The following is a 57,671-nucleotide window of genomic DNA, read 5'->3' as shown; positions in this document are numbered from 1 at the left end:
GTCCGGCTGCACGCCGATATCGCGGGCCAGCTTGTCGATATTCACCGCGACCCCGCCCTGCGCGACCCCGACGATCGGCAGCTCCGGCGCATACTCCGGTGCCATCGCCGCTGCGAACCCGGTCGCCATGGCGCCGCCCGAGTAGCCGGCCATACCAACCGGACTATCCGCGAGATCGGCTGGTACGAAACGCTTTACCGCGCGTATCCCGTCCAGGGTGAGCTGGCCGCCGAGACGTGCCGTGCCATAGGCACTGGTCGGCCCGAGGTGGTCGGGAACCGCGACCGCCCAGCCGCGAGCCAGCAGCAGATTCAGCGCGGGCGCTTCCTGCATGCGGCCGTCGAAGAGGCTGTGCGACGGCGCGCACTGCATCCCAAGCGAATTGACGAACGGCTGATACGAGACCAGCGGCCGGTTGCGTCCGCCGCCCACGGGCAGCAGCAGGGTGGTCATGGCCGCGATGGGATCGCCCGCCGAATCGATCGACCGGTACAGCAACTGCCATACCGTCGCGCCGGGAAAGCCCGGCGCGCCCACCGCCCGACTGCGGATCACATCGCCGGGCTGGAAGTTGGCCACATCCGGTGGCGCCCAATAGAAACCGTCCGGCTCCGGAATCGGATAGATCGGCTCTGCCATGGTGGGCGGTGCATGGCCGAGTCCGGCCAGCGCGACCGCCAAAGCCGCGATGCCGAGTCGCCGGACCGAGGGTCCCCAGTTGCGGCGAATCGATCTGCCGAACAGTTGCTGGCGCCCGTTTTTCGCCGCCTTCCGAGGCGCTTCGGGCACCGCCATTGGTGTCACCATCATCGCTCCCGACCTATGTCTGTTGGGGGTAGGTGGGAACTTCGGCCAAACCTTCAGGCGTTCGTAGCTTCCGTGCGCCGCCATGTCGACGAACGGCGCTGGTCATGGTACGTGCCACCGTCCCGGATGTTCGGCCCGGCCGACCCGACCATTAGCATTGCGCCGGTGACATTCGGCTCGGCAGGAGGTCAGCGCATGGGGCAGCGGGCCCACATCCCTGCTGTCGAGCCGTCGGTGCTTGCGGTGATCTCCCTCGGCGGTGGTCTCGGCGCGCTGGCGCGCTACGGCATCGGCGTATGGTGGCCCGCGCAACCGCATCAGGTCCCCTGGGCAACCTTCACGATCAATGTCGTGGGATGCTTTGCGATCGGAATTCTGATGGTTCTGATCACCGAGGTATGGGTAGCCCACAGACTGCTCCGCCCATTTCTCGGTATCGGTGTGCTCGGCGGCTTCACCACTTTTTCCACCTACAGCCTCGAGGTTCGTAGACTGCTCGAATCGGGTGCCGCGGTCGAGGCGCTCGGCTATCTCGGGGGGACAGTGGTGGCGGGACTGGGGGCCGTCGTGCTCGGCATGATTTCGGCGCGGTGGGCTACTGGTACGGCACGGCGGACGAGTTGATAGTGGAGAGCGCGACGGAAGGGGGTCAGGCGATGGAAGATTCACCGATGGGCACTGGTCCGGCGGCGGGGCAGTGGCACCCGGCGGCGCGACTGACGCTGCTGCTCGACGAGGACGACAAGTGGCGGCATGGGCCCCTGTTCCATGAGATCGTGCGGCGCGCCCGCGACGCCGGACTGGCCGGTGCCAGCGTGTGGCGCGGGGTGGAGGGTTACGGCGCGTCCTCGCGCATCCACACCAGTCGGATCCTCGATCTGGCCGAACACCTACCCGTGCTGGTGATGATCATCGACGAGGCCGAGCGGTTGCGTACCTTCGTCGCACAGAATTCCGAGGTGCTCGCCGCGGTGAATGTCGCATTGTCCGAAGTCGAGATCTGGCAGCCGACGCTGGGGGTCGCCCGATGATGGTGGTGCTCGTCCTGGCCGGTGGCATGCTCGGCGCCCCGGCGCGGTATCTCATCGACCGTGCGGTGGCCGCGCGATTCGAATCTCTGCTACCGCTGGGCACATTGACCGTTAACATTATCGGTTCGGCGTTGCTCGGTGGACTGATCGGCGCCGGCACGAACAACTGGCTGTTGGCCGCCGCGGGAACAGGTTTCTGCGGTGCGCTGACCACATTCAGCACGTTCGGCTACGAGACGATCAGGCTCGCGGCCGAGGGCGCCTACGCCTATGCGCTGGGCAATGTGGTGCTCAGCGTCGTGACCAGCCTGACCGCGGTGTTCGTCGCCGCGGCCACGACGCAGTGGTTGTGGACATGATTTTGATGACGAGCCGGGCGCAGCCGACATGGAAGGGAGACCCGAGCATGGCCCATGATCGAGCCGGGCGACCCGCGCGTCCCACCGACCTCGAGGACATCGCGCGTCTGGTGACGGCCTACTACAGCCGCATCCCGGATCCGGCCGAGCCCGCACAGCAGGTCACATTCGGCACCTCGGGTCATCGAGGCTCCAGCCTGGACACCGCTTTCAACGAGGCGCATATCCTGGCCATTACCCAGTCGATCGTGGAATACCGTGCCACGCGGGGGATTACCGGTCCGGTCTATCTGGCCCGCGATACTCACGCGTTATCCGAACCCGCGTGGACCACCGCGCTGGAAGTGCTGGCCGCCAATGATGTGACCGCGATGATCGACGCCCGCGATCGCTACACCCCGACACCCGCGCTGAGTCATGCGGTGTTGCGGCACAACCGCGGCGGCGCAAAGCATCAGGCCGACGGCATCGTCGTCACGCCGTCGCACAACCCGCCGCGCGACGGTGGCTTCAAATACAATCCGCCGCACGGTGGTCCGGCCGATACCAAGGCCACCGACGCCATCGCCACCCGCGCCAACGAACTCTTGCGCAACGGCTTGGCCGGGGTGCGACGGACCACGCTGCGGCATGCGCTCGAGAATTGCGTCGAGCGCTACGACTACCTCGACCAGTACATCGCGGATCTGCCGAATGTGCTGAACCTGGACGCCATTCGTGGCGCCGGGATCCGACTCGGCGCCGATCCGATGGGTGGTGCCAGCGTCGACTATTGGGAGGAGATCGGGCAGCGCTACGACCTCGAACTCGAGGTCGTCAACCCGTTCGTCGATCCGACCTGGCGGTTCATGACGCTGGATTCCGACGGCAAGCTCCGGATGGATCCGTCCTCGCGCTATGCGATGGCCTCGCTGATCGCCATCAAGGACGACTACGACATCTCCACTGGTAATGATGCCGACGCGGATCGGCACGGCATCGTCACGCCCGATGGCGGCCTGATGAATCCGAACCACTTCCTCGCGGTCGCCATCGAATATCTGGTCGCGAATCGGATGGGCTGGGATGCGCTCACCAAGATCGGCAAGACGGCGGTGAGTTCGTCGATGATCGACCGAGTGGTCAGCGTGCTCGGGCGCGATGTGTACGAAGTGCCGGTCGGATTCAAATTCTTCGTGCCCGGATTGTTCAGCGGCAGTCTGGCTTTCGGCGGTGAGGAGAGTGCGGGCGCATCCTTCCTACGGATGGACGGCACGGTGTGGACCACCGATAAGGACGGAATCCTGCTCGCCCTGCTGGCCACCGAGATCGCCGCGGTCACGGGCCAGAGCCCGTCCGCGCGCTATGTCGAACTCGAGAAGCGCTACGGCAGTCCGGCCTATGACCGCATCGACGCCCCGGCAACCCCGGAACAGAAAGCGCTGCTCGGGAGGTTGACACCAGACATGATCACCACAAAGGAGATCGCCGGTGAGCCCATCACCGCGGTCCTCACCCGCGCCCGCGGCAACGGCGCGCCCCTCGGCGGCCTGAAGGTCACCACTGAAAACGCCTGGTTCGCCGCCCGCCCCTCCGGCACCGAAGACAAGTACAAGATCTACGCGGAGTCCTTCGAGGGCTCCGAACACCTGGCCCAGGTCCAAGCGGCCGCGGAAGAAGTGGTGGGGCAGGCGCTGTCCGGTGAGTGATAGATCGACTGTGGATTCGGCGGGTTCGCCAGGTTCTGCGGGACCGGTTCGGGCGGTTCCAGGGCGATCTGCGACGGCATCGGGGTCGATGCGGACGGCGGCGGTGTCGGGTTCGGCTGGAGCGTCCGGATCAGCAGCATCTTCGGGTTCGACAGCGTCGGACGGGGCAGCGTTCGGTTCGGCGGAGACCGTAGTGGTGTCGGGTTCGGGCGAGGCGTCGGGTTCGATGGGATCGGCCGCTTCGCTGGGTTCGGCAGCAGGCGCGTCGGGTTCGGAAGTGCCAGCGGGGTCGGTGGAAACCGCGACTGCGTCGGGTGCGGCTGGGGTATCGGATTCGGTTGCGGTGCAGGGTGGGGTGGCGGCTGGATTGAACGGGGCGGCATCCAGGGCTGTCCCGGTCGAGATCTGGGTATTGGTCGGAGCTTCGTTCGTCATCGCCGTCGGGTTCGGGCTGGTGGCACCGGTATTGCCGCAGTTTGCCCGGGGGTTCGGGGTCGGGGTTGCGGCCGCGTCGGCAATTGTCAGTGCGTTTGCGTTGATGCGGCTGCTGTTCGCGCCGGTCAGTGGGCGGTTGGTGCAGCGGCTGGGGGAGCGGTCGGTGTATCTCGGGGGCCTGTTGATTGTCGCGGTGTCGACCGGGGCGAGTGCGTTCGCGCAGAGTTATTGGCAGCTGCTGGTTTTGCGGTCGGCGGGCGGGGTCGGCTCGACCATGTTCACGGTGTCGTCACTGGCGTTGGTGATCCGGATGTCGCCGCCGGCGCAGCGTGGGCGGGTATCCGGGCTGTGGTCCACGAGTTTTCTGATCGGGTCGGTGAGTGGTCCGCTGGTCGGCGGTGCGCTCGCGGGGCTCGGGTTGCGCGCGCCGTTCCTGATCTACGCGGCGGCGCTGTTACTCGCTACCGCGGTTGTCTACGTGAACCTGCGGCATTCGACATTGGCCGCGCCGGAACCGGTGGGCGGGCTGCGGCTGATGTCGTTCCGGGAGGGATTGGCTCGGTCGGAGTACCGGGCGGTGCTGCTGTCGAACTTCGCTAATGGTGCGGCGGTATTCGGCGTGCGAATGGCGCTGGTACCGCTGCTCGTCGTCGAAGTGCTGCATCAGAAACCGGGCATGGCCGGGGTGACGCTCACGATGTTCGCCGCGGGCAATGTGGCGGTGCTTTTCGCATCCGGCAGGCTCTCGGACCGCTTCGGGCGCAAGCCATTCCTGATCACCGGATCCCTGATCTGTGCGGCCGGTACCGCCGGACTCGGTATCGCGTCGAGCCTGCCCTGGCTGCTTGCGACCTCATTCGTGGCCGGGCTGGGCTCGGGCATGTTCACTCCCGCACAGCAGGCGACGGTCGCGGACGTCATCGGACCGAAGGCCCGCGGTGGACCGGTGCTCGCCGGCTTCCAGATGGCGGCCGACCTCGGCACCGTCATCGGCCCGGTCGCGGTGGGCGCGGTGGCCCAACACTTCTCCTACGGCATCGCTCTCGCCTTGACCGGTGCACTACTCGCCGTCGCGGCCGCGATCTGGGCGCTCGCTCCGGAACCACTGCACCGACGTGGTGTCGAATCGGTGGTGGAAACCGTCGCGGATTGCCCACCGGACCACATCTGCGGCCCCGACGGCGCCGAGCCCCTCCTCGTCGAAAGCCCGCACCCCGACCACCAGGGCAACAAATACACCTCCCGCTGACCGGACGTCCATCCGTAGCGTGTGCTCTCGACGTTTGCCTGAACCAGGACCCCGTGCACCGGGTGGGCGGTGGTTGGGGCAGAGTGTTCGGGGTGAGCGAGCGTCAGCGAGTGAACCATCAACACAGTGCGCAATCGCGCACGACGGAGTCGAGCGTCAGCGAGGCGCAGTCGTGAGCGAACCGGGATCGAAGTACACGCCGCGGCCGATGTCCAGCGCGACTACATATGCCCTCGGTGGCGTAGCGCTCGCGCTCATCGTGTTGATCGTGATCCTGGCGTTCCGGTGGGGGCGCGACGACGCCGAGATCCGTAATGACGGATACGGGCCGGTGCACAGCGCGGATGTGCACGTGGTCCTGGACCAGAACAACGGCACGATTCTCCTCGGCCGCCCGGACGCGGCCAAGACCGTCGATGTGTACGAGGATCCGCTGTGCCCGTCCTGCGGCGTGCTGGAGCGGCTCTATGGTCAGGAGATCGCGCAGCAGATGGATGCGGGCAAGCTCGCCGTCCGCTATCACTTCGTGACATTCCTCGACCCGAAGTCGAAGAGCAAGGATTATTCGACTCGTGCGGTCGCCGCGAACGAATGCGTCGCGGATAACGGTTCGGGTCCGGTGTATTCGAAATTCCACGCGCTGCTGTTCACCTCCAAGCAACCGACGGAAGGCGGCGCGGATCTCAGCAATGACGATCTCGCGAACGCCGCCAAGGAATCGGGCGCCTCGCTGGAGGCGGTGCAATGCATCAACTCCGGCGCGAAACTCGACGCGGCGAAGATCCACGCGCAAATGGCGCGCGCTGCACTGACCGATGCCAATGGCGAGGTCGCCACGCCCGCCGTTTTCGACGGCAAGAACAAGATCGACGTGAACAACCACGAATGGGTCGTCGACCTGACGAAGTGATCGTGCCAGGCGGTGGCGCCGCCCGGCACGAAGCACCTAACCGGCGGGTTCCGGCTCGGGCCGACCCTTCGCGATCGCGGCCAGTTCGCGCTCGACGAGTTCGTCGTGCGCCTTGGCCGCTGCGGCCGCCTTCTTCGGGTCCCAGTGTCCGGCCATCAGGAAGACGAACGGTAGGAACGCGACCTGCGCGGCCAGGCAGATCCACCACCAGCGTTTCCATTGTTCGGGGGAATCGGCCTTCGCCTGCTGCACTTGCTTGGCGTGTGTGGCCAGATAGGCCTGATCATCGGCCGGGATGGTGCCAACCGACTGCAACTGCGTAGTCGCCTGCGCCAATTTGGGGCCGACGGTCGCCGCCACCGCGAGATCGGCCGTCGGAATCTGCTGCACGGCTTGTAGGCGCGTGATCGCCTGGTCCACCGGAATGCCGAACTTCTTCGCGACCTGTCCGACCGCCGCGAGTCCGGCGTTCGCATCGGCTGGGTTCGTGGCCAGTGTTGCCAGTGTTGCCGAATCGATGGCCTGCAGCGTTGCCAACTCCTGCGGGTAGCGGGTGTTGAGACCGACGGTGGTCTGGATATCGGCAGGTGTCGCGCCGGTCAGTTTGGTCAGCGCGGTGATCTGTGCGGCCTGATCATTGGGGTTCTGTTGCAGGGCAGCAAGGGTCTCCGGGCCGACCGTCTGGATGGTCGCGAGTTGCTGGGCGTATTTGTGCGTGATCTCCGACAGCCGCGGTCCGTAGTTGACCAGTGGTCCTGCCGCGTTAACTATGATCAGCAAGCCGAACAGCACCACGGTGACAACCCCGCGCAGCGTGCCGCCCCACACCGCGAGACCCACCGCGGTCGCGGCCGGATTACGGGCCTCGACCGTTTCGGTGAAGCTCGCCATCCAGGTGGAATAGGCGATGCCGGTGCCGACCGCGATCACCACGAAGACCGTCGCGAACGCGTAGTAATCGGTGTCGGGCTGATCGGTGTAGCCAATGAAGATGTACATTCCGACGATGCTGATAAGCGCGCCGACGATCATGAACGGCTTGCGCACCTTGACTTTGTCCGACACGATCCCGGCCAGCACCAGGGCTATCGCATTCGCGCCCCAGTACCAATTGCCGAGCGCATTGGCCTTGGCCGAACTGAAACCGAAGTTCGTCGCCATATACACCGGTAGGAACGACACGATGGTGTAGAAGAAGGCGAGGAACAGGCTGATCGCCAAGGCGGAGCCGATGATGTTGGGACGCAACATCTGTCGCCATACGCCTCGTTCGAGTCCCTTGACATCGAGACCACGGGCCCTGGCCTCGATCAACGCACGGTCGCGCAATGTCACCATGATCTGGTCGCGCAATGGCGGACTGAGTTCACGCAATCCGACCACCGCGACCACCGCGATGACGACGCTGATCACACCACACAGCCGGTAGTGGTACTGCCAATCCGGATGCGCGTCGAGCGTGCGGGTGGAGATCTGCGTGGTGACCAAGGCGCCGATGACCGGACCGAGCGTCCAGAAGCCCATCGCCGACGCTCGGTCCAGCTGCGGGGAGAAGTCGCGGATCAGCGCCGGTGTGGCCACCAGCACCGCGCCCTCGACAATGCTCACCAGGCAGTACACGAACAGGTACTGCTCCTTGGTGGTCGTCGCGGGCACCGCGAACAGCGTCAGCAGTGAGCAGATCACCACGCCGTAGGCGACGATATTCGCCCGCCCCCATCGATCCAGTACGCCCGCGAGCACCGAGGCGACCGCACCGAAGGCGGCGCCGATGATGAAGATCCAGACGAAGTAGGCGAAGGACAGGTCGAAGTAGGCGATGAGTTCATTGCCCACCGCGCCGGTGACGAATACCTGGTAGTAGAGCGCGATCGAGGCGATGACCACGACGGCCAGATACCAGGAGCGGGCGGGTGTATCGGGATAGTGCGGTAGCCTGCGTTGCCACAGTCCCGTGAGCACGGTCGGCGGATCCGCAATCTGGGTCGAGCTCATGGTCGAGATGCCTTTCTAGCCACGGCATTTCGTAAAGGACCTGAACCGTACCTGGATCAGGACGAGTTGCCGGGTGGACACAGGGTAGTGAGATGGATCACTGCCCGCAGGCGTTTCGGACCATGAGAACGATCGATTTATGCGATTGGAATAAGCGGTACCGATGAGTGGGACTATTCGTTGACTTCGCAGGCACCTCGAGCTGCGATGGGAATGATGAATCCGGCCGCAGTGGTAGGGTTCGACCCCGATGTGGGATGGGTGTTCACCGGAATTGTATGGGGGTTGTCCGCAGGGTTGCGGGAAATAGTTCCGGCACTGGTGATTTCGTTGATGTCCTATTGACGACAACGGGGCCCGTGCCTGATGGCGCGGACCCCGTCAGGTCTATTCGGTCTTACAGGTAAGCGCCGCACACGGGCCAAGCGCCCGGTCCCTGGGTGGCGAGCACATTCTCCGCGACGCGGATCTGCTCCTCGCGGCTGGCGTTGTTCGGGTTACCCGAGCCGCCGTTGGCGGCCCAGGTGCTGTGCGTGAACTGCAGACCGCCGGAGAAGCCGTTACCGGTATCGATGCCCCAGTTGCCGCCGCTCTCGCACTGTGCGACGGCGTCCCAGTTGTGGCCGGAGGCCGAGGCGGTGGCGGTGGACAGGCCGAACGGAACAGCGGCGATGGCACCGGCGACGGCAGCGAGACCAAGGGCACGGGTGAACTTGCGCTTCTGAGTCATGTGGATTCCTGGCTGCGCCCGCTCGGCCCCGGCGGACTTCCGCCGTGTCCCTGCCCCCCAGCAATGTCGGGGACCCTCGAAACCGCGGGGCAGGGTTACCGGCGTTCGGCGGTTCGAGTTCGAGCCCATCGCGTTGATCGGGGCTGCCGACGACGCTAGCGAAGAATTCGCTACAGATCACGTTGGAATAACGGCCGAATTGATTCGGTCGCAGACTGAAGTTTCGATATTCCCGCTGTTCGGATCGGTGAAAATGTATACATACGGCGGCTTGTGATAGTTACGTTATGTGTTCGGTATCACTGTGAAATAGTGATGTCCATCGCGGTTCGGACCGAATCCTGGGATGAATGCCCGGTTCTGCCGCCGGTTTGATGCGCGTCCCGCCGGGTGCGGATGGTGAATTTGTTGTCCACTGGGGTATTTGTGAATCCCGCCCGACTCGATTCATCGTCGACAAATCGCGCCGTGTGGCATGTCGGTGCTCGCTGGCGCTGCCTACGCATCGGCCTGTGCCGCAGCGGGCAGCCGCTGGCGCGGCTCTGCCCGGCCGAGCGACGCTCGCCCGGGCTGCGGCATGCTCCGCGGACCAGATGCGCACCCCGGCACACTCGTCTCGCGCAGTCGCATCCCCACCGTCTGCGCTCCCGGCGCGACGACACGCAGCTCGGCGATGACGCACGTGGAATCGGACATGTGTGATCACGAACAGCGGTGTGGCGTGAACCGCACGTTGGTCGGCACGCCGGGTGCGGTTTGGCTCACTTTTGCGCGTCAACGAGAGCTATGGCTCGGGGCCTGCTGATCTTCCGTTCCGTTCGGGGTGGATCCGCGTCAAGAATTTGGCCGGTTTGGACGTCTGGCGACGACGGCGAAATTCAGGGGTATCCGGTGCGACTTTTCCGCAAGGGTCCATCCCTGCGCGCAGGGGATGAGGTCGGAGAACGCTGGCCAGTCCATGTAGGGCAGCTCGGTGAATGCCTCGATCCTGAGTCCGGCGTTCAGTAGTGAGCCGATGATCTCGCCCAGGTCGTGACGCCATTCGTGGTTGGTGACGTGCTCGATCTCTGCTCCAGCGGCGTTGTCTGTGTAGGTACCGGAGTCTTCGTACGTGCGGGCGCCTCCGCCGCCGAGGTAGTCGTCGGTGATCTCCCAAGGTGCGAACTCCATGGCTCCGAGGATCGGGTGATCGTCGCGGATCATGAACACGCCTCCCGGTTCGAGCAGGTCATGGATCGACCGCGCCCAGGATGTGAGGTCGGGGAGCCACACGATCGTTCCGGCGCTGGTGACGACGATGTCGAAGTGCCGGTCGATCAGGGTCGAGGCGTATCGTGCGTCACCTTCCATCCAGGTGACGTCGCGGCCGTCGGCCTTCGCAATTCTGGTTGCGTGGGCCAGGGAGTTGGGCGAGAAGTCGAGGCCGTGGACATCGGCCGCGCCGAGACGCGCCCACGAGATGGTGTCTGTGCCGATGTGGCATTGGAGGTGCAGCAGCGAGAGGCCCTGGACTCCGGTTTCAGGCAGGTGCGGCGCGAGCACCGACAGGTCGTTGAGCACGACCGTGGAGATCTCTGTTCGGTCGGCCAGGAAGCCTTCGACGTCGTACATCTCGGAACGAGCGTGGACGTCGGCTCGGTCATCCCAGTTGGCTTGATTGTTGGCGACAGCTTCTGCTTCGCGCATGGTGTTCCTCTCGGTGTCGGCATCGCAAACTCTTTGTATCACGACTGTGATACTTAAGCGTTGCGGATTTATGCTGTAGCGATGCCAGTGCAGGTTGATTCCGATGAGCGTCGGCGCCATATCACCGAGGCGGCTCTGCGCTTGGTCGTTGAGAAAGGGTTGGCTGCTGTCACTTTTCGGAAGGTCGCAGCGGAGGCTCGTCTGAACATCGGGTCGGTTCGCCACTACTTCGCCGATCACGAGTCTCTGGTCGTCGCGACGGTGACCGCGGCAGGCGACCGTATGGGGCAGCGGCTTGCCCGCCATGCGGTGCCACGCCGTCCCGTTGGTGAAGCGGCGCGGCGCCATTTGATCGCCGTGCTCGAGGAAATCGTTCCGTTGGATGATGAGAGGCGCCGCGAAGCGGTTGTCCTGCTGGAAGTCTTTGCCGCCTCGCGGACCAGTCCCGCATTCGTGCCTGTGACCAGGCAGATGGCGGCGGATTTGCATGCCGTCTTGGTTGAGGCGCTGATCGCGATTGGGGTAGCGCATCCTGTTGCGGAAGCGGTTCGCCTGGCCGCTCTCGTCTCCGGCCTGTCGCTGAACGCCGTCACCGCACACGGAGCTGTCGACCCGGCAACAGTGCAGGCGGTACTGCGAATGCACGTTGCGGCACTAACCATGGCATAGATGTTCGGGGATATCCCGCCGTTACGGCCGCGATGCCGAACGCCGCCTGAAGTTCGTGACGTTGTGCCCGGATCGTAAACTCCGGGACCCTGCCGGAAAGTCTGACGCACAAGATCATCGCGATCGAACATGTATTCGATTTGTCTTCGAACAACCCCCTCCATCACCCTGAATCGAGGCGATTTGGTTGCCGATACGCCAGTGGTGTAACTTCATTCAGGCAGTCAGGGAAACCCGACAGCAACCCATCCGGGGCTATGGCGCAGCTGGTAGCGCACCACACTGGCAGTGTGGGGGTCAGGGGTTCGAGTCCCCTTAGCTCCACAGAAATAGCAGGTCAGGCCCGGTCTCAGACCGGGCCTGACCTGTTTTTTGTGTCTGGCCCCGCGTTTACCCCCCGTTTTGGTCGTGGATTCTGTTTGGTCGGTGCGCCGGTGCGGTCGTCTGCTGTGGTTGCCGTCGTCGCAGGTTGGGGTCCCCGGCAGGACACACAAAACATGGGCAACTGAAAAACACCTGGTCATCGCAGGTGCCTATTCGATCTGACGATGCTGGTGGGCCGGTCGGAATGGTTTCTGTTCCCTCTTCGAAGTGCCCACACGGCAAGGGCATGTCGAAGTGGGGAACGGGGACGGGGCCTGTGGGTTCACGATGCCGCGATCCCCGACAGCTGCCGCGGAATCCATGACCCTCGTACCGGGTAGCACGGGCATGGGGGCGACCTGGCCGCCAGCGGCTCAAGCCGGGTGGGGCGAAGCCCTGACATTGAAAGACCTGTCGTAGACAGAAAGGCCGCCAACGGGTCGATGTCGATGCATCCGTACTGCTCGACCCCGCACCGAGCGACCAGTAGCGCGTCTATCAGGGTGATGTACGTCGAGTACAGCTGGGGCTGCCGTGTCTGGCCCACCAACATGCAGCGGCACCCGTACCTGGCCGCCGGGGCCAGGTCCAGCCGAGGATTGTCCCCGATCACGAACGTATGTGCCGTTTCACCTTGGCTCGCAATGATTTTCGCGTACACACGGTCCTTGCCGACATCTGCGCTGTCGAAGACCGAGTGAAGATCATCGACCAGCTCGGTGATCCTGAGAGCAGCCAGCACGCTGCGAGCGTGAGTCGCCGGGGCCATCGTCACGACGACCCGGGGGACCTGGACTCGAGCCAGTGCAGCCTGAAGCCTGGGGTCGGGCCGGAGGATCTCGGCTGTAGGGCAGGTCCGCGTAAACCTCACGGGCCCAGTGGACCCGAGACAGGCCAAGGTGATCGAGCGCATCCAGCACAGACGGGCGCTCCACTTCGAGGGCAGTCAACTTCCGCGTATCCAACCCTGCCCGTTCCAGGAAAAACGCCGCCGTCCGGGTGTCGATGATTTCGGTCAGGACGCTGTCTTTGGGGTACACAGTGCTGTCAAGGTCCAGGACCAACATCCCGATCTCACCCCCCATCAGCGCACCCTCATGGCTCGTCGCGGCTGGGAACGCACCCGGCGGACCAGGTCGCACCGCGGCCGTGTCGATGCTCAGACGACCTCGACTACGGCCGGCGAACGCCGACCGCGGCGCAGAAGTATCCACCGGCCGTGCAGCAGATCCACGACGTCGACGGTCGCATCCTCGCCACTGACCTCGGCGTTGTTCACATACGCCCCGCCCTCGGCGATCGTGCGCCGACCGGCCGATCTACTTGCGACCAGACCGGTCGCGGCGAGCAGATCGACGATGTCGTGCTCGCCACGTGCAACAGCCGCCGACGGGCTTATCCCGGAGATCATGATGAACAGAATCAGGTCGGGGTTGGGGATGAGTCGTTGCTCGTTTTCCAGCTCGGCGAGCTGATCTTGTAGCCGTGTTTGTTGGTCGCGGAGTTCGGTGCGGCGGGTGTTGATGTCGCGGACGCGCAACGAACCGGAAGCGATACAAGCCCTATCCCCGCCCTGCACAGCACTTTTCGGCGGCGCGTCCGGTGGGTCACCCCGAGGGTGGCTTCGATCTGGGCGAGCTTGTCTCTGACGCCGCTGTAGCTGACCTGCAAGCCCTCGACTTCGCCGAGCCAGCCCTCGCGTCTCGCTTCGATGCGCGAGCTTCGAGGTTGTCTCGGATCTCTTCCAGCCTGGCTCGCTGCGCCGGGTCGGGTCTAAGGAGCGATGCCATGCTGGAACAGCAATTGCGGTAAATTGGTTATTGAAATAATCAGATTATCGTTTGGTTGGGCGAGAGGAGCGGATTCGAATGCGGCGAGAGGTCACCCGCGCGCGCAATCGCGCCGCACTCCTCGACTCGGCCGTGGCCGTCATCGCGCAGCACGGATACGAAGCGGCTCGCGTCGGTGCCATCGCCGACGCGGTCGACCTGACCACCGGCGCCGTGTACTCGATCTTCGGCAGCAAGCGTGGGCTGCTGATCGCCGCGGCCCAGCGCATGATCGATGAGCAGCTCGAAGTCCTGGAGCGGCTGGCGGACCCGAAACTCACGCTGACCGAGGTATTGCACGAGCTGGCGCGGATCAGCTACCAGGCGGCGACCGGCGACATGGCGAACGTGCGCGCGTCGTTCCAGCTCGAGGCGATGGTGGCCGGTATGCGCGACCGCGACCTGCTGACATCGGTGACCATGGTCGAGCGGACCGATACGGCGCTCGCGCGGCTGCTGACCGACCGGCACCTCGATGGCTCGGTCGCTCGCACCACACCCGAGCAGGCTGCCCGCTTAGTGCCTGCCGTGACCGCGCTGCTGAGCGGATTGTCGCAAGAGTTGCTGTTCGCCCCTGGCGGCATCGACCTCGACTACTGCACCGACGCCATCGCCGTGCTCGTTGAACTGATCAAGTAATGGCTGCGAGCGCGAGAACCACTGGAGCCGCCATGCGCGTTGTAGTCGCCGAGGATCATGCCCTGATGCGGGAGGGGCTCGTGCTGTTGCTGCGTAGTTCCGGTATGGAGGTGACGGCGGCCTGTGACAATGCCGTCGATCTCATCGCCGCGGTCACCGCCGACCGACCCGACGCGGTGATCGTCGATATCGGGATGCCACCGACGCGCACCGATGACGGATTGCGTGCCGCGATCCAGCTGCGGCGGGTGTATCCCGGGCTGCCGGTGCTGGTGCTGTCGAGCAGCATCGAGCCCGAGCATATCGGCGACCTGCTCGCCGATGGTGCGGGCGGCGTCGGCTACCTACTCGAGGAGCGGGTGGAGAAGGTGGCGGACTTTCTCGATGTCCTGTGCCGAATCGCGTTCGGCGCAACGGTATTGGACCCCGAGGTGCTCACGCAGATCGTGCGGGGCTACCGCGCCGACCCGCTTGCGGCGCTGACGACTCGGGAACGCGAGGTGCTCGCGCTGATGGCCGAGGGTCACAGCAACACCGCCATCGCCGAACTCCTACTGGTCAGCAACGCCGCTGTGCACAAACACATTCGCGCGATCTTCGCGAAACTCGATCTGGGCAGCGAGGGTCGGGTGCATCGCCGCGTCCAGGCCGTGCTCGCCTACCTCGATGTCTGACGCCGAGCCACCCCGGCGCTCACCGCGAGCACACCGCGATGTCGAAGGCGGCATCGATCGCCGCGCGCGGCCGGTCTTCCAAGGTCAGCAGGTTGACGGTCAGGTGCACGGCGCGCCCATCGGGGGTGACCACGGATCGTGTCGTGAAGCCTTCGAGGTCTCCGCCGTGTCCCCATGCTTCCTTACCGCAGCTCACTTCCCGTCGCATGAGGCCCAGCCCGTACTGCATTCGGGAATCCGGCGGACCGGCCACGGTGTGCTTCATCTCGGCGAGCAGATGCGGTGGTAGCAGCCGGCCGTCCAGTAGCGCGATAAAGAATCGGTTCAGATCGGCGGCGGTCGAGACGAGCGCTCCCGCGGCGCCGGCCCAGGATGTGTTCATATCGGTGGCATCGGCGAACGTGCCGTCGGCATCGCGATAGCCGTGGGCGTGTGGCCCGCGGATGGTGGTTTCGCCGTCTTGCGGATAGTAGGTGGAATTCAGCCCGAGTGGTTCGATGATGCGACGGGAGATCTCGGCGCCGACAGATTGTCCCGTGATCTTCTCGATCAGCATGCCGGTGAGCAGGTATCCGGTGTTCGAATACTGCCAGCCAGTTCCCGGTTCGAACAACGGCGGCTTCTTCGCCAGCACGGTGCGCACCAGATCGGCTGCTTCGTGCTGCTGCGTGCGGACGGTATCGAAATTCCCCAGCAGCTCTTCGTCGGCGTAGTCCGGCAGTCCTGCAGTGTGCTGGAGCAGTTGGCGCACAGTGATCCGATTGCCGTCGAATCCGTTGCCCTGCAACGTGCGGGGCAGGTAGCGCTCCACCGGCGCATCCAGGTCGACCTTGCCCTCGTTCACCAGTTGGAGCACCACGGTCGCCACGAAGGTCTTCGTATTGCTGCCCACCCGGATACGGTCATCGAGGGCGAACGGCCGGCCGGAGGCGGTGTCCGCGACGCCCGCGCTCACCTGGCGATCGCGGCCGGCGGCGGTGAAGACCACCTGTGTTCCCGGGATGCCCTGGCGGACAATCTCATCCAAGTTCCGAGCCAACTCGGGCGAGGTCGACTCGCGCGGGCACACCGCGGCGTCGAAGGCGGCCTTCATTGCCGTTGCCGCCTGGGTGGGCTGCGGCAGCAGGTTCGCGGTCACGGTCACCGCGACGCCGTCCTCCGTCACACCACCCCGCGTCGCGAATCCGAGGGTGGCGCCGCCGTGTCCCCAGACTTCCGTGCCGCAGGACATCGGAATACGCATGAGACCAAGACCGGCCTGGGCGCCGGGTTGCAGCGCGTCGGCGGGTACGGTGCGCTGCATTTCGCCGAGCAGGTGCGGCGCCAGCAGCCTGCCGCCGAGCAATGCGGTGAAGAAGTGATTGAGATCGGCCCCGGTCGATACGATCGCACCGTCGGCGCCGCCGATCCCGTAGGGATCCAGTTCCGTTGCGTCCGTTCGTTGTTCGTCGATCACGATATAGCCGTGCGCATGGGGGCCGCGGAGGGTGGTTTCGCCGGGCTCGGGATAGTATGTCGAGGTCAGCTTCAAGGGCTGGATGATTCGAGTGGTGATCTCGGTGCCGACGGGGCGTCCGGTGACCTTCTCGACTACCAGGCCCGCCAGCAGATACCCAGCGTTGGAGTAGATCATCCGCTCGCCGGGTTCCGCCAGCGGCGGCTTGGTCGCCAGGACCTCGCCGACCAACGTGGCGGCGTCGAACGGCTGCCGATGCACATTTCCCGCGCTCTTCGCCATCTTCTCGGGTTCGATGTAGTCGGCCAATCCGGCGGTGTGCTGCAGCAGATTTCGCACGGTGATCCGATGTCCGTCGTAGCCGTTGCCGTGGACGAACCCGGGTAGGTAGCGCTCGACCGGCGCATCGAGTTCGATCTTCCCCTCGCCGACGAGTTGCAGCATGACCGTCGCGACGAACGACTTGGTATTGCTGGCGATCCGGATCCGATCGTCGAGTGCGAAGGCGCGGCCGGATGCCGTGTCGGCGACGCCCGTGGTGGCGGCGCGGTCGCGGCCATCCTGGGTGAAAACCACCTGAACACCCGGAATTCCCTGCCGAACAGCATCATCCAGCGCACTCCGCAGTTCTGGTGGCTCCGCCGCAGTGCTTGCATTCGAGTCATCCGAGGTGCCTTCCGCACACGCTGTTGTGATCGCGAGGACGGCGGCCGCTGCTGTCACCGCACAGGCAGTACGTCGAAATTGTTTCCAGGACAATGGATTCCTTTGTCAGAGAGATTTTTGGGCGAAATGATCAGAATGAATTTTCCAAGATCGATCGGCTATCTCAACCGTAGTTGTCCATGCAGTTCCTGGCGATAACGCCAGTGACCGAATTATCGGTATCGCAGAAGATATCGAAGGGGTATCGCCAGCGCTACATGGCCGACACCATCGGCACCCGTCCGAAACCGAGCGCGCCGAACTGCGTTGCCAACTGCGAGATATCGGCATCGACTTGCCGCGATCGTGCAGTGTGCCAGCCCGGAACTCGGGCCCGTCGAGGCCGACTTCCTCGCCTGGTGCGTCCTCGGGACTGCCACCAGCGTTTCCTACCACCGCCTCGAATTGCCCAAGAAGCAGTTCGTAGAGCTGCTCGCGGGAGAACGCAAACGATTGCGGCAACCCCGGTCGCTCCCCACCACGCTCGAGAAGCGGTCGAACCCCCTGAACCTGTCACGGATGACACGTTCAGGGGTTTGAACCGTCCTGGGCCAATGCCCACCTTCTTGATCGGGAAGGTAGAGATCATGCCGACGAAGTACGACGCGGCGGCTTCAGCGAGGTCAGCGGAGGATTCCTCCAGCGCGGCGATGACCGTCTCGGAACCGTGCTTCCATTCGAGCCAGGACTCGTCGTAGGCGCTGGCAGCTTTCCCTTGCCATCCTTCGGCGAGCAGTTCCTTACCGATCGCGTCGTCGAGCTTCAACAGCTCGTCTCGGATCGCCTGGGCCTCACCCGAGGCAAATCGGGCCGCCTCACGCAGCCGGTCCACCTCGATCTGGAGCTCCCCGGACACCCCCCGCCTCCCTCCGTCGCGCAGCTCGCCCCCGAACAATATGACGCAGAGCGCACCCACCCGGTTCCACACCATGGCATCACTGGACAGCTCGGCACCCCGCGCCACGCTCACGGCCTCGTAGCTGATATCGATCATGTGGTGCCTGTCGGTCAAGCGCCCATGGCTTCGGGTGTGGAAGTTTCGACCCGCTGGGCTGCGAGGCCAGATCGACTGGCACTTGGTAGCTCTGCGCAACGCAGCCGGAATCGCAGAAGCTCAGAAAACTCACTAAACTTCACCACGCACACAGCGCCTTTCGCAACATGGGGGTTCACAAGAGAGTGTCCGAGAAAATGGCAACTTCGGTAATGGCTCGCGCGCGACAGCATGGCCTGGAATACGAGTTCCTGGCCCCGGTCGAAGATTCTTTCGATATCCAGTTTCGTAGCTCGACCACCGTGGCCAGGAGAATCCTGGCATTACATGGATTGCTCGGAGTTCTTTTTCATTCCGACCCCCGTGAAATCGTGGAGTGGATGCGGGCGGAAAGCATGATATCTGAATTCACCACGCAGGAAAGGCAAATACTGGCTATTGTCGAGCTTCCGGAAGACGAAATGTTCTGGAAACAAAGAGCATTCCACCAGCATCGACTCACATGGCGCGCTGAGTCGCTGAATATGTTGTTATGGGCTACGGGAAGGTTGGACAGCGTGCCGGCGGCCGATCAACGCGCAGACCTGACGGAAGCGGCCGATCACCTGCCGGTGCTGGGTGAACGACTACAGCCTTTCGTCGACAATGCGGTACTTCGATCTCGCGACGAAATCCTTGCTGAAATGCATTACTACTCGTGCCTCGCCGGTCATTTCGACACGCTCCGCACCTTGCAGGAGTTCGCTCCGGACGAAGCCGAAGAATACGAAGAACGCATCCACGGCGTGCACGAACTGCTCACCGAGGAACGCTTTCACTCGTTGCATTGGATAGCGTGTGCCGGCGAATCGGACTGGGATACGGGCGACACTCACGTAAAGGAAACCCATTGGCTGGCGTGATCTGTCGGCCACGGATTGGGCGGTACCATCGCAGACGTCCGAATCAACCTGGTCGTACGCGCACCAACCCAGCAGGTCGCGGCGAGTAGTAACACCTCCGTGCACCGGCGAGGCCCGCCTCGGATGAGGTCCCTCGACCGGTATTTATCGGAGGGTGCGGCGGCCAGGCAGCACATCCCTGGTGCGCAGGAAGACTTCCCGCGCACCCCGCGCATGCGCACTCGCAGCTGCTCCCGCGTCTCAACCGGCAGACGGCGCCTGCCGAAGCCACTATCGGCGTGCGGTGTTCGCGGCCGTGATGAACTCGATCTGAGCGGCTGATGGTCCGCGCAACTCGCTCCCGAGCCGTTCGACTTCGCCGGCCTGCATCCGGTACAGGCCGTCACGCAGGCCCGCGTCACCACCGTGGAACCCTTCCGAAAGCGCCATCCGCTGTGCCGCGCCTCGGGTGAGGCCGGGTCCCGCCTCACGCGATGCCGTCCGCCGCCCTGCCAAGGTGAGCACACACATGCGATCGGCCTTGCCGGGCGCGGATCGGCGATCACAGCCTCGACATAGCTCTGCCCAGCGACCGCCGAGCGGGACTAGGTTCTGTATCGAAGTGGTGAGGGCGGGTCGGTTGTCCCGCCCTCATTGGTGTCGTAGCCAGTGATTGATGGCAGCGATGTGGATAGTGGCCAGATAGCGGACAGCGAGTTTGTCATATCTCGTCGCTACCGCTCGGTGTTGTTTGAGCTGGTTGATGCCACGTTCGACAGCGTTGCGGTCGCGGTAGATCACCGGGTCGAACGCTGGTGGCCGGCCTCCGGTGCGGCCGCGGTTGCGGCGGTGCGCTGCCTGGTCCGCCGGAACTGGGATGGTTACCCTGATGCCGCGTTGGCGCAGCCATTCGCGGTTGCTGCGACTGGAATACGCCTTGTCGGCCAGGATCCGACCAGGGCGCACCCGCGGTCGGCCACCGCCTGGTTTGGGTACCTCGATCGCGTCGAGCACCGCCATCATCTGCGGGCTGTCCCCAGCTTGACCTGGTGTGATCAGCACCGAAAGAAGCCGACAGCCTTGCTCGCAGGCCAGATGCAGCTTGGTAGTCCAGCCGCCCCGGGAACGCCCCAGCGCATGATCGGCCGGCTCGGTCGCGACACCGCCGGGCGGCTCGGCCTGCCGGTCACCGTCTCGGCGAGCTCCAGCCGCGTGCTGATGAGCCCTCGCGATCGTGGAGTCGACACTGACCTGCCACACGATCGCCCCGGCGGCATCGGCGAACGCCTGCAACAACTTCAGGAGCAGCGCCCACACCCCGGCCCGCTGCCAGCGCCGGAACAATCCATACACCGCCGGCCAGGACCCGTACTCGGTCGGCACGTCCCGCCACGGCGACCCCACCCGGGTCCGCCACCGAATCCCGTCGATGAGCTGACGTTTCGTCCATTTCGGCGGGCGGCCCGCCTTTTTCCCGCGAGGCAACAACGGCTCCAACCGCGCCCACTGGGCATCGGTCAGATCCGCTCGCCCCGCCACCGCTACTCTGGCCACGAGGTCTCCGGCACTGTTCAGGTTTGCTTGGTCGCTAACCCGAAATACCGGAGACCTCACCCATATGCCAACGTGGGCAACAACTTCCACCAAACATGCAGATGGGGTGGCACCGCACAGCGGTGCCACCCCATCACAGACTTCGATACAGAACCTAGGTGCTTCGCTGTTGCGCAGAAGCTGGCCAACGCCGTCGCGGAAGATCCACCGCTGTACCGGTGCGTCGTGGCTGCCCGCCAGTTGACCGTGAACGAACTCGGCGCGGTCCGTGGCACGGTGCCGCGATATGAACGGCGGCCCTTCTCCGTCGACGACGTGTACGCCTATGTCACAAAGTACTTCAGCACTCAATGGCCGCAGGAGGATACCGACCGCCGTGCCCACCAGTAGCGGCGTTGTTCGAAGTTGTCATACGACCACCCTCGGACCGCGTCACGTACCCGGGTACGTGGGAGCGATACCCTGACGACCTCCTAAGCACTGATGGTGCCTCTCGCTGAATTCTGTTGTCGTTGAGCGTTTTCGAGTTCGTCTCCGGTCGGTGGAAGGTGAGGTCATCCACTCTTGGGTTAATACTGCAACGACACTTGCATGAGTCGGTGCTGGTAGATCTGTTGTGTGGCGTTGGATCATGTTGTGGCCGAGTTGGATTCGTTGATCAGCAGGGTCGGTTGTCGATTCGCGCGGTCCGAGCCGCGGGCTCGGGCGCGCGAATACGTGTCGGGGCTGGTAGCGGGCCTGGAACGTAAGAACGGGTGGACCGTGGCCGAGCATGCTGGGGAGGCGGGCCCGCAGGGGATGCAGCGGTTGTTGCGTAAGGCGGATTGGGATGTCGATGGGGTCCGCGATGATGTCCGTGCCTATGTGGTCGAGCACCTCGGCGATCCGGAGGCGGTGGTGTCGGCCGACGAGACCGGATTCCTGAAGAAGGGCGTGAAATCGGCTGGGGTGCAACGACAGTACTCCGGCACGGCCGGACGCACGGAAAACTGCCAGATCGGGGTGTTCTTGGCGTACGCATCGCGGCATGGGCACGCGCTGATCGACCGGGAACTGTATCTTCCCGAATCGTGGACATCGGATCGGGATCGCTGCCGCGACGCCGGAATACCCGACGAGGTGGAATTCGCCACCAAGCCACGCCAGGTGATCACCATGCTGGAGCGGGTGCTCGCCGCCGGGATCCCGTTCGGATGGTTCACCGCCGACGAAGCCTACGGCCAGGCCGGCTACCTGCGCGACTGGCTCGAAGACCACAACGTGTTCTACGTGATGGCCACCCGCTGCGACCAGCAGGTCACCACCCGCGCCGACCGCAGCGCCCGCGCGGATACGCTGGTCGCCGAGTTCGCGGCCTCGGCGTGGCAACGGTTGTCGGTCGGCGCCGGTGCACACGGACCCCGCGAATACGACTGGGCGCGCCACCCGATCGACGGCAGCTGGGCGCGCGGACGCGGGCACTGGCTGCTGGCGCGGCGCAGCATCAGCGACCCGACCGAGATCGCCTACTACCTGTGCTACGGGCCGCACAACGCCAGACTGGTGGACCTGGCCTGGACAGCAGGATCGCGGTGGCACATCGAAGAATCGTTTCAGCAGGCCAAGGGCGAGGCCGGGCTCGACCACTACCAGGTCCGCACCTTTCGGGCGTGGTACGCCCACATCACCCTGTCGATGCTCGCCCTGGCCTGGCTGGCCGCCTCCAAAACCGTTGCCGCAAAGGGGGACTCGGCGGCAACGACGAAGACATGATCGCGCTGACACTACCCGAGATCCGCCGGCTACTCGTCGCATTCGTCCTCACCCGCCACCATGAAGCCAGTCACATCTGGGCCTGGTCGAGATGGCGACGCCGTCGCCAATACCAAGCCCGCCTCTCCCACTACCGACGCCGTGGACACCCACTCACCTGAGTGTCGTTGCAGTATTAAGGCATCGGGTTCGGCCATAGAGTTGCTGGAGTGCAGGGTGTGGATGGAACGGACTGTCACGGTAGTGGTGAGTTGACGCACCGCCATATCGGTTGGGACGGGTTTCTGAACACCAGGGACCTCGGCGGCGTACCGACGCGTGACGGTGGCTGGACCCGGTTCGGGGCGTTTGTTCGCTCAGCAGGCCCTGCAGGGATTACGGCAGCTGGCTGGCTGATGGCCGCCGAGGCCGGTGTCCGGACGATCATCGACCTCCGCAACGACGACGAGATCCGGCAGTACGCTGCGCGGACTGCCCCTCCGCTCTACGTCGATCGAATCGAATTGTCCGGGTCGGACTGATGCTGGGAGTATCTCGAGCGTGAACGCCTCAGCGGCACACCGAGGTTCTTCCGCCCGTTCTTGGAACGCAAGCCCGAGCGCTGTGTAGCTGTCGTGCGAGCCATGGCCCAAGCGCAAGAGGGCGGCGTCCTGTTCCACTGCGGGCTCGGTCGAGACCGTACGGGTCTGATAGCGCTTCTGCTGCTGGCGCTGGTTGATGCGGAACCCTCGGCCATCGCCGAGGATTACACGCTGTCGTTTCGCCCTGGGCAGGACACTAGTTCGCATGTCCAGGCCGTCCTCGAGGCTCTTGATGGCCTCGACGTCGAGGCCTGCCTGCTCGCCGCGGGGGCCAGCGCGGCCGATCTCGCTGCGATCCGTCATCGGTTGGTGAGCTAGACGTTCTCCTGCGTGGTCTTTTGGTTCGGCTGGCCCGAACTAGCCGGACCGAACAGCGCAGTAATCAGCAATAGCGGACGTTCTGTGCCGCACCAGGTTCCGGGCACCGGCGCCACCTGAGGGTGCGACAACACCAGCGGATCGGCAGACGCATTTGGATCAATGCTCATGAAAGTGAGCAGCGCTCTTGCAAATGGCGTCTGAATCGGTACACTGATCACAGTGGAGAGCAGCGCTCACACAAGAACCGCGCTGATCTCGAAAGAGGGAACGATGAATACGCACTTCCTGGAGTTGACGGACGGCCGGATCGCCTACCAGTCGTTCGGCCCGGATGATGGCCCGCTGATCGTGTGCGTCAACGGGCTCGGCGACAACAGTTCGACCTTCCGGCTACTGGCACCGGAACTGGCGGCGGCCGGCTATCGAGTAGCCGCGATGGATGTGCGTGGATACGGCCGGTCGAGCGTCCACTGGCCGAGCTATGACTGCGCCGCAGTCGGTGGCGACATACTGGCGTTGATCCGCCTGCTGGGCGGACAGGCGACGGTGATCGGGCATTCGATCGGGTGCGCGGGTGCGGTATGGGCGGCGGCGCAGGCACCGGACGAGGTGACCGGGCTTGTCCTCATCGGCACGTTCGCCAGCGGCAGCAGGCCGAAAGCGTGGATGCGGGCCGCCTCCTGGTTGGTCACCCGCACCCCGGGGCTGTGGGCGATGTTCTACCGCTCGCTGTTCCCGACCGCCAAGCCCGCGGATTTCACCCGCGCGGTCGCTGCTGTGAAAGCCAACCTGGCCGAGCCGGGACGTATGGAGGCGCTCCGCGCTCAAACCGCTGAGTCCCTGGCCGGGCCTGCCGTGCGCTACGACGAAGTTCGTTGCCCGGTTCTGATCGTCACCGGAACCAAGGACCCCGATATGGCCGACCCGGCTGCCGAGGCACGCCGAGCATCCGAGCAACTGTCGGGTGCACCCACCACCATCGCGATGATCGAGGACTCCGGTCACTATCCGCACCTCGACCGTGTGGAGCCGACCAAAGAAAGCGTGCTGAACTTCCTCGCCGAAAGCCGCCGGCCCGACGGCAGCAGATACGAAGCAACAGGCCAGGTTCCCGCATAGCCAGCAATCCCGACTTCGCAACACGCTTTTCGACACGGCATCCGAACCACAATCCTGCCGGTTCACGTTCGGGCGCCGTATGGCACGTGGGGTCCCTATCTGAGAAATCCGGCGCTTAGCGAATTCACTTGCGGTTGTTGATGATTGCCCGATTTGAGTTGCTGAGGTTCCGGACTGGCGGCGACTCGAGGAATTCTGGTAGCCGCCGGTTGGGATCTGTGTGCAAGGCCCGCCCGGCGAGGTTCCTGAGATGAGCGGGGTTCGCCGAGCCCGCCCGGACATCCGGCGGACGAACACCTTCTCGACATCCGAGGCCGGATCGATGGCGATGGCGCCACGGAAGTCGAGGTCGGCCGCCAAGGTCTGCTGTAGATAAGCCGTGCCCGGTGCCGCATGTCCACCCTACGATCCGCCGGCCACCGCCCAAGAGCGCGATAACTCGGGAGCGGCGGCCCGGCCCGCGCGGACCGGATCGATGGTGGCCGTGGCCTCGATCCTCAGGTCGAGGTAAGGGTGCGGGCCGGTATCGAACCGGCCGAGCCCCGCGAGGAGACCCATGATTGCGGCCTCACAGGCGCGACAAGGAGCAGCCATCAATCGTCACCGGCGAGCGCAGTGACTCTGAGAGGTGCTCATGCAATCGACGGAGCTGCTGTCAGAGGGCAAGACCCAGGTACTTGGTCTCGAGGTACTCGTCGAGCCCCTCCCGGCCACCCTCGCGACCGAGGCCAGATTCCTTGACGCCACCGAAGGGGGCGGCTGGGTCAGAGACCACGCCCGCGTTTACACCGACCATCCCGGTTTCGAGGTTCTCGGCGAAAGTCAATGTCTCGTTGAGGTTTTCGCCATAGACGTACCCGATCAGCCCGGCGGTGGTGGTGTTGGCGGCGGCCAGCGCCTCGGCGGTGGTGAAGAACGTGCGAATGGGGGCAACGGGACCGAAGATCTCCGTGTGCAGGATCCGGGCGTCGGCGGGGACGTCGGTCAGTACCGTCGGTTCGAAGAAGTAGCCGGGGCCTGGGCGGCGGTGTCCGCCGGTGCGCACCCTGGCGCCGGCACGCACGGCCTCGTCGACGAGGCGCTCGACGGAGGCGACGGCCGTCGCGTCGATGAGCGGCCCAACCTGGGTGCCGGGCTCGGCCCCGTCACCGACCCGCAGGGCCGCCAGCCGCTCCGTCAACCGCGCCGCGAACTCCTCGGCCAGCGACTCGTGCACCAGGAACCGATTGGCGGAGGTGCACGCTTCACCGGAGTTGCGCATCTTCGCCTCGACCGCGCCGGCCACGGCCTTGTCGAGGTCGGCGTGGGCCAGGACGACGAAGGGTGCGTTGCCGCCCAGCTCCATCGAGGTGCGCAAGACGCGCGGGGCAGATAGGGCCAGCAGGGTTCTGCCGACCGCAGTCGAACCGGTGAAGGTCAGCTTGCGCAGCCGGGGGTCGGCGAGCAGCGGTGTGCACACCGCCGCGGCGTCGGAGGTGGTGACGCAATTGACCACGCCCGCCGGGACCCCCGCCTCGTCCAGCAGTTCCATCAGGGCGAGGCTGGTCAGCGGGGTCTGCGGTGCGGGTTTGAGCACGATCGTGCAGCCGGCGCCCAGCGCCGGAGCGATCTTGCGGGCTCCCATGGCCAACGGGAAGTTCCACGGCGTGATGGCCAATACCGGGCCGACCGGCTGGCTCATGGTGACGATGCGCCGGGTGCCCGAGGGCGCGAGGCGGTAACCGCCCGCGGCGCGCACGCTCTCCTCGGCGAACCAGCGGAAGAACTCGGCGGCATAGCTGACTTCGCCGCGGGCTTCGGCCAGTGGCTTGCCCATTTCCGCGGTGATCAGCGCGGCGATCCGGTCGGCGCGTTCGTGCAGCAGACCGAAGACGGCCATCAGGAGATCGGCGCGGGAGCGCGGGCTGGTGCGCGCCCATTTGTCCTGTGCGGCAGCTGCGGCCTCCAGGGCGCGCTGTCCCACGGCGGCGTCGGCGTCGGCGACCCGCGCGATGATCGCGCCGGTGGCAGGGTTCTCCACGGGTAGCGACGGTTCGTCGCCGGTCCACGTGCCATCGATGTAGTGGCCCTTCATCGCGCCTCGTCGAAGGTGATGATCTGGCGGATGGCTTGCCCATCCGCGAGCCGGTCCATGGCCTCGTTGATTCGCGACAGTTCGATCCGGTCCGAGATCAACTGCTCCACGGGCAGCACGCCGTCGCGCCACATCTGGACATAGCGCGGAATATCGCGGGACGGCAGGGCCGATCCCAGGTAGCTGCCGACGACTGTCCGCGCCTCGGCGGTCAGGGTGAGTGGTGAGATGGTGGCGAGGGCGTCCGGGCCGGGTAGCCCCGCCGTGACGGTGGTGCCGCCGATTGCGGTCGCGGCGTAGGCCGTTTCGAAGGCGCGCGCGTGGCCCGCGCATTCGATGACGTAGCGCGCCCGAATTCCCTTGTTGATCACCTCGTCCGGTGTATATGCCGAGTCCGCGCCGAGGGTCAGCGCCTGCTCGGCCTTGGCCCGCAGCGTGTCGACGGCGATGAGCCGCCGCACGCCCAGGGCCTTGGCGACCAGCACCGCCGCCATTCCCACCCCGCCGAGGCCGATGACCATGACCTCGTCGTCGGGACCTGGGCGTGCGACATTGAGCACCGCGCCGCCGCCGGTTAGAACGGCACAGCCGAACAGGGCAGCGACCTGCGCCGGGACATCGGCGTCGACCGGCACGACAGAGGCACGGTCGACCACTGCGTGGGTGCCGAAGGCGGAGACGCCGAGGTGATGGTTGACGCGCACACCATCGCGCGACAGCCGCCCCTGGTGGTGCAGCAATTCCCCCGCGTTGTTGCTACGGCTGCCTGCCGGGCACGGTAGTCGCCCGCCTTCGGCGCAGGCCGCACACTGCTCGCAGCGTGGCAAAAACGACATCACCACGCGCTGTCCGGCGGCCAGATCCGTGACTTCGGAACCGGTTCGGACCACGAGACCGGCCGCTTCGTGGCCGAGCAGCATGGGTAGCGGACGAACCCGGTTGCCGTCGACCACGCTGAGGTCGGAATGACACACGCCCGCGGCTTCGATGCGGACGAGTAGTTCGCTCGGGCCGGGCTCCGCCAGCTCGATTTGTTGGACGGTGAGTGGCCGCGACTGCGCGAACGGTCGCCCGCGACTGGTCTCCTCGAGCACGGCTCCGGTTATCTGCATGCGATCGACGCTAGGCGGGCCGTCGCCTCCGCGATATAGCCGCAATGCATATAGAGTTACGAGATCACAGTTCATAATGAACATAAGGATGGCTTGCATGGATGCGTCGGTCTCCGAGATTCTGATGGGCATCCAGGCCGGGATCTCCCAACGTGAACTTGAAGGCCGCGTCGCCGAAGCGCTCGCCCGCGGCGAGTTGACCGAAGCCGCCGCTGCCGCTGCCCGCGACCTGGGCATGCGGGTTGCCGAACGCAATCGCCGCGAGGACGTGTTGCGCGCGCTCTACGACACGGCCACCGATCTGAGCGGCATCCGCGATGTGGAAGCGGTGCTGCAGGCGATCGTGGCTCGCACCCGGACCCTGTCGGGCAGCGATATGGCCTATCTCAGTCTCAACGATCACGCCAGCAACCAGACCTACATCCGCAGATCCGACGGTGTCCGTACCGAGGCGTATCGGCTGCTGCGTATGCCGATCGGCACCGGCATCGTGGGCCGCGCGGCGGCGGGCGTGACCTCGTATCAGAGCGCCGACTACCTCAATGATCCGGAAATCACCCATCTGCCCGAAGTGGACGCGATCGTGCGGGCCGAAGGGGTCCGGTCGATCCTCGGTGTCCCGATGTACCTGCACGGCAAGGTGGTCGGCGCGCTGCTGATCGCGGACCGCGCGCGGCGCGAATACCCGGAGGCGACCGTCGATCTGGTCGATACGATCGGCAAGCACGCGGCGGTGGCGTTGGACAACGCCGAGCGGTTCTCCTCGATCCGCGGCGCGCTGGAGCGGCTGGGGCGGGAGCAGGTATCCCAGCAGCACGAGATGTCGGAACTGCAGAGCTTGATGGCGCTGGACCGGCGCCTGATCGAGACGGTGATCGGTGGTGGCGGGTACGAGGGCTTCGCCGATCTGGCCCAGCGCGTAGCGGCGACGCGAGTCGCGGTGCTGGACGCCGCCGACGGCGTCCTCGCGACCCGCGCCTACGACGAACACTGGGCGCAACGCATCGCGCGACTCACGGCCGGCATCCTGGCCCGGCCACTCCGCGAGGTGGCCAGGACGGGCGAACCCCAGGAAATCCGCGGCGACGGTGAGGCATTCACGCTGATCCCCGCCCGCACCGCCAGTGATCACCTGGCAACCCTGGTGCTGATGGACCGATCCCTCGACCTGCCCGCCGGATTGTTGGAACGCTTGGCCATCTTCTTGACCATCCTGCGCCTGTTCGACCGGGCTGCCCACGACGCAACCCTGCAGCTGCAAACCGAACTACTCGACGATCTGCTGTCCGGCCGGGAGGTGCCGACGGCCCGGAAACGGCAGGGCGCCATACGTTTCGGGCTGCGACCGGACGATGCGCTCACCGTGCTCGTCGTCGCCGCGCCTCGTGCGGACGACCGGCGCATGCAGACCCGGCTGCGGTCTGCCGTGGCCACGCCGCGCGCGCTGATCGCCCGCTACGACGGCGACTTCTGTGTGGTGGCTGCCGACGACGGCACACTGGCCAGGCGCGTGCACGCTGCCCTCGCCGACGAGTCGACGATCGGTTTCGCCGGTCCCGCGATCGGGTTCGAGAGTCTGGCCGCCTCCTATCGGCAGGCGCGCCGGGCCCTGTCGACGCTGCTGATGCTCGGCCGTGGCGGCGCGCTGCTGGACGGCGCACGCCTGGGCGCAGTGGGCCTGCTCCTCGACGCCGCGCACACCCTCGACTCAGCCTTCGACCCACTCGCTGAAATCCAGCCGCTTCTGGACTACGACGCGCAGCACCACACCGCTCTCACCGAAACCGCCTGGGCGCACCTGGAATACGGCGCCAATCTGGCTCGCACGGCCGCGGAGCTGTTCATCCATCGCAACACCGTGCGCCAGCGACTGTCCCGCATCGGCGCGCTGCTCGGAGCCGACTGGCTGGACGGCCCGCGCCGCCTGGAAATCCACCTGGCCGTGCGCGTGTGGAAACTCTCCAGCTGAGTACGCCGGCGTCGTGTCGCACGATCCCGATCGACATGCAGCCCGGCGTCCGATCGATGTCCTCCCGACCGATTATTGGTAGAGAACGTCTTTGACGTGGAGTGTGTCGCAATATTCTCGGATCGAGGTGATCTTTCCGTCGGCGACCTGGAAGAACAGCGACGAGGGTCGACCGGTTGCCGAGGTTGCCCGGGACCGCGGGCCAACTGCCGCTGCCCGACGGCTACCAATGCCTGGCGAGTCTGATCGGGCCGTCTGCGGAGCCCATCGATGGTGCATCGACAAGGGTGTGGAGGGCACCCCCTCGATTCGCTTTATGCGAGCTTGTCGCGGGAATGTTCTGCTGCCCAGGCTGCGATTTGGGTTCGTGAGGTGAATTCGAGTTTGGCGAGTATGTGCTCGACGTGTCCTTCTGCTGTGCGCTGCGAGATCACCAGCCGGGCTGCGATCGCCTTGTTGGTCAATCCCTCGGCGATGAGGTCGACGACTTGGCGCTCACGTTTGGTCAGTCTCGCCGATCCATGATCCGCTGACGTCACGTCTTCATGTTGCTCTCCGAGCGCGAAGTCGACCGCCGACTGCAAACTCATCGCTGCGCCGTGCTGGAAGGCGGAGTCATATCCTGGCCTGCCGAGTACATCGTATGCGCGGCGCTCGCATTCGTCGTGGTAGTCAACCATGTGGGGAAAATTGAGGCTGGAGCCGACCGCGTGACCGAGCCCATGTGCGGCGCCCAATAACACCGCAGCTCTCCGCGCATTGCGCTGCTCGACGGTGATCCAGGCCAGTACCTCTAAACTGACTGCGATGACGATCGGATCGACCACCTGTCGCGCCGATCGAAGGGCTTGCTCCAACAGTTGCTCGGCCCTCTCGTGGTGCCCCTGCCGCCAAGCCGCCAGCGCCATGGGCCGCAGTGCCAGCGACCGGATCTCGATCTCGCCGTGAGAATCGGCTATAGCCAGCACGGTCTCGAGGCAGGCGACGCCGCTCGGCAGATCCCCCTGCAGCACATAACTCCAGCCGAGTATGACCAGTGCCCTTAAGTGGAATTCGACGTCACCGCTAGCGCTGAATGCTTCGACGGCATCGCTCAACTCGGCACGTGCGCGCGCCAGATCGCCGCTGTTGAGAGCGGTGTACCCGGCGGCGTAGGCGAGCAGGGCACCCATCGCGGGGTCGGCTGTCTGGTCGGTAAGGGTCCGAAGCTCGGCCACGCGACTGGTTGCAGCGGACAGATCGCCTAGTTGTGCAGCGAATACACTGCTCGTGTAGAGGGCCTTGGCTCGATCGATTGCCGGGGCGTCGGATGCGGCTGTAAGCATGCGCTCGCACCAGCGGCGCCCCTCGGTGATCCGCCCACTCGAAAACCAGAAACCGAAGAGAGTGGCGGTGGTGCGCAGCCCGGCTGCGTGAGCCCCTGATCGGCTGTACTCCAGTGCTTTGCGCAGGTTTGGTAGTTCGCGCTCGAGTCGGGTGAGCCACTCGAGTTGGTGGGGGCTGATCCAGTCCGCCTTCGCCTCGAGCGCCAGCCGTTCGTACCAGTCGCGGTGGCGGCGACGAAGTTGATCGTATTCGCCAGTCTGTTTGATCTTCTGTATGCCGTATTCCTGGACGGTCTCGAGCATTCGGAACCGCACTGCGGGACCGGATTGCTCCCGGATCACGATGGACTTGTCGGCCAGTGGGGACAACGTATCCAAAAACGCCGACTCGTCCATGTCGGCGCCGCAGATGTCTACCGCGGCGTCGAGTTCGAAGCTGCCGGCGAATATCGCCAGCCGGCCCCACAATCGCTGCTCGGCCGGTGTGCACAGGTCATAGCTCCAGCCGATGCACCAGCCCAGCGTTTGCTGTCGTGTCGGCGCGCTCCGATAGCCGTGGGTCAGTACGGCGAACCGGTCGGTCAGCCGCGCCAGGATCTATTCGCTCGACATGGTGCGTAGCCGTGCTGCCGCCAGTTCGATCGCCAACGGTAATCCGTCCAGGCGGGCACAAATTCCGGCCACACTGTCCTGGTTGTCCGCGCTCAGTTGGAAGCCGGGCACCACCGCCGCAGCTCGCTCCGCGAACAGCGTCATGGAGTCGTAGACGGCTGCTTGCGGTATGGATGGCCCGCTACCCGGGGCTGGGAATCTCAATGGCGGTACCGGCATCGCCGATTCCCCGCCGATGCCGAGGGCTTCGCGGCTGGTTGCCAGGATCCGCAGCCGTGGGCACGCCCGCAGGAGTGACTCGACGAGTTTCGCGACCGCGTCGATCATGTGCTCGCAGTTGTCGATTACCAACAGCGTTTCGCGGGTGAACAAGTGTTCCACCAGGACTTCGAGCATCGGTCTGCCGACTTGCCGTACACCGAGCGAGGTGGCCACGATGTCGACCAGCAATGCCGGATCGCGCAGCTCGGCCAGCTCGACCAGCCAGGCGCCGTCAGCGAAATCTCGCTGTAGTTTGTGGGCGACGTGCAGCGCGAGGCGCGATTTGCCGACCCCACCGATACCCGTCAGCGTGACCAGACGCGATCCCGACAGCAGGTTCTTCGCCTCCGCGACCTGGGTGCGCCGATCCACAAAACTCGTTAGCTCCAACGGTAGATTCCCGCTGCGCCCCTGCGACCCAACGCTGCTGTCGGCGTGAACGCCGGATCCGTGCGCAGCCGTCGCCGGTGTTGCCTGCTCGCCGGCTGGTTCGGCGCTCACCGCCATCTGGTCGACCGCGAGACCGTGAGCGGACTGGACCCGTTGAAGCTGCTCGCCGAGTGTTGCGGCGGTGGGGCGGTTGCGCGGGTCGCGACACATCGCGAGCTCGATGACCGCGGCCACATCCTCCGGGACGCCGTGCTCGCGTAGGTCCGGAACCGGCTGGCTGGTGATGCGCATGAATTGCGCCACGACTTGTTCGCCGCCGCGGCGCTCGAAGGCGGCGTGACCGGTGAGCGCACAAAACAATGTGGCGCCGAGCCCGTAAACGTCGGACTCACGGCTGGTTGGGACCCCACCGAGGACCTCAGGTGCGGTGAAGGCGGGCGAGCCGGTGACCGTACCGGTCGCCGTCCGGAACCCGCCGACGAGGTGCGCGATGCCGAAGTCCGTCAATGCCGGCTCACCATAGTCGCTGAGCAGAATATTCGGCGGTTTGACGTCGCGATGCAGGACTTCGGCGCGATGCGCTGTCTCCAGGGCACCCGCCATTTTCACCCCCAGGTGGAGCACGTCCTCCAGCGGCAGTGGGCCATCACGACGGATGCGTGCCTCCAACGAACCCTGGGGGTGATACGGCATCACCAGGAACGGCTGTTTCGTCTCGGTTTCCCCGACTTGGAGTACCTCGACGATATTCGGATGTCCGGTCAACCGGCCCATCGCCCGCTGCTCGCGAAAGAAACGTTCCCGATTCTCCTCCAGTTCACTGGTGAGAACCTTCACTGCTACCAGGCGGTCCAGCCCACGCTGGCGACACCGATACACGATGCCGAAGCCGCCCCGCCCGATCTCCTCGGCGTCCTGCAGCCCGACCGTACTCAACTCCGCGACGACGTCAACATCAACATCAACATCACGTTGGGTTTTGAAGGGATCAGACTCCATCGACGGTCACTTCGCATACACCTCTGGGACTCAGCACAGAATACGCCCGACCTGCTGGCCGAGTGCGACTACAGCCACCAACTGTCACCTAGCGCTCAGCCCGACACTGCCAGTGGCAGGTCGGTGGTGTTTTCCTCGGAAAACTGGCACGCTGCCGCCATGCTCCACGTTCCGTACCGGGGATCGGGCCCGTACTGCTACACGAACTCGCTGGCCATGATGATGGGCGCCGATGCCCCCGAGCCGGGGGTGATCGAGACCGTGACCGGCAGCCCGTTCGGTATGCAACTCGTCGGCGGCGCGCTGCCGTTCTTCGATCCTTATGGGTGGACGCCCGAGACCGGTGTGCAGGATGCCTTGGCCGTGCTCGGCTGGACCGCGCGCACCCTCAGTGGCAGCGACGCCGATGATGCGCTCGGCCAGCTCACTTCGCTGCTGGAGGCCGGGCCGGTCATGGTCGGCCCGGTCGAGATGGGGCATCTGCGCTATCAGCCGGGCATGACCGGCCCCATCGGTGCCGACCACTACCTCATTGCCGTCGGTGTCGAGCGTGATCACATTACTGTGCACGATCCCCAGGGATACCCGTATGCGCGGCTGCCGCTGCCCGACTTCATGGATGCCTGGCGCGCCGACCTGCTGACCTACGGCCAGCCATACACAATGCGCACCGACTTCACTCGGGTCGCTCGCGTCAGCGTCGATGCCGCCCTCATCGCTGTCCTGCCGCGGGCGGTCGCCTGGCTCGCCGCCGATCCGCGGCACCCGATGCCTTCGGGCAGTCTGGCCAACGGCCACGCCGCTCTTGCTCTGGCCGACCTGCTCGACGCTGGTGACGGCGAAGTTCGCGAGCACCTCGTCCATTTCGCCATCCGCGTCGGCGCGCGGCGCTTGACCGATGCCGCCACCTGCCTGCACCGGGCGGGGTTCAGCATTGCGGCGACCACCATGGACCGCCAAGCCCATCTGGTCGGTGCGCTGCAGCAATCCGTGGCCATCGGTGACACCTGCACCGCCGCACAAACTTTGCGTGCTCTGGCTCCGACATATGACAGCCTGCGCGCCGACCTCGAACAGTGCCTCTGAGCTTTCGCGTCTCGCGCCCGAGGCAGCTCCTGCCTACCCTCGCGGGCCGATCCAAGCTCTTCCTCATCCCCAGGTGAGGGGGTCGAGGTGAAGGTAGAAGTTCAGCCGGTCACGGTCCAGGACGAGGCCGTACTTCTCCGCGAACACCGTGTCCGCAGCCAGCGCCTGCTCCTCGTTCTCCCAGGTCTCGCGCGCGTTGGCGAGCAGCAATGCCAGATCGGCGTAACGGTCGGCCAGCCCGAGACGGCCCGGGTCGATGAATCCGGACACCTTCGGTGTTTCCGGGTCCACAACGATGTTGGGCAGGCACAGGTCCCCGTGACAGACGACCGTGTCCACGGCCTCCTGGGCAATCATCCGCGCAATCTCGGGTTCGAGGCGTGCCAGCAGTTCCCCGGGTGGCGTCCTCGCTGCGAAAGACTGCGGCGCCCGACTCACCTGTAGTGACAGGTGCCCAGTCTTCGATGCTGTATCCCGTGGGCAGCGGACCGGCCCGTTGTACAACCGTGGTGGAATCGGCGCCGACCAGCCGTGCTGTGCCACCCAGGGCGGGAGATGTTGCCCCAGGGGTGAAAACGATCGCCACCTGTGGTGGCTATTCGGGACGAGCGCCGACGCCGAAGATTCTCGTCAAGGCTGCGACCAATGCAGCTGCAGACCTCACCCACCGCGCGCCGCTATCCGAACCAGCTTCCCAGGAGTTCACGAATGCCGTCCACCGTTGTCGCGGATGTTCGCAACCGAGCCGATGCCTACCGCGCTACACCTTTTTCCGCGAGGAGGGCCGCGAACTGGTCGCGGAGGCAGTGAGCTACCCACTCGACCCGACGCATGGGCGGTGGCGGTCTGGCCACCGGACGGTCTGGAGGCCGATCGGGCGGTGCCGTTGCCGTATCCGCCCGGACGCGAGTTCCTGCGGGCGTTCTTCGGTTGCCCGAACGCCGGAGCGATCGCAGTGCCGGCCGCGTGCCGCAGCAGTGAGTCACCAGCATTCGCTGGATATGTCGGCGCGAGAGCCTGTCGATACCCGAGCAGTCGTAGCACGCCGGCCAACACCGTTGGACTACAATGCGGAGGGGTATAGATCGTGTGTCAGTGGGGTCGTGCTTTCGCCGAAGGGGCCGAAGCCGTGTCGTCGACCAGTTGGTAAGTCGACAATGTTCAAGCGCCGATTCTCGATTTCGACCAGCCTGCGCAGATTATCCGCAACGCAGGCAAGGCAGTCGTGAACAACCTACGGCCGCCACTGATGCCAGGGTCGGCTTTCGGGAAATATCGCCTGCGGCGGCTGATCGGTTCCGGTGGGATGGGCAGGGTATTCGAGGCGCTCGACACCACCAAGGGCCGGGTGGTCGCGGTGAAGGTGCTGCCCGAACAGCTGGCCGACGACCCGGTTTATCGGGCCCGGTTCCGGCGCGAATCCCACATCGCCGCGCTGCTGCAGGAGCCCCACGTCATCCCGATCCACGACTACGGCGAGATCGACGGGCTGCTCTACATCGACATGCGACTTGTGCACGGCGAAAGCCTGCGCACCGTGGTGCGAACCCGCGGCCCGCTGCCGCCCGAGCAAGCTGTCTCGGTGATCAGCCAGATCGCAGCCGGACTCGATGCCGCACACCACGACGGCCTGATCCATCGTGACGTCAAGCCGGACAATATCCTGCTCACCGACGACGGGTTCGCCTACCTGGTCGACTTCGGCCTGGCCAACACGGACACCGACGAACGCCTGACCCAGACCGGATCGGCGATCGGCTCGTTCAATTACATGGCACCCGAACGTTTCCGAGCCGGCCCGACCACCCCGGCTGTCGATGTGTATGCCCTGGCGTGCGTGTTGCACGAATGTCTGACCGGCACCCGCCCTTACTCGACCGACGGCGGCGACGCCGCCATCATGCGGGCCCACATGATCGAACTTCCACCCCGAACGAGCAGCTACGCACCGGGAATTCCGGTCTCGATCGACGCTGTCGTCGCGCGCGGTATGGCGAAGTCGCCCGATGAACGCTACGCCAGCGCCGGCGAACTGGCCGCGGCCGCCCACGCCGCACTTGCATCGCCTACCGGCGACGCCGAAGACGAAAGCCCTCTCGCCGTATCCGAATACGATCCCACCGTGGCGGCGCATCCAACACCGCGGGCGACCTCCACGCCCAAGGCGAGATCCGTCCAGGCGCGCAGGCGCCGGCTACGTCGCCTCTGGATCGCCGCGGCCGCTGCCGCCGCCGTTGTGGCCGTTGTGGCCGTCGGAACCTGGCCGCTGCTCCACAAGCCCGCACCACCGACCCCAGGGTCGGCGAAATCCGAATTCACCGCCGACGACGTCACTCTGCTGAAGATCCTGCAAGACCCGTATAACCGCAGCATCTGTCACCACCTGAACCCAGAGGCGATTCTGGGGGAGAAAGCCCATCTCAGCTGCGACGAGATTCCCGAAATCCGTGTGCCCAGTGCGGAGTTCTACCTGTTTCCCAACGCCGACGCACTAGGCAAGGCCTATCACGGGATGGTGTTGCAGACCAGCAGCTGTCCGGGCTATCCACCCGGCCCCGACGGCCCCGCGACGAGGGCCGGCAGGCAGGTCGGGCGCATGGCCTGCTTCACGAATACCACGACGACACCACCGACGGCGGGGGTGATCCAAACCGACGATGCGGCCATGAGCATGGCGGTTTTCTCGTTCACCGAGTCGGTGGGCGGTAGCGCTGGCTTGTCCTACTGGACACTGCACGACACGGGAGACGGGAATTCGCAATTCCAGACCACTCCGAGGGACCCGGACTTCTACACTCCGGCCGACCGCGATCTGCTCACCAAACTGCCCAAAGCCTACGAGCCGCGATACTGTCGACACGAGGCACCCGAGAGCGATGCGACCGCCGTCGTTCTCTGCTTGGGCAACGAGTCTGGTGCGCCGACAGCAAGGGTTTTCCAATTTCCGAACCATCCGATCGCGACCCAGTTTTTCGATGGTGTCATGAGGAAGTCCGGCGGGCGCGCGTGCGACGGTGCAACGGTTCCGGAGCAACCGTCGATTCGAAATGGCACGACCGTCGGCCGGTTCACCTGCATCACCGATCCCTTGCCGACGCTCGTTGCGTTGGATCAGAGCAGCGACATCGCCATTCGAGCCGTATCCGTCCGTCCTGATTCCCCCTCCAACCGTCCCAAGACCGATCAGGGATTGTTCGATTGGTTCAAAAATAACCCGCTGTAGACGCCGATGTCTCCGCCGCATCGGCAAACCGGCGTCGACCATACGTCGATAACTCGCGTCATGCGGACTTACGAGGCGAACCAGTCTTGGATGCCGATGCGACGTGCGAACTCGGTCAGTCCGGGCGGTGGCTGCTATCCCTTGCGATCCGCACCAGCACCAGCACCAGCACCAGCTGAGGCAGGGGCTGTGGCGCTGGCCATGTGTCCTTGGGCTTCGGTTGCTCGCTGGGGCAACCGTGTCTTGCCTCGAAGTGGCTGCGCTCGTGTCACAGGGTGGATAGCCTGGCCGCCCTGGTCCGGGGCTGGGGCCGGGACACCCCAGATCGATCTCGCAGGAGCCTCCGCCCCTTCGCGACCTGGAGAACCATCCCCACCGCCCGGTAGGGAACTGAGTTAGCAGTCGAAGCGAGGGCACCGAAGCATCGGTGGATGCCCGTGGCTTTGCGAGGCGACATCGAACGACGATGCGGAGGCCGCCGGTAGTGCCGGTAGCGGCAGCGACCCCGACATCCCCAAGACGCTGGGGCCGAACAGCATCAGTCCGCCGGTAATGGTCATCGACAACAGGATGCGGCGCCAGGCACGCGAGCACATTCGCCCGCCCGGCCTCCGGGGGATCGATTCGTGGCTCGAGGCCGAGTTCTGCGGGGCAGAGGTCGGCCTCGCTGACCGCGACTCGGTCCCGGGACGAGCAAGAGGCATCTGCATCACTTCCCTGGGCGCGGTATCGATCACGACGTGCACAGGATCAATCCTCGTCTGTGAACGGATCGCGCAACACCCACCCCAGGGTGAAAACTCGCCCCCTCCCTGACCGAGGCCGATCGCATTTCGGTCATCACGGCCACTCCTGCTGTGACCGATTTGATGGTCACGCCGAACCCCGTACTGGCCCGTGGTCCCGCCGCGGTGGATGGGTCTGACCTGTCTCATTTGGCCCAACCCCACGGAAACCCTATGGTTTTGCATTCTGGTTTGTATCGGACCCTCCAGGATGGCCGATGGGCGCGTTGATCCGAAGCGTCCGGAAACGCACGAGTTCCTGTGTGCCTGCGCAGCGGCAGAAGAGTGCGTTCTGTGGCCTGGTGCCCAATGGCTGGCTCGGCAGCGTGATCAAGGCTAGGGGTTATCGCTCTACTCGTCCGGCTCGTGAGGCAGCCTGAAAGGCCGCGCGATTTCCAGCAGGCGACGCTCCGGCAGTTTCGGAGTTCTCTGCAGCCGCAACCTGCACACCGCGTGATCAGCTAGCCGATTTCGATGACTCGCGCCCACGCCGGTGGTCTGTCAGGAACGTAACCGGGATCGTGTTCGCTCCACGAAGGGGCCCGGCGGAACAGGCCCACGACGGTGCGGCAACACGGCTTGGCCTCGGGCCAGGGTGTCTGACCGTCGGTGAGGACTACGACGACGTCCGGGCGGGGTTGGGCGCGAAGGGCTTTGGCGAAGCCGGTGCGTAGGTCGGTTCCGCCACCGCCCACCAGCGGTATGCCTTCGGCCGCGCACAACGGGTGCGCGATCCGGGCGGCCGCGTCGCAGGACAACACGGTGACCAGGTCGCGGCGGCCGCCCGCCGCGCGGCAGATGGCGGTCACTTCGAGTAGAGCGCCGCCGAGTTCGGCGTCGCTGACCGAACCGGAGGTATCGATGATCACGCTGACGCGAGGTGGCGTGCGCCGCAGGCTCGGCAGGATGACGCCGGGCACACCGGCCGAGCGTCGCGCGGGCCGGCCATAGGTGTAGTCCTCGCCGACCCCGGGCGCGGAGACGGCCGCGCGCAGTGCCGCGCCGAGCAGGTCGCGCCACGGCTGCGGTGGATGGAATGCTTCCTGCGCCCAGCGCCGCCATCCTTCGGGCACGTTGCCCGGGCGGCCGATGATGCCCTGCGCCACCCGGAAGCGCACGCCGTCGCGTTCCTGTTCGCTGAGGCCGTCCGCGCCGAGCGGCCCGAGCTCCCATTCGCGTTCCAGGCCGTCGGCGCCGCTGCCACAATCGAGCCACGCCATGCCCGGCGTGTACGTTGCGAACCGGAATTCCTGCAGGTACTCCTCCATGAGTTTGCCTGCGGGCAAGTCGATGTCGGCGGGCAGGATCGCGCCGTCCGGGCGGACCAGTCCGTCGCCGAAGATGTCGTCGTTGATCTCGAAATCTGCGGCGATATTTATGCGCAGCCGTTCCCCAGGGCCGCTCAGCTCGTGCTCGCGGGTGAAGCGCTCACCACGGCCGTGATGGTCGCGCAGCAGGTGCGAGACCTCGTGCACCAAGACCCCGGCCAATTCCTCGACGGGCATGCTGTCCACGAACGCGGGCGAAACGTAGCAGCGCCAGTACCGGTCCACACTCATCGTCGGGACGCGGCGCGATTCGACGATATGCAGAGCGAAAAGGGCGGTCGCCAGGTAAGGCCGGACTCGGACGGCGTACAGCCGGGCGGCAAAGAGCTTTTCCAGATCCAGTTTCTGAACCGCTGCCGGCACCGTCATCGGCCCGCCTGCACGAGATCGGCGGCGCGATCCGCGCGCTGCGACACCGACACCACGCCCGCCAGCTTCTCGATCGACGCCGGCACCTCCCAATTTCCCTGGCGCAGTGTGGCGAGCGTGGTCGCGGGGACGACCACCAGATCCGGCGCGCCGGTTTCGATCGCCCGGACCAGCAGCATCCACGCCGCATCCCAGCGGGATCGCTCCGGGCGCTTACGCACCGCCGCGACCACACCGTCGAGCACGGCTTGGCGCAGATCCCCGCGCTCGGGCAGCTCAGCGCCCGCCGGATCGGCCAGCAGCGTCTCGGGGTCCGGGAGGTCCATCCGGCCCAGGCTGGTCAGCAGCTCGAAACCCGGGCCATCCCCGACCGTGCCCCGGACCAACAGCGACAGCACATCCTTGGAAGACCCCGCAGCGGTGGCGAATGCGATCAGCCGCAGCGTCATCTCCCAACTGCGAGGCGAAGCCCAGGCGCCACCCCGGCGCGCTTCACTGCTCGGCATCTGATGCACGAGCTTCGGGCGCGCCGCGAGCAGCACGCACACCGCGCGACGCGCGAACGCCACTGCCTCCGTGAGCTTTTCCGGGTCGAGCTGCGGCAGTGTCGCGTGCGGCCAGGTGCCGCCGAGACCCCGCACGACCACATCGTGATCGTGTACCCATTGCAGGTGCACGAACCGATTAGCCAGCGGCGGGCTCAGCTCCCATCCATCGGCCGCCGACGAGCGCGGATTGGCTGCCGCCACGATCCGGACGCCGGGCGGCAGCTTCAGTGAACCGATCCGCCGCTCCAGCACGAGCCGCAGCAGGGCAGCCTGCACGGCGGGCGGCGCGGTGGACAGCTCGTCGAGGAACAGCAGCCCCCGGCCCGCCCGGACCAATCGCACCGCCCAGTCCGGTGGCGCCATCGGAACACCGTGCTCCGACGGGTTGTCGCCAACGATCGGCAGACCCGAAAAGTCCGACGGCTCATGCACACTCGCGATCACCGTGGTCAGCGGAAGATCCAGGGCTTCGGCGAGCTGCGTCAGGGCCGCAGTCTTACCGATCCCTGGCTCGCCCCACAGCAGCACCGGCAGGTCAGCGGCCACCGCCAGGGTGAGGGCCTCCAGTTGGGTGTTGGGGCGCGGTTCGGTGGTGGTCTCGCCGAGCAGTGTCAGCAGATCAGCGGCGATATCGAGCTGGGAAGCGTGATCCGCGGAGGTGTGAGCAGCAGAGGCCGTGACAGAAGCAGACATATGAATCACCTTGTGTTGTCGGGGATTAACGGGATACGACGGTGGGAAGTAGTCGCGCCGTCGCGGGCCGTTGGTCGGTCGTGCCGCGCGGCTGTGCGCGGTAGTCGTAAGATCGGGAAGCAGTTGCCTCGCTGCGGAGCGCACTGCTTTGACAGGGTTAGTAGCTCGTCGCGTTGCGCGGGTGCGCGCGGCGATCTCGTGGACGGCGAGCGCCGGGGTAGTTGGGGGCGAGTTGCGGTTCGGACAGGCCGGATCGATAGAGCTCATACATGATTCGCTGTTGCGCGGTGGCTGCCAGTTCGTCCCGAAGAGCGCCGTCACGCAGGATCGCCTCGGGACCGAGCATGCCTTCGACAACGGCGAGCGCGCCGGCGGTATCACCGTGTGCGAGACGTTCGCGAACGCCTGTGAGGCAGTCCGGTTGGCGATGTGCCTGATCAATGGCCTGCAAGCAGGGCAGCGGGGTGCCGGTCAGGGCGGCTAGGAGTTCCTCGCGCCGGATCTCGCCCGGGTCGTGGTCCAGCGCGGACAGCGCACCGTCGACCAAGCCGATTCGATGTTGCTCGCCGCCGCACTCCACCAGGTGTATTCGCTCCGCTTGGATTGGCCCCCAGACGGATTCGCTCGACGAATAGCCCGGCACCAGCGCCGCGGCAACCAGCGGATGCAGACGATCGAGCGAGATCACACCGGTGCGAAGCAGTTCCAGGTCGGGTGGTTGCCGGGTCGCGGCGTCGGGCAGCACCGGAAGCGCGGAGACAGCTCCGGCCGGATACGCTGCCGCGAGCCGCGAGCCGCAAGCCAGCAGGCCCCAGTTCGGCGATCACCCGTTGCCGGGCACCCAGCCGCACCAGGAACGTATTCTCCTGCAACCCTTCGGAATCGAGCAGAATTCTCGCCTCGGCGCCCCAGCGATCAACGGCGTAGCCGCGATCCCGCGGCACAATCTCCAGCAGAGCCGGGTCCAGCGCCGCCCGGTCGGCGCCAGGTTCGGCTCCACACCGTATCCCCAGCTCATCGGCCCTGCGCGCATCCCAGAGGTGACGGTGCAGGTCCATCCGGAATCGCCGGTCCGGCCGGGGATGCGGATGCGAGCCGGTTGCGGTGCCGGGCCCATCCCACACCGCGAGGCCGATCCGCTGCCCGGCATCCGCCCAAGCCGGCGCGGTACGGACCACTAGATGCACGAAACCGGCTCTGCCACCAGGGTAACGAGCTAGCGTGATCGTCAACCCCGGCCGGAGCAAACCATCCGGAGCAACCCTCGGCAGGTGCCAGCGCAGCAGATCTGGGGCCAAATGCCGGAGATCGGACCGGACCTGGGCCACCAACTCCCGGCCGTAAGCTCTTGCTATAGAACGTAAATCGACATCGACATCGAAACCAGCGGCCGCACAGGCCCCGGCCCAATCGCCGGCATGACGCCGAGCGGTAGCGGTCTCGATCATGGCGGGCGGCACGGCGAACTCACGCACGCGCGGCCAGAAGGAAGGGCGGGAATCGTCCGCATTCGTCTTCGCAGTGAGCATCAGCACTCACCTTGGACGAATGGGACCCCCAATCTGCGATCAGAAGGAATCATCATCGTGTCGATCATAGAGCGTGTTGCCGAACCTCGCCGAACACGGGCCGGGGAAGAGGCTCTGGCCGCCGTCGGACAGACTTCGAACCGTGCGCGAACGATGTTGGTCATTGCAGTTGTGACGCCGAGCCCCGCCCGCATCGGTGAAAAGTGACGGCACGGACGCGCATGTCCCACTGGCTGTGCGCGTCGGCTAATCGCACGGTCCTGCCGACTATCACAGAGGCGGCTTCGCGTTCAGCGGACGAGGCCGGTTCGCAATGTCGGGTTCGCTGCGATCAGTCGACGGCGGGCCAGTCCCAGCTGGGGCAGGTGTATTGGCTGGGCCAGTTCGGCGGCCACCCGGCCGCCCATTTCGGGGACGGACCGGCCGGGCCCGCGTCAGCTCCGCGCGGATGACACTCCGAGCTGCGCCGCCAGTGCGGCGGCGGTTGTGGGGAACCGGTCGAGCAAACCGGTTACCTCGCGGTTTCCGGCCTCCTGCCAGCCGCCCTCGACGCCGAGCAGTCCGGCGAGCGCGTCGCAGGCGGCGGGGTGGGCGGCCAGTAGTTCGGTGACCGGCCCGCGCGGCGCCGCCGCCACCGGCATTGCGGCCGTGGTGAATTCGACCGACCAGGGTGGCACGAAGGTGTCCACGGCGGGCAGTGCGCCGGGGAAGGTGCGGCCCGCTTCCCGGACCAGTCCCGGGATCAGGTCGCCCGCCTGGTCCTTCAGGGTGGTGATGAGCTTCGGCAGCCATGGCAGTAGCACCGCGTCCGGCAGCGTGCCGAAGGCCTTCGACAACAGCTCCACCACAAAGGGTTTCAGCGCCGGAGCTGGGTCGATGGCCTGCACGAAACCGCTCACGTACTGCGGAACTATGGGCAGCACCAGCGGATTGGCCAGCATCCCGTCGCACCGCTCGCGCAGCTCGGCCATGGTCAGCATGCCGAGCTGGAACCGCGCCGCCCACAACAGGGCCACCTTGGCAGGCGCCTCCGGATGCGATTGCAGCACAGCCAGTTCCAGCTGGGTGTGATCGCAGCCCAGCGTCAACGCCAGATTCTCCATCCCGAACAGGAAGCCCAGCATGGCCGCCACCTGCGCCGGTCCGGTCTCCTCGGCGGCGAAGGCGGTGGGCAGCAGGGTGCAGTAGTGCGCGTACCCGGCCGTCACGAACCGTTCGCACCACGTCGGCAGGCCGGCTTCGGTGGAGCGGAAGTAGTTGAGCAGTACGCGGATGCGCCGCAGCACGACGGGCGCGTCGTCCACCGTTCGTTCGGCGGCGAGGAGTTCGACCGCGCGATTCCCCAGCTCGTCGGCGAGCCGGACCGATTTCAGATAGACCAGCGCGTCCTCGACCGCGCCGAGCGCCACCGCCGCCGTCGTGTCCGGTGCGTCGACCGCACGCCGCAGGCGCTGCTCCAGCACCTGCTCGACCGACACGCCCTCGTAGCCGAGCTCCACCAGCGACCGCTGGTATGTGCCGAGCCTGATATCCCAGCTCTCCTGGATCGAGGTCTCACCCAGTCCGCGCGAACCCATAATGGGCCGCAGCGCATCCTGCGGCAGCAACCTGCGCAGCAGCCACAGCAGATCCGAGCATGGCCGCAGGTCCGGATTCACCTTCAGGTCCAGCAGCGCGCGCTGCAGCGTCCGCTTGGACAGGTCCAGTCCCAGCGGTTGCAGCCGGTCGAGCACATCGCGGGCCAGCGGCGGCAGTGCCGCGTATCCGACCTGGCCGATGCGGTCGCCGCCGAGCAGGATTTCGCACAGCCGCCGCACATCGCGTCGCCCCGGCACCCGGTCCTTCTCGAGGCAGGTGACGGCCGCGTCCTGGAAGTCGTACGGCGTCGGACGGGCGCGATCGCGCAAGCCCGCCAGCAGGATCGAGGTCTCGAAGATCGCAATGGCGTCGGCGGTGCTGGCCAGGTAGCCATTGCGCCGGGCCAGCCGGACGATATCCACCGACCACTCCAGGAGTTCGGCCTCATCGAGTGGGTCGAGTACCGGCGGCCGGGACAGGAAGCCCGAAAGCCGGTCCGCTACTTCGGCTTCCGGTTCTGCCGGGAGCAGTGGCAGTGTCTTGGCGCGCTTCTTCGTCCCCTGCTGGCCTTCCAGCTGGAACGACTGCAATCTGCCGCGCCGCAATCCCTTCGCCCAGGTGGCCGCTGCGATCGACACCGCGCCGCCGGCCAGCCCGAACTGCGCCTCGATGGCGGAGTGGCTGGATGGGATCAGCCCGTAGTGCCATTTCGTGGCCGAGCGCGGCGAGATCTCGAACGGCTCCGACGCAGTTATCCCGAACTGGTCGACCGGGCTGGCCGCATGGGCTGCGCCGCACACATACAACGCCTGTGCCGGATCGATGTCGTTGGCGGACAAGTGTTCCCGCATGCGGGTCCACATGTACCGTTCGCGGTCCTCGTCCTCGACGGTGCTGCCGCGCCGCAGCCGCCGGAACAGGCTGCCGATCATCACCATGACCTGGCGGTAGGTGTCGTAGTCGGCGTCCGCGAGGGGCTGCTCGACGTACTGGTCCCACCATTCCGACCAGTGCCGGACCTTGCCGTGGTGAAGCAGGTGTTCTTCCAGCTCGGCGAAACGTGGTCGCAGATCGCCGATTTCGATGCCGATCGCTTCGCCGTGCAGGCCGTCGTCCTCGGGCTGCTCGCCGTCAGCGGATGTTTCCGACTTCGCCTCTTTAGGAGCCCACTGGAAGACGTGATCGGTGGACCGATCCACCAGCACCAGTTCGACGCCCGGCGTATCGAGCGCGTAGGCGATGGCCTGGTATTCGGCCGACGATTCGGTGATCGGCGCGACCACCGACAGCGGCGCCCACTCCGCGGGGAAACCCTCGATATCAGTGGCGAAGGCCTGCAAGGCAACCGGCAACCGGCAGTTGCGCAGTTCGTCCAGCAGTGGCCGCATGTCTTCGCACAGTTCCAGGTAGATGACGCTCGGCTGCTTTTCGCGCAGCCGCCGCACCATGGCCAGACCGGAGGCGGGCGAGTGGTGACAGACCGGGAAGATCTCCAGCCGCTCCGACAGCGCCCGATCGACATCGTCGACCATGCCCGCCAGGATGTCGCCCGCCGCCCCGGCGAACGCGACGGCCGCGTTCGCCAGCTGGTCCCGCAGCGCGGCAAAGGTATTCGGCGTGGGCCGGGTATCGGAGACGATCATGACAGCCTCGCGATCGCCGCCTGGCCGCCCTCCAGGAATTCGCCCCAGGCGGCATTGCCCTTCTTGTCCTTGGTGCGTGGCTCGACCACCCCGTGCAGGTACTTGTTCAGAATGGCCAAGTCCTCGGGCGTGCGCCGGGCCAGGGATCCGACCAGCGAACCGGCGAGGGTATCGGCGCCCAATTCCTTCGCACCGAAGAACTGGCTGTGCAGGATGGCGTCCTCGAGCACGCCGATCTGCTCGGCGGTGGACAGCGCCGATTCCAGCTTGTCGTCGTCGCTGGTGGCGGCGGCCGCAGCGGCGCGCAGATCGGCGAAGCTCTCCAGCAGGATGTCCAGCAGCGTGGGCGGCAGTTCCAGTTCGATGGAATGACGGCGCAGCAGTTCCGCGGTGCGGAAGCGCACGATCTCCGCCTCGCTTTTCTTGTTGGACACCACCGGAATGCGCACGAAGTTGAAGCGCCGCTTGAGTGCCGAGGACAGGTCGTTCACACCCCGGTCGCGGCTGTTGGCGGTGGCGATGATGGAGAAGCCCGGCTGCGCGAACACCACATTGTCGTCGTCGAGCTCGGGGATGGAGACGTACTTCTCCGACAGGATGGAGATCAGTGCGTCCTGCACGTCGCTGGTGGAGCGGGTGAGCTCCTCGAAGCGGCCGATCACGCCCTGCTCCATGGCGGCCATGATCGGGGACGGAATCATCGACTCCCGCGACTGGCCCTTGGCGATGACCATGGAGATGTTCCACGAGTACTTGATGTGGTCCTCGGTGGTGCCGGCGGTGCCCTGCACCACCAGCGTGGAATTGCGGCTGATGGCCGCGGACAGCAGCTCGGCCAGCCAGCTCTTGCCGGTACCCGGATCACCGATGAGCAGCAGACCCCGGTCCGAGGCCAGGGTGACGATGCTGCGCTCGACGAAACTGCGGTCACCGAACCACTTCTGCTCCACCTGGCGGTCCAGTCCGTCGGCGCGTTCAGAGCCGAGAATGAACAGTCGCACCATCTTCGGGCTCAGCCGCCACGCGAACGGCTTGGGGCCGTCGTCGACCGACTCCAGCCAATCCAGTTCCTCGGCGTACTTGACCTCGGCGGGGGCGCGCAAAACGTCGTTCATGATGGCTGGTCTCCTAGTCGAGAAAGTTCTTGAGTTCGTGCACGAGCTTCTGGATGCGTCCGGAAATCACCGGGGTGCCAAGGTTTTTGAACCGTTCACGGAACCATGGGTTGACGCTCTGGTGGCCGGAGCTGTTCACCGAGCCGACCGGGATGAGCTTCACCCCGGAGCGGTGCACCGCCTCCATGGCCTCGAACAGCGGCTGGGAGCGGTCGAACTCGTAGAAGTCCGAAATCCACACCAGCACGGTGTTCTTCGGGTCGGTGATCTTGGGTTGGGCCATGGCCATGGCGACCGGGCCGTCGTTGCCGCCACCGAGATTGGTCCGCAACAGCACCTCGAACGGGTCGTGCACCCACGGGGTGAGATCAAGGGCGCGGGTGTCGTAGGCGATGAGATGCACATCCACCTTGGGCAGGCCCGCGAAGATCGACGCCAGAATGGTGCAGTTCACCATGGAGTCGACCATGGAACCGGACTGGTCCACCACCACGATCATGCGAGCGGGGACGGTGCGCTTGGCGGTCTGGCGATAGTAGAGCCGGTCGACGTAGAGGCGCTCGTCCTGGGGGTTCCAGTTGGGCAGGTTCTTCCAGATGGTCCGGTCCACATCCAGGTTGCGCAGGATCCGCTTGGGCGGGACCGAGCGGTCGACGGTGCCGACGCTGGTCTGGCGCACCTGGGTGCGCAGGACCTCGGCGACCTCGTCGATGTAGCGGCGGATGAGGCGCTTGGCATTGGCCAGGGCCACGCCGGACAGATTGTGCTTGTCGCGCAACAGTTGTTCGATGAGCGACATGCTCGGAGTGAGCTGGGCGGCCAGGTGCGGATCGGCCAGCACTTCGCGCAGCCGCATGCGGGACACCAGTTCGCCTTCCAGACCGGTGAGCACGCCTTGCACGGTGCCGGCCTGCTCCTCGCCCAGGCTGCGGCGCAGCCAGTTGGCATCGGACTGCCAGCCCGCCAGCTGGGTGGCGCTGACCTGGCCGGAGCCGGTAGCGAAGACGTTCAGCAGCAACTTGGAAACCATTGCGGCGGTACGGACATCGGCCGCGGCGATGGGTTGGGGCGAATCGGCCACAGCCTCGTTCTCGGCTGCGGAATCCACGGTCTCGGTCGTGGAGTCGACGGTCTCGGCGAAGTCGAGGCTTTCGAACTCCGCCTTCATCTCCGGATAGCGTTGCACCACATTGTCGATGGAAATGCCCGGATCGAGCACGGCCAGCGGCAATCCCAGATCGTCGACGATGTCCGCACTCGCTTGTTCCAGCGTCGGTTGCTGATCGCCGGTGAAGACACCGGCCAAGAGACGCCAGTACAGGATCTGACGTCGCGTCTCGTGATTCGGCCCACCCGTCACCCGACCGCCACCCCCGTGGAATCGCTTCGCGATGCAGTAGTCATTTTCGCAGCAACCGTCCCGCGCGCTCACGCAACACCGCCACGGTATCGCCCGACTTGGCCTGTGCCTTGGCGACTTTCGGATCGGTCGGGCCCAGCGCCCAATCACCGTTGTGGAAGGCGGTGAGTGCGCTCTTGACCTTGCGTCGCACGGCCAGCGGTCGCACCGACCAGCCACCGGTATCCCAGCGCAGCAATCCGATCATGGTGCTGGAGCCGGTCACCCCGGCCGGAGTGAGCGGGCCGGCGGACGGCAGCGCGTCCAGTTCTACCCGAATCCGCTGCTCACCCAACTCCAGCGCACCGTCACGGAATCGGTACCCCTCGAGCAGAACCGGTTCGGCAATGTGCACCGGATCGCGATCCAGCGGCGCGACGGCCGGGGCCTGCGCCTGCGGCAACTGCAGGGTGGCGGTGACGAACGGATCGGCGGCCTCCCCGGCCTTCGCCCGATCGTCATCCCACAGCAGGTCACCGGTCGCCGTCAGCGGCATGCCGGAGAGCTCCAGCGCGCGTTGCTCGGCCAGCGCGGTGAGCAACTGCCGGTGCGTACCCAGCAACTGCCAAACCGCCGGTCCCACAATGGTGTCCACCTTGGCCGCCGCCACCGACACCTGTACTCGGCGGGCTGGTGCGCCCGCGACCTCCAGCACGCCGTGCACCTGTACCTGCACTGCGGTCCCGTGCTCGTGCAGGTCCACGCCCAGCGGCAGCAGACGACCCGAAACAGACTCGCTCACAATGGATTCCGCGCCACGCCAGGACAGCAGCAGGGCGCGCGTCCAGAGATCGGCCCAGCGTCGCGCGGGCACCCGGTCCATGGTGGCGATCGGTGCGGAAGCGCCCAGTTCGGCGGTGAAGCCGTCCAGCAGCAGCGCCAGCCGTCGCTGCGCGGGGTCGGCCAGCAGCGACTCCACGGTCTGATCCGCGGCCGCCACCAGGTCGTGGTCCACGCCGCGCCATCCGGCGATGGCCAGTTCGCCAAGCCAGGCGCGAGAGCCCGCCGCGAGCGGGCTCGGGGCGGCGGCATCCGGTGCGGCCGTCCACTCGGATCGATTGCGGCCCAGGGCCGTATCGGCTTGGTCGACCAGTGCGTCGTGCACGGCACCCAGCAGGGCGGCACGGGCGGCGGCCAGCGCCGACAGCTCATCCGTGCCGATCGCCCCCGTGCTCACCTTCGACACCGCCGCCGCCACCGCCTCGGCCAGTGGCGAACCCGCCACGGCCGCGGCCAACGCCGCCAGTGCCGCGCTCTGCGGCTCGGAAACCCGGGCGAAGCCGTTGACCAGCGCGGTATCGAAGCCGCTCACCGCGTCCAGGGCCGCCGCGACACCGGTGGGCGCATCCGCCAGCGTGGCCAGTTGTACAGCCTGCATCAGCGACCCACCCCCGCTGGAAACCAGTGCAGCTCCGGGATCGGCGTCGTGCTACCCGGCAGCTCCAGGTAGGTCAGATGCCGCAGGAACCGGCTGAACACCGCGGCGGCCGGAGCCGGGTCACGAGTTCCGTTGAGGCAGTTCGTGAGTCGGGCGCCCTCGGGGACCTCGACACGCAGGAACCGCGCCACCCGGTCCTGCCCGTACTGGAGCACCGCTTCATCGATGAGTGCGTCCAGATGCTTGCAGGCCCATCCCTGGTTCAACCCACCGCACGGCCGGTTGTTATTGGTGCTACAGCTCAGCCCATGGGTCCCCGCGGTCACCGATGCCACGTACACGCGTGAGATATCGGAGCCACTCGACACCACACCCTGCAGGCGCCCATCGGCCAGTTCCACGAACGGCACCTTGTTCAGTTTGCGCGGTGCGACAGCGGGCAAAACCCGCACGACAGAAGCGCTTTCCCAAGCCGGTTCCTCCGGCGTGGCACTCGGATTCGAGGCCATCGTTCTCCCTCCCGGTCGATCACGATGCGCCCAAGATAGGTGAGGGCACCGACAAGTGCCGTCCCAACCCCGAATCGGCTGGTGAAGAACACTTCCGCGTCGGCTTCCAGGCCACCCGGCGGCGATGGCGACCGCCGTGAACTGAGCGCGCGCCGCACACAAAGCGGGCCTATTCCCGTTCCCCGCAACGCAATCGCGATGCGAGTGCATCAGCGACCGCGCCAACCGGCTGGTCCACTGGCGGAGGGGACGGCAGAGGAAGGATCGCAGTCGGGAAAGGCCGAGACAGTGACCAGTTGTCGCGTCATCTCCGCTCTTCCATCGGTAGAGCCCGCGCCACCCTCGACAATTCTATACAGCGCATACTATTCTTCTATCTGTCTACTTTGTATAGAGTTACGGAGGGTGAAGTGAGCGACGTGATCGTTTGCGACGACGTGCGCAAACGCTACGGCGGCACCGACGTGCTGGACGGGTTCGACCTGGCCGTGCCTGCGGGTATGGTGTACGGGCTCCTGGGCCCGAACGGGGCGGGCAAGACCACCGCGGTGCGAATCCTGACCACCCTGACCCGTCCGGATTCGGGCCGGGTCGAGGTGGCCGGATACGACGTGGCGGCCGCTCCGCAAGCGGTTCGGCGGCGAATCGGGCTGGTCGGCCAGCAACCGGCGGTCGACGAGGCGCTGTCGGGGCGCCAGAACCTGGAGATGTTCGCCCGCCTTTACCATCTCGGAGCGCGGCAGGCGCGGCATCGAGCCGGTGAACTGCTGGACTGGTTCGGTCTGGCCGACACCGGGAACAAGCCGGTGAAACAGTATTCGGGCGGTATGCGGCGGCGACTGGACCTGGCCGCGAGCTTTATCCTCGCTCCGGCGGTGTTGTTCCTGGACGAGCCGACCACCGGGCTGGACCCACACAATCGAAACCAGGTGTGGCAGGCGGTGCGGAACCTGGTCGCCACCGGAACGACCGTGCTGCTCACCACCCAATACCTCGAGGAGGCCGATCAGCTCGCGGCTCGTATCTCGGTCATGCACCATGGCCGTGTCGCGGCCACCGGCAGCCCCCGCGAACTCAAAGCTCGCATGGCCGGCGATCGCCTCGACATCGTCGTGCACCACACCGCCGACCTGTCGGCCGCCACGGACCTTCTCCGTACCCGTCTCGGCGCGACCCCCACCGTCGACCTCGATACCCGCCGAGCCAGCGCAGCGGTCGACGACCCGGTCGCCGCCCTCAGCGATATCGCGTCCGCGCTGCGCGCCGCGAGCATCCCGGTCGAGGATCTCGCCGTGCGCCGGCCCACCCTCGACGAGGTCTTCCTGCACCTCACCGACCCCCGTACCGACTCCGTCGCCGAGGAGGCCCACCCATGATCGCCACCGTCTCCGCACCGGCCGTCGGATCCCCGCTGCATCGGCTCGGCTGGGTGCTCGCCGACACGATCACCGTCGCCCGCCGCGATCTGGCCCACTGGCGCCGTCAGCCCGGGGTCGTCGTCACCAACACCCTGCTGTTCCCGATCATGATCGTGCTCATGTTCGGATACCTGCTCGGCGGGGCCATGACCGTGCCCGGCGGCGGGAACTACCGCGAATTCCTGCTACCCGGCATGTTCGCGATGACCATGGTGTTCGGCATCGGCAACAGCATGGTCGCCGTCAGCGCCGACGCCGCCCGCGGCATCACCGACCGCTTCCGGTCCATGCCCACCTCCGCCGTCTCGATCATGGCCGGCCGCGCCCTCGCCGACATGCTCAACTCCACCATCGCGCTCGCGGCACTCGTCGCCTGCGGCCTCGCCATCGGCTGGCGACCCCACCACGGCCTCGGCTCTGCACTCGGCGCGATCGCTCTGCTGTTGCTCCTACGTTTCGCATTCCTGTGGATCGGCGTCTACCTCGGGCTGCTGACCCATGCCAACCCCGAAGCCGTTACCGCGGTACGCACTATCGAATTCCCGATCGGCTTCCTCGGCAACCCCTTCGTCGCCATTGCCACCATGCCCGCCTGGCTCGGCGCCATCGCCACATGGAACCCCCTTTCGGCTACCGCCACCGCCACCCGCGACCTGTTCGGCAATCCGACCGGCGACGACCACACCTGGATCGCCCAGCACGCCACCCTCATGGCCGCCGTCTGGCCCATCCTGCTGACCGCAGTCTTCCTCCCCCTCTCGATCCACCGCTACCGAAACCTGAACCGATAATCACCACGGCTCGAGAGTCTGTGCGGCTGACCATCAGCCGCACAGACGATGGCCATCGACCACACCGCGTTCGATTCGGCATGTGCCGCTTTGATCGGGGGCACGATTCGGTGCCTCGATCCGATTGTCACGATGGTGTGTCCCCTTGTGGGAGTGCGTCTCTCGGGTCGCTGGTCGATGTCCAGGTGCTTGATCGCCGCGTTTGGCCGGACGTTGGGGTTTTCGGGCTGGTTGCGAGGGGGGATCTGTGTCGTTCGCCCGTCATGTCATCGCCGCGGCCGAACGCCCGATATGTACGAAAGACGCTGGGTTCAGTGGGGCCAACTGTGTGTAGTCGGGCGAGCGGTCCGTTCAGTTCCGTTTGGTGCCAACATATTTCGGTGGTGTAAGCCACAGATTTGCTGTCGGAACTTGTCGCGTCGAACTCGCGACTACAGGTGGTGTGACGTCGGGCCGCAGCGGATCGCGCAGGTCGTGTCGTCGCCGAAATCCGAGTGGCACAACCTGATGAGGAACCAATGACAGAACAGCACAGTGCCGGTGTGCGCCGAAGTCTTCGCATCGCCGGGGTGGGTGCGGCCACGGTGACCGTGTTCGGGCTGGGGGCGGGCGGTGCCGCCAATGCTGATGCGTTCGTCTCGTTGCCGGATGGGCAGAAGGTGGGTGCGGGTGTCACGATCAGCCGCACCGGTGAGCATGCGATCGTGTCGCCGTCATTGGCGGCCAATGGTGCGGGGCGCACAGTGTGGGTCTCGGGCAACGCGATCGCCGAGGTGTCGGTGACTCCGGAAGGTACAGTCGGGCCGAGCAACGGTGCCAGCGGTGGCGTGGGGACCAATAATTCCTCGACGCACGGTGTTTCGCAGCTCAACACCGGCTATATCGTCGGCTGCCAGGTGAGCATTGCCGATAACGCGATTTCAGCGGGGGTTTCCGGCGGGATCAATCTCAGTGGTGGCAGTCTCGGCGGTTCGATCGGGCTGAAGCTCGGTCCGGGCGAGGTCGAGTTCGTGCAGATCAACTACAAGGATATCCGGAAGCCGGGCACCTATTCGGTGGAGTATCAGGACGCCGAGATCGAGATTCAGGGCTGTGCCGGTTATGCGCAGGCGCGCGCGTACACCGTGGTCGAGATCATCGGCGACCACTACTCGAAGACCACCCTCTACGGGCAGCCGTTCAGCATCGGCTGACGTCGGTCGAATTCACCGCATTCCCTTCGCGTTTCAGCGAATTCAACGTTGAGGAAAACATTGAGTATCAACAGCAAGACCGTGCTCCGGGTCGCCGGGATGAGTGCCGCGATCGCTACCGGTCTCGGGTTCTTCGCCGTGGGCGCCGCGAATGCCGACACCTTTGTGCCGCTGCCGGGTGCGCATCTGACCAAGACGTTGTCGGATGGCACGGTCGTCGATATCACCTTGACCGATGAGTCGGCGAATATCAGTCCGTCGATGGGGGCGACGCCAGTGCATCGCAATGCGTGGGTGTCGGGCACGGCCAGGGTCGAGTTGTCCGGTCCCGGGGTGCGGGGCGGCCGAATCGACCCGGGCTATGTCGTCGGCTGCCAGGTCGATATCGCTGGTGGCGGTGCATCCGGCGGCGTGCAGGGCACCTTGGATTGGAGCGATGGGAAGAACATCAGGCCCGGCGTCGGTGCCACCTCCGGCGGCAATCTGACCCTCGGTCCCGGTCAGGCGACGGCGTTTCACCTGCTCGACCTCGAGCAGGCCAATGACTTCGGCCAGGAGGTGCACCGCTGGCGCCACCAGTTCAGTGGCGGCAGCGGGGGTGTCTCCTGGGCCGATGAGACCATCGGTCTGGGCGGATGCGCGGGTTACGCGCAGGCGCGCGCCTTTGTGAACGTAGAGGTGGAGACCGAGGGGGTCGTTACCTGGACCGTTCTGTGGGGTGCGCCGTTCAGCATCGGCTGACGCGGAAACTGTTGCGGGCACAATTGATCGCAGACTCAGCCGCCCCGAGGCGAGGGGTAACTCCGTCCGTCACGCCGGTCGGCTTACATGCGTTGCGCGGTGTGGGGGATTGTTGCTCTATATCCATTTGGCACCGCGAATTCGGTCGTCCTGTTCGACAGCAAAGGAAATCCGTCCTGCACGACATATCCGGATTGTCGGTGACCAGAGGTCGAAAGAGGATTAACGTCGTCAGTCGACTATCGGTTGCGCTCGATTCCTTACTGTGAAGGAGCGATCTCGTCGATGAACAGTTCTTGGATTTCGCGTATCGCATTCACCGGCGCCGCCGCGGCGTTCGCGGTGGTTCTGCTGGCCGCGCCCGCGTCGGCGCATGTCACGGTATCGTCACCGGATGCCGTGCGCGGCGGCTCGGCGGTGTTGACTTTCCGGGTGCCCAACGAATCGGCCACCAGCAGCGCGACTGTCGAGCTGGTGGTGCAGATTCCGGGGTTGACAGCTGTCGATACCCAGATGATGCCGGGTTGGCGGGCCGTGGCGAGCAAGGACAGCGCCCGCAATGTCACCGCGATCACCTGGACCGCTGATCCCGGCGGTGGGATCGGCCCCGGTCAGTTCGGTCAGTTCTCGGTGCTCGCCAACGGCTTGCCCGACACCGACACTCTCACCATGCCCGCGGTTCAGACCTACGCGGACGGGCAGGTCGTGAAGTGGGATCAGGAAACCACGGCCGGTGCCAGTGAGCCCGAACATCCCGCCCCGTCACTGGCGTTGGGCGCCAAGCAAGCCGGTGGCACGCATAATCATGGCGACATCCGTACGACGGCTTCGGCGGGCGGGTCGTCGAGTGACACAACGGCCCGGTGGCTCGGCGTTATCGGAATCGTGCTCGGTGCGGTCGGCTTGATCGCCGGAGCCGGGTCGCTGATCACGCGCCGCAAGGCCCGGTAAAACGCTCTTGATCCGCCCGTCCACAATCATGGGTTCATGGGATGAATCTGTCCTGTGCGCGGGCACCCTCCGGGCACTGGTTACCGCGTGGGTGCGACGATGAACGGTGCTATGAATTGTTCGCCCGTGTCCCCAGCAATGCGGGTCACACGTGCGACGATTTTCGCGGCAATCTGCGTTCTGCTTTCGGCCATCGGGCATGGGGAAGTGTCGCGCCATTCGGTGGCGCCGTCCGCGTTGCTGCTGGCTTTCGCCGGGACCTCGGCGGTGTCGTGGGCGGTGGCCGACCGTCAGCGCGGGATCCTCGCCATCGGTAGTGGGCTGCTGGGACTGCAGGTGGTGCTGCACCTGTGGTTCGGGGTGGCGGGTGGCCACGGGGGCCACGATATGTCGGGTGCTGCGGGGGATCCTCACGCGCTGGGCATGATGGCCGTGCACAGCGTGGCCGCGGTGGTGTGCGCGGTCTGGCTCTGGTGCGGGGAAGTGGCGCTGTTCGCCCTGCTGCGTGCGCTGTACGCGCGGATGGTGGTGCCGCTGCTGTTGGTGCTCGTGCATTCGAGCGTGACCAATGCGGTGCCTGGTTCGGTGGTCGGCGTCGATCCCGGGGTGCCGGTGTTGCGCGGGGCCTTGTTGCGTTATGTGATGGCCCGGCGTGGGCCGCCGATCGGGCTGATCGCCTGAGTGCTGCGTCGCGGCTGCCGGAATCGTTTCGGCGTGCCGTACTGGTTTCTGCCTGTTGTGCGCTGCGCCGGCGAATCTCGACCTTTTCCACGGCTGTTGATCGCTGCCCGTGTGGGGAATCGACATGACGGCTGGACTTTTCGATGCCATGCGGCATCGCCGAATCGAAATTTGTTGACAATGCATGCGATTATTTCACCGCTGCGCGCTGGCAGCGGTATTTTCTCGACCCCGCGAACTCTTTCGCGCGGTTCCTGCTCCGCCGACGATCGGGTCTGTCTATCCGGAAATAGATCATGTCCGACGAACAACTGACCGCGCTCGCGATCGCCGCTGGGAATGGCGACCGAGCTGCGCTGGCGGAATTCATCAGGTCGACCCAACGTGACGTGTGGCGGTTCGTCGCGCATCTGACCGATGTCCAGTCCGCCGACGATCTCACCCAGGAGACGTTCTTGCGGGCGATGGGTAGTCTGCCGCGCTTCGCCGGCCGATCCACTGCGCGGACCTGGCTGCTGTCGATCGCCCGCCGGGTGGTTGTCGACCGGTTCCGCAGCGCGGCGGCGCGACCGAAGAAGGCGAACGTGGAGGACTGGCAGCAAACCCTGGAGCAGCACCGCCGCGATCACGACGTGCCGGATTTCCCGGAGGAGGTGGCCATCGCCGAGCTGCTGCGCGCACTGCCCGATGATCGGCGCGAGGCATTCGTGCTCACCCAGGTCCTCGGCCTGTCCTACGCCGAGGCCGCGCAAACGGTGGGGTGCCCGGTCGGCACGATCCGCTCCCGGGTCGCGCGGGCACGCGAAACCCTGATCATCGAGTTGCGGGCGGCCAATGGACACCGGCGGGCGGACCCGGAACCGACAGTCGCTTCGGTGCGACTACCGCCAGGTGCGCGCGGTTCAGCCGCAGCGGGTTTCGCGGAGGTGGTGTGATGGGCGGGTTGGATCTGCGCCTGGTGGGGGTGTCGTGTCGCCACGGTGGCGTCGAGGTGGTCAGTGATATCGACCTGGACGTGCGCGCTGGGCAGCGGGTCGCGTTGACCGGCACCAACGGATCCGGCAAGACGACCCTGCTGCGTGCGGTGCTCGGCCTGCATACCGCGGTGCGGGGTGAGATCGTTGTCGGTGGCCGCACCGGGCGCGGGTCCGCCGAGATATCTCGCCGCCGCCGCGTGTGCGCGTGGATTCCGCAATGCCCTGCCGCAGGCCGGTTTCCATTGCTGGCCGGTGAACTGCTGGCCAGCAGCGGCAACCGCGAGCAGGCGGCGGCGATGGCGCATCGGCTCGGCGTCGGCGCGCTGGTCGACCGGCCGCTCGACACGCTCTCGGGTGGGCAGTTGCAGCGCATGCACCTGTCGCGTGCGGTCGGCTGTGTCGCGGCCGGTGCCGGCATCGTGCTGGCCGACGAACCAACGGCGGCACTGGATTTCGCGGGCCAGGAGGAGGCGGCCGACGTGCTCACGGAGTTGCCGGTCACCCTTGTCGTCGTCACCCACGACCGGGCCGTGGCACGACGCTGCGACCGGGTGCTGGAAATGGCCG

General features: G+C 65.8%; 47 protein-coding genes, 1 tRNA gene and 2 pseudogenes (2 of these 50 running past the window's edge). 26 read left to right on the top strand and 24 right to left on the bottom strand.

Annotated elements, in window-relative coordinates; genetic code table 11:
* A protein-coding gene (locus AB0J29_RS20860; protein ID WP_364788439.1) for a lipase family protein crosses the window boundary here: on the bottom strand, positions 1-639 show its 5' portion. The gene continues 477 nt to the left of window position 1, outside the view; the window shows 639 of its 1,116 coding nt (coding positions 1-639); it begins with the start codon at positions 637-639; its stop codon lies off the left edge, out of view.
* Positions 640-972: 333 nt separating this feature from the next.
* On the opposite strand from AB0J29_RS20860, the gene crcB reads away from it, so the two are divergent.
* From crcB to AB0J29_RS20830, 6 genes are all read left to right on the top strand, one after another.
* On the top strand, positions 973-1,431 hold the full coding sequence (crcB, locus tag AB0J29_RS20855; protein ID WP_364788412.1) for a fluoride efflux transporter CrcB: 459 nt from the start codon (positions 973-975) through the stop codon (positions 1,429-1,431).
* A gap of 32 nt (positions 1,432-1,463) precedes the next feature.
* A complete protein-coding gene (locus AB0J29_RS20850; RefSeq protein WP_364788409.1) occupies positions 1,464-1,838 on the top strand; it encodes a DUF190 domain-containing protein in 375 nt (124 codons plus the stop codon).
* Positions 1,835-2,197 carry a CrcB family protein gene (locus AB0J29_RS20845; protein WP_364788406.1) on the top strand — a complete coding sequence of 121 codons (363 nt, stop codon included), beginning with the start codon at positions 1,835-1,837 and terminating at the stop codon, positions 2,195-2,197. Before AB0J29_RS20850 ends, AB0J29_RS20845 begins: the two co-directional genes overlap by 4 nt.
* A 47-nt stretch (positions 2,198-2,244) precedes the next feature.
* A complete protein-coding gene (gene pgm, locus AB0J29_RS20840; RefSeq protein ID WP_364788403.1) occupies positions 2,245-3,885 on the top strand; it encodes a phosphoglucomutase (alpha-D-glucose-1,6-bisphosphate-dependent) in 1,641 nt (546 codons plus the stop codon).
* A gap of 367 nt (positions 3,886-4,252) precedes the next feature.
* Positions 4,253-5,569, top strand: a complete 1,317-nt coding sequence (locus tag AB0J29_RS20835; RefSeq protein WP_364788436.1) for an MFS transporter — start codon at positions 4,253-4,255, stop codon at positions 5,567-5,569.
* Positions 5,570-5,777: 208 nt separating this feature from the next.
* Positions 5,778-6,479, top strand: coding sequence for a thioredoxin domain-containing protein (locus tag AB0J29_RS20830; RefSeq protein ID WP_364788433.1), 702 nt, complete (start codon positions 5,778-5,780; stop codon positions 6,477-6,479).
* Positions 6,480-6,515: 36 nt separating this feature from the next.
* Here the strand turns inward: AB0J29_RS20830 and AB0J29_RS20825 are convergent, their stop codons facing one another.
* From AB0J29_RS20825 to AB0J29_RS20815, 3 genes are all read right to left on the bottom strand, one after another.
* Positions 6,516-8,474 (bottom strand): MFS transporter, encoded by a 1,959-nt coding sequence (locus AB0J29_RS20825; protein ID WP_364788400.1) that lies wholly within the window; start codon positions 8,472-8,474, stop codon positions 6,516-6,518.
* A 397-nt stretch (positions 8,475-8,871) separates the two neighbouring features.
* Complete coding sequence (locus AB0J29_RS20820) at positions 8,872-9,204, bottom strand: transglycosylase family protein (protein WP_364788397.1); 333 nt, start codon at positions 9,202-9,204, stop codon at positions 8,872-8,874.
* An 834-nt stretch (positions 9,205-10,038) separates the two neighbouring features.
* Positions 10,039-10,890, bottom strand: coding sequence for a class I SAM-dependent methyltransferase (locus tag AB0J29_RS20815; protein ID WP_364788394.1), 852 nt, complete (start codon positions 10,888-10,890; stop codon positions 10,039-10,041).
* Between the two features lie 81 nt (positions 10,891-10,971).
* Between AB0J29_RS20815 and AB0J29_RS20810 the strand changes: the two genes are divergently transcribed.
* Complete coding sequence (locus AB0J29_RS20810; protein WP_364788391.1) at positions 10,972-11,559, top strand: TetR family transcriptional regulator C-terminal domain-containing protein; 588 nt, start codon at positions 10,972-10,974, stop codon at positions 11,557-11,559.
* A 251-nt stretch (positions 11,560-11,810) separates the two neighbouring features.
* Positions 11,811-11,883: transfer RNA gene (locus AB0J29_RS20805), tRNA-Ala, on the top strand.
* Between the two features lie 1,198 nt (positions 11,884-13,081).
* On the opposite strand, the gene AB0J29_RS20800 is transcribed toward AB0J29_RS20805, so the two are convergent.
* A complete protein-coding gene (locus AB0J29_RS20800; protein WP_364788388.1) occupies positions 13,082-13,462 on the bottom strand; it encodes a hypothetical protein in 381 nt (126 codons plus the stop codon).
* A gap of 328 nt (positions 13,463-13,790) precedes the next feature.
* On the opposite strand from AB0J29_RS20800, the gene AB0J29_RS20795 reads away from it, so the two are divergent.
* Together AB0J29_RS20795 and AB0J29_RS20790 are read left to right on the top strand one after the other, a co-directional pair.
* Positions 13,791-14,390 (top strand): helix-turn-helix domain-containing protein, encoded by a 600-nt coding sequence (locus AB0J29_RS20795; RefSeq protein ID WP_364788385.1) that lies wholly within the window; start codon positions 13,791-13,793, stop codon positions 14,388-14,390.
* Positions 14,391-14,422: 32 nt separating this feature from the next.
* Entirely contained in the window at positions 14,423-15,064 is a 642-nt protein-coding gene (locus AB0J29_RS20790; protein ID WP_364788382.1) for a response regulator transcription factor, read from the top strand.
* Positions 15,065-15,083: 19 nt separating this feature from the next.
* Here AB0J29_RS20790 and AB0J29_RS20785 read toward each other — a convergent pair whose 3' ends face one another.
* Together AB0J29_RS20785 and AB0J29_RS20780 are read right to left on the bottom strand one after the other, a co-directional pair.
* Positions 15,084-17,243 carry a serine hydrolase domain-containing protein gene (locus AB0J29_RS20785; RefSeq protein WP_364788379.1) on the bottom strand — a complete coding sequence of 720 codons (2,160 nt, stop codon included), beginning with the start codon at positions 17,241-17,243 and terminating at the stop codon, positions 15,084-15,086.
* Between the two features lie 196 nt (positions 17,244-17,439).
* Entirely contained in the window at positions 17,440-18,219 is a 780-nt protein-coding gene (locus AB0J29_RS20780) for a WXG100 family type VII secretion target (RefSeq protein ID WP_364788376.1), read from the bottom strand.
* A 197-nt stretch (positions 18,220-18,416) separates the two neighbouring features.
* Here AB0J29_RS20780 and AB0J29_RS20775 point away from each other — a divergent pair, with 197 nt between their 5' ends.
* On the top strand, positions 18,417-19,121 hold the full coding sequence (locus AB0J29_RS20775; RefSeq protein ID WP_364788373.1) for a DUF4272 domain-containing protein: 705 nt from the start codon (positions 18,417-18,419) through the stop codon (positions 19,119-19,121).
* Between the two features lie 270 nt (positions 19,122-19,391).
* Here AB0J29_RS20775 and AB0J29_RS20770 read toward each other — a convergent pair whose 3' ends face one another.
* Both AB0J29_RS20770 and AB0J29_RS20765 read right to left on the bottom strand, forming a co-directional pair.
* On the bottom strand, positions 19,392-19,631 hold the full coding sequence (locus tag AB0J29_RS20770) for a hypothetical protein (RefSeq protein WP_364788370.1): 240 nt from the start codon (positions 19,629-19,631) through the stop codon (positions 19,392-19,394).
* Positions 19,632-19,751: 120 nt separating this feature from the next.
* On the bottom strand, positions 19,752-20,654 hold the full coding sequence (locus tag AB0J29_RS20765) for an IS5 family transposase (protein ID WP_364788367.1): 903 nt from the start codon (positions 20,652-20,654) through the stop codon (positions 19,752-19,754).
* Positions 20,655-20,879: 225 nt separating this feature from the next.
* Here AB0J29_RS20765 and AB0J29_RS20760 point away from each other — a divergent pair, with 225 nt between their 5' ends.
* The 3 genes and pseudogenes from AB0J29_RS20760 (at position 20,880) to AB0J29_RS20750 (ending at position 23,305) form a co-directional block, all read left to right on the top strand.
* Positions 20,880-21,044, top strand: coding sequence for a hypothetical protein (locus tag AB0J29_RS20760; protein ID WP_364788364.1), 165 nt, complete (start codon positions 20,880-20,882; stop codon positions 21,042-21,044).
* A 228-nt stretch (positions 21,045-21,272) separates the two neighbouring features.
* Positions 21,273-22,406, top strand: coding sequence for an IS701 family transposase (locus tag AB0J29_RS20755; RefSeq protein WP_364788361.1), 1,134 nt, complete (start codon positions 21,273-21,275; stop codon positions 22,404-22,406).
* 209 nt (positions 22,407-22,615) lie between these two features.
* Positions 22,616-23,305: pseudogene (locus AB0J29_RS20750) on the top strand (tyrosine-protein phosphatase).
* Here the strand turns inward: AB0J29_RS20750 and AB0J29_RS20745 are convergent.
* The gene (locus AB0J29_RS20745) at positions 23,302-23,526 is read right to left on the bottom strand and encodes a hypothetical protein (protein WP_364788358.1); all 225 of its coding nucleotides are present in this window, start codon (positions 23,524-23,526) and stop codon (positions 23,302-23,304) included. The pseudogene AB0J29_RS20750 and the gene AB0J29_RS20745 overlap by 4 nt on opposite strands.
* 52 nt (positions 23,527-23,578) lie before the next feature.
* Between AB0J29_RS20745 and AB0J29_RS20740 the strand changes: the two genes are divergently transcribed.
* The gene (locus tag AB0J29_RS20740) at positions 23,579-24,427 is read left to right on the top strand and encodes an alpha/beta hydrolase (RefSeq protein ID WP_364788355.1); all 849 of its coding nucleotides are present in this window, start codon (positions 23,579-23,581) and stop codon (positions 24,425-24,427) included.
* Positions 24,428-24,829: 402 nt separating this feature from the next.
* Here AB0J29_RS20740 and AB0J29_RS20735 read toward each other — a convergent pair whose 3' ends face one another.
* The 3 genes from AB0J29_RS20735 to AB0J29_RS20725 all read right to left on the bottom strand — a co-directional run bounded on the left by AB0J29_RS20735 (position 24,830) and on the right by AB0J29_RS20725 (position 27,613).
* Entirely contained in the window at positions 24,830-24,985 is a 156-nt protein-coding gene (locus AB0J29_RS20735; RefSeq protein WP_364788352.1) for a hypothetical protein, read from the bottom strand.
* A 97-nt stretch (positions 24,986-25,082) separates the two neighbouring features.
* Positions 25,083-26,501: an NAD-dependent succinate-semialdehyde dehydrogenase gene (locus AB0J29_RS20730; protein WP_364788349.1), complete on the bottom strand. Its 1,419-nt coding sequence runs from the start codon at positions 26,499-26,501 to the stop codon at positions 25,083-25,085.
* Positions 26,498-27,613 (bottom strand): alcohol dehydrogenase catalytic domain-containing protein, encoded by a 1,116-nt coding sequence (locus AB0J29_RS20725; RefSeq protein WP_364788346.1) that lies wholly within the window; start codon positions 27,611-27,613, stop codon positions 26,498-26,500. Before AB0J29_RS20725 ends, AB0J29_RS20730 begins: the two co-directional genes overlap by 4 nt.
* A 97-nt stretch (positions 27,614-27,710) precedes the next feature.
* Here AB0J29_RS20725 and AB0J29_RS20720 point away from each other — a divergent pair, with 97 nt between their 5' ends.
* Positions 27,711-29,582 carry a helix-turn-helix domain-containing protein gene (locus AB0J29_RS20720; protein WP_364788343.1) on the top strand — a complete coding sequence of 624 codons (1,872 nt, stop codon included), beginning with the start codon at positions 27,711-27,713 and terminating at the stop codon, positions 29,580-29,582.
* Positions 29,583-29,896: 314 nt separating this feature from the next.
* Here the strand turns inward: AB0J29_RS20720 and AB0J29_RS20715 are convergent, their stop codons facing one another.
* Both AB0J29_RS20715 and AB0J29_RS20710 read right to left on the bottom strand, forming a co-directional pair.
* Positions 29,897-31,375 (bottom strand): LuxR C-terminal-related transcriptional regulator, encoded by a 1,479-nt coding sequence (locus AB0J29_RS20715; protein WP_364788340.1) that lies wholly within the window; start codon positions 31,373-31,375, stop codon positions 29,897-29,899.
* Between the two features lie 129 nt (positions 31,376-31,504).
* Complete coding sequence (locus tag AB0J29_RS20710; protein WP_364788337.1) at positions 31,505-33,169, bottom strand: protein kinase; 1,665 nt, start codon at positions 33,167-33,169, stop codon at positions 31,505-31,507.
* Between the two features lie 159 nt (positions 33,170-33,328).
* On the opposite strand from AB0J29_RS20710, the gene AB0J29_RS20705 reads away from it, so the two are divergent.
* Positions 33,329-34,255, top strand: a complete 927-nt coding sequence (locus AB0J29_RS20705; protein ID WP_364788334.1) for a hypothetical protein — start codon at positions 33,329-33,331, stop codon at positions 34,253-34,255.
* 63 nt (positions 34,256-34,318) lie between these two features.
* Here AB0J29_RS20705 and AB0J29_RS20700 read toward each other — a convergent pair.
* Positions 34,319-34,666, bottom strand: a pseudogene (locus tag AB0J29_RS20700) (phosphotransferase); the annotation flags it as partial.
* 838 nt (positions 34,667-35,504) lie between these two features.
* On the opposite strand from AB0J29_RS20700, the gene AB0J29_RS20695 reads away from it, so the two are divergent.
* On the top strand, positions 35,505-37,478 hold the full coding sequence (locus AB0J29_RS20695) for a serine/threonine-protein kinase (protein WP_364788331.1): 1,974 nt from the start codon (positions 35,505-35,507) through the stop codon (positions 37,476-37,478).
* A gap of 1,246 nt (positions 37,479-38,724) precedes the next feature.
* On the opposite strand, the gene AB0J29_RS20690 is transcribed toward AB0J29_RS20695, so the two are convergent.
* From AB0J29_RS20690 to AB0J29_RS20655, 8 genes are all read right to left on the bottom strand, one after another.
* Positions 38,725-39,960, bottom strand: a complete 1,236-nt coding sequence (locus AB0J29_RS20690; protein WP_364788328.1) for a VWA-like domain-containing protein — start codon at positions 39,958-39,960, stop codon at positions 38,725-38,727.
* Positions 39,957-41,201 (bottom strand): MoxR family ATPase, encoded by a 1,245-nt coding sequence (locus tag AB0J29_RS20685; protein WP_364788325.1) that lies wholly within the window; start codon positions 41,199-41,201, stop codon positions 39,957-39,959. Before AB0J29_RS20685 ends, AB0J29_RS20690 begins: the two co-directional genes overlap by 4 nt.
* A gap of 157 nt (positions 41,202-41,358) precedes the next feature.
* Positions 41,359-41,946: a hypothetical protein gene (locus tag AB0J29_RS20680; protein WP_364788322.1), complete on the bottom strand. Its 588-nt coding sequence runs from the start codon at positions 41,944-41,946 to the stop codon at positions 41,359-41,361.
* A 1,218-nt stretch (positions 41,947-43,164) separates the two neighbouring features.
* On the bottom strand, positions 43,165-45,951 hold the full coding sequence (locus AB0J29_RS20675; protein WP_364788318.1) for a DUF5682 family protein: 2,787 nt from the start codon (positions 45,949-45,951) through the stop codon (positions 43,165-43,167).
* Positions 45,948-47,066, bottom strand: a complete 1,119-nt coding sequence (locus AB0J29_RS20670; protein ID WP_364788315.1) for an AAA family ATPase — start codon at positions 47,064-47,066, stop codon at positions 45,948-45,950. Before AB0J29_RS20670 ends, AB0J29_RS20675 begins: the two co-directional genes overlap by 4 nt.
* 13 nt (positions 47,067-47,079) lie before the next feature.
* The gene (locus tag AB0J29_RS20665; RefSeq protein ID WP_364788312.1) at positions 47,080-48,426 is read right to left on the bottom strand and encodes a VWA domain-containing protein; all 1,347 of its coding nucleotides are present in this window, start codon (positions 48,424-48,426) and stop codon (positions 47,080-47,082) included.
* Positions 48,427-48,466: 40 nt separating this feature from the next.
* A complete protein-coding gene (locus tag AB0J29_RS20660) occupies positions 48,467-49,843 on the bottom strand; it encodes a hypothetical protein (protein WP_364788309.1) in 1,377 nt (458 codons plus the stop codon).
* Positions 49,843-50,352: a hypothetical protein gene (locus tag AB0J29_RS20655; protein WP_364788306.1), complete on the bottom strand. Its 510-nt coding sequence runs from the start codon at positions 50,350-50,352 to the stop codon at positions 49,843-49,845. The genes AB0J29_RS20660 and AB0J29_RS20655 overlap by 1 nt, the downstream gene beginning before the upstream one ends.
* 410 nt (positions 50,353-50,762) lie before the next feature.
* Between AB0J29_RS20655 and AB0J29_RS20650 the strand changes: the two genes are divergently transcribed.
* The 8 genes from AB0J29_RS20650 to AB0J29_RS20615 form a co-directional block, all read left to right on the top strand.
* On the top strand, positions 50,763-51,728 hold the full coding sequence (locus AB0J29_RS20650; RefSeq protein ID WP_364788303.1) for an ATP-binding cassette domain-containing protein: 966 nt from the start codon (positions 50,763-50,765) through the stop codon (positions 51,726-51,728).
* The gene (locus AB0J29_RS20645) at positions 51,725-52,561 is read left to right on the top strand and encodes an ABC transporter permease (RefSeq protein ID WP_364788300.1); all 837 of its coding nucleotides are present in this window, start codon (positions 51,725-51,727) and stop codon (positions 52,559-52,561) included. Before AB0J29_RS20650 ends, AB0J29_RS20645 begins: the two co-directional genes overlap by 4 nt.
* Before the next feature lie 518 nt (positions 52,562-53,079).
* Positions 53,080-53,754 (top strand): MspA family porin, encoded by a 675-nt coding sequence (locus tag AB0J29_RS20640; protein WP_364788297.1) that lies wholly within the window; start codon positions 53,080-53,082, stop codon positions 53,752-53,754.
* A 99-nt stretch (positions 53,755-53,853) separates the two neighbouring features.
* A complete protein-coding gene (locus AB0J29_RS20635; RefSeq protein ID WP_364788430.1) occupies positions 53,854-54,495 on the top strand; it encodes an MspA family porin in 642 nt (213 codons plus the stop codon).
* A 285-nt stretch (positions 54,496-54,780) separates the two neighbouring features.
* Positions 54,781-55,446: a YcnI family protein gene (locus AB0J29_RS20630; protein WP_364788294.1), complete on the top strand. Its 666-nt coding sequence runs from the start codon at positions 54,781-54,783 to the stop codon at positions 55,444-55,446.
* 126 nt (positions 55,447-55,572) lie between these two features.
* Positions 55,573-56,127 (top strand): hypothetical protein, encoded by a 555-nt coding sequence (locus AB0J29_RS20625; protein ID WP_364788291.1) that lies wholly within the window; start codon positions 55,573-55,575, stop codon positions 56,125-56,127.
* 296 nt (positions 56,128-56,423) lie between these two features.
* Positions 56,424-57,062, top strand: coding sequence for a sigma-70 family RNA polymerase sigma factor (locus AB0J29_RS20620; RefSeq protein WP_364788288.1), 639 nt, complete (start codon positions 56,424-56,426; stop codon positions 57,060-57,062).
* A protein-coding gene (locus tag AB0J29_RS20615; RefSeq protein ID WP_364788285.1) for an ABC transporter ATP-binding protein crosses the window boundary here: on the top strand, positions 57,062-57,671 show its 5' portion. It continues 26 nt past the right edge of the window; the window shows 610 of its 636 coding nt (coding positions 1-610); its start codon is at positions 57,062-57,064; its stop codon lies off the right edge, out of view. Before AB0J29_RS20620 ends, AB0J29_RS20615 begins: the two co-directional genes overlap by 1 nt.

It is taken from the genome of Nocardia sp. NPDC049707 (assembly GCF_040674855.1).
Taxonomy (GTDB): domain Bacteria; phylum Actinomycetota; class Actinomycetes; order Mycobacteriales; family Mycobacteriaceae; genus Nocardia.
The sequence above is the reverse complement of the archived record's forward strand: the minus strand, read 5'-3'. Positions and strand labels throughout refer to the sequence as shown.

What these genes read in the sequence shown, in the direction of transcription:
- AB0J29_RS20705 (WP_364788334.1), top strand. Translation starts at nt 33,329, where the DNA reads ATGCTCCACGTTCCGTACCGGGGATCGGGCCCGTACTGCTACACGAAC.
- AB0J29_RS20725 (WP_364788346.1), bottom strand. Translation starts at nt 27,613, where the DNA reads ATGCAGATAACCGGAGCCGTGCTCGAGGAGACCAGTCGCGGGCGACCG.
- AB0J29_RS20780 (WP_364788376.1), bottom strand. Translation starts at nt 18,219, where the DNA reads ATGATCGATATCAGCTACGAGGCCGTGAGCGTGGCGCGGGGTGCCGAG.
- AB0J29_RS20850 (WP_364788409.1), top strand. Translation starts at nt 1,464, where the DNA reads ATGGAAGATTCACCGATGGGCACTGGTCCGGCGGCGGGGCAGTGGCAC.
- AB0J29_RS20825 (WP_364788400.1), bottom strand. Translation starts at nt 8,474, where the DNA reads ATGAGCTCGACCCAGATTGCGGATCCGCCGACCGTGCTCACGGGACTG.
- AB0J29_RS20695 (WP_364788331.1), top strand. Translation starts at nt 35,505, where the DNA reads ATGCCAGGGTCGGCTTTCGGGAAATATCGCCTGCGGCGGCTGATCGGT.
- AB0J29_RS20830 (WP_364788433.1), top strand. Translation starts at nt 5,778, where the DNA reads ATGTCCAGCGCGACTACATATGCCCTCGGTGGCGTAGCGCTCGCGCTC.
- AB0J29_RS20675 (WP_364788318.1), bottom strand. Translation starts at nt 45,951, where the DNA reads ATGATCGTCTCCGATACCCGGCCCACGCCGAATACCTTTGCCGCGCTG.
- AB0J29_RS20710 (WP_364788337.1), bottom strand. Translation starts at nt 33,169, where the DNA reads ATGGAGTCTGATCCCTTCAAAACCCAACGTGATGTTGATGTTGATGTT.
- pgm (WP_364788403.1), top strand. Translation starts at nt 2,245, where the DNA reads ATGGCCCATGATCGAGCCGGGCGACCCGCGCGTCCCACCGACCTCGAG.
- AB0J29_RS20770 (WP_364788370.1), bottom strand. Translation starts at nt 19,631, where the DNA reads ATGTGTGTGCTCACCTTGGCAGGGCGGCGGACGGCATCGCGTGAGGCG.
- AB0J29_RS20845 (WP_364788406.1), top strand. Translation starts at nt 1,835, where the DNA reads ATGATGGTGGTGCTCGTCCTGGCCGGTGGCATGCTCGGCGCCCCGGCG.
- AB0J29_RS20645 (WP_364788300.1), top strand. Translation starts at nt 51,725, where the DNA reads ATGATCGCCACCGTCTCCGCACCGGCCGTCGGATCCCCGCTGCATCGG.
- AB0J29_RS20775 (WP_364788373.1), top strand. Translation starts at nt 18,417, where the DNA reads ATGGCAACTTCGGTAATGGCTCGCGCGCGACAGCATGGCCTGGAATAC.
- AB0J29_RS20720 (WP_364788343.1), top strand. Translation starts at nt 27,711, where the DNA reads ATGGATGCGTCGGTCTCCGAGATTCTGATGGGCATCCAGGCCGGGATC.
- AB0J29_RS20740 (WP_364788355.1), top strand. Translation starts at nt 23,579, where the DNA reads ATGAATACGCACTTCCTGGAGTTGACGGACGGCCGGATCGCCTACCAG.
- AB0J29_RS20685 (WP_364788325.1), bottom strand. Translation starts at nt 41,201, where the DNA reads ATGTCTGCTTCTGTCACGGCCTCTGCTGCTCACACCTCCGCGGATCAC.
- AB0J29_RS20690 (WP_364788328.1), bottom strand. Translation starts at nt 39,960, where the DNA reads ATGACGGTGCCGGCAGCGGTTCAGAAACTGGATCTGGAAAAGCTCTTT.
- AB0J29_RS20620 (WP_364788288.1), top strand. Translation starts at nt 56,424, where the DNA reads ATGTCCGACGAACAACTGACCGCGCTCGCGATCGCCGCTGGGAATGGC.
- AB0J29_RS20795 (WP_364788385.1), top strand. Translation starts at nt 13,791, where the DNA reads ATGCGGCGAGAGGTCACCCGCGCGCGCAATCGCGCCGCACTCCTCGAC.
- AB0J29_RS20790 (WP_364788382.1), top strand. Translation starts at nt 14,423, where the DNA reads ATGCGCGTTGTAGTCGCCGAGGATCATGCCCTGATGCGGGAGGGGCTC.
- AB0J29_RS20810 (WP_364788391.1), top strand. Translation starts at nt 10,972, where the DNA reads ATGCCAGTGCAGGTTGATTCCGATGAGCGTCGGCGCCATATCACCGAG.
- AB0J29_RS20630 (WP_364788294.1), top strand. Translation starts at nt 54,781, where the DNA reads ATGAACAGTTCTTGGATTTCGCGTATCGCATTCACCGGCGCCGCCGCG.
- AB0J29_RS20815 (WP_364788394.1), bottom strand. Translation starts at nt 10,890, where the DNA reads ATGCGCGAAGCAGAAGCTGTCGCCAACAATCAAGCCAACTGGGATGAC.
- AB0J29_RS20820 (WP_364788397.1), bottom strand. Translation starts at nt 9,204, where the DNA reads ATGACTCAGAAGCGCAAGTTCACCCGTGCCCTTGGTCTCGCTGCCGTC.
- AB0J29_RS20670 (WP_364788315.1), bottom strand. Translation starts at nt 47,066, where the DNA reads ATGAACGACGTTTTGCGCGCCCCCGCCGAGGTCAAGTACGCCGAGGAA.
- AB0J29_RS20730 (WP_364788349.1), bottom strand. Translation starts at nt 26,501, where the DNA reads ATGAAGGGCCACTACATCGATGGCACGTGGACCGGCGACGAACCGTCG.
- AB0J29_RS20660 (WP_364788309.1), bottom strand. Translation starts at nt 49,843, where the DNA reads ATGCAGGCTGTACAACTGGCCACGCTGGCGGATGCGCCCACCGGTGTC.
- AB0J29_RS20635 (WP_364788430.1), top strand. Translation starts at nt 53,854, where the DNA reads ATGAGTGCCGCGATCGCTACCGGTCTCGGGTTCTTCGCCGTGGGCGCC.
- AB0J29_RS20655 (WP_364788306.1), bottom strand. Translation starts at nt 50,352, where the DNA reads ATGGCCTCGAATCCGAGTGCCACGCCGGAGGAACCGGCTTGGGAAAGC.
- AB0J29_RS20640 (WP_364788297.1), top strand. Translation starts at nt 53,080, where the DNA reads ATGACAGAACAGCACAGTGCCGGTGTGCGCCGAAGTCTTCGCATCGCC.
- AB0J29_RS20735 (WP_364788352.1), bottom strand. Translation starts at nt 24,985, where the DNA reads ATGGGTCTCCTCGCGGGGCTCGGCCGGTTCGATACCGGCCCGCACCCT.